General features: G+C 57.3%; 43 protein-coding genes and 2 tRNA genes (1 of these 45 only partly in view). 27 read left to right on the top strand and 18 right to left on the bottom strand.

The annotated features are described in order from the left end of the window. The 5 genes from hxsC to ACYQ6M_RS15430 form a co-directional block, all read left to right on the top strand. On the top strand, positions 1-558 hold the 3' portion of the coding sequence (gene hxsC / locus ACYQ6M_RS15450) for a His-Xaa-Ser system radical SAM maturase HxsC (RefSeq protein WP_460074526.1). It extends 525 nt beyond the left edge of the window; 558 of the gene's 1,083 nt are visible here — the last part of the coding sequence; its start codon lies off the left edge, out of view; it ends in the stop codon at positions 556-558. Then, the gene (gene hxsA, locus ACYQ6M_RS15445; RefSeq protein WP_460074525.1) at positions 555-1,100 is read left to right on the top strand and encodes a His-Xaa-Ser repeat protein HxsA; all 546 of its coding nucleotides are present in this window, start codon (positions 555-557) and stop codon (positions 1,098-1,100) included. Before hxsC ends, hxsA begins: the two co-directional genes overlap by 4 nt. Beyond that, the gene (locus ACYQ6M_RS15440; protein WP_460074524.1) at positions 1,075-1,464 is read left to right on the top strand and encodes a TIGR03982 family His-Xaa-Ser system protein; all 390 of its coding nucleotides are present in this window, start codon (positions 1,075-1,077) and stop codon (positions 1,462-1,464) included. Before hxsA ends, ACYQ6M_RS15440 begins: the two co-directional genes overlap by 26 nt. Further along, complete coding sequence (locus tag ACYQ6M_RS15435) at positions 1,448-2,692, top strand: His-Xaa-Ser system-associated MauG-like protein (protein ID WP_460074523.1); 1,245 nt, start codon at positions 1,448-1,450, stop codon at positions 2,690-2,692. The genes ACYQ6M_RS15440 and ACYQ6M_RS15435 overlap by 17 nt, the downstream gene beginning before the upstream one ends. A 194-nt stretch (positions 2,693-2,886) precedes the next feature. Further along, entirely contained in the window at positions 2,887-3,609 is a 723-nt protein-coding gene (locus tag ACYQ6M_RS15430) for a phosphoribosyltransferase family protein (RefSeq protein ID WP_460074522.1), read from the top strand. 418 nt (positions 3,610-4,027) lie between these two features. Here ACYQ6M_RS15430 and ACYQ6M_RS15425 read toward each other — a convergent pair whose 3' ends face one another. The 4 genes from ACYQ6M_RS15425 to ACYQ6M_RS15410 all read right to left on the bottom strand — a co-directional run bounded on the left by ACYQ6M_RS15425 (position 4,028) and on the right by ACYQ6M_RS15410 (position 10,726). After that, complete coding sequence (locus ACYQ6M_RS15425; RefSeq protein ID WP_460074521.1) at positions 4,028-5,128, bottom strand: SAVED domain-containing protein; 1,101 nt, start codon at positions 5,126-5,128, stop codon at positions 4,028-4,030. Continuing rightward, on the bottom strand, positions 5,128-5,475 hold the full coding sequence (locus ACYQ6M_RS15420) for a hypothetical protein (RefSeq protein WP_460074520.1): 348 nt from the start codon (positions 5,473-5,475) through the stop codon (positions 5,128-5,130). Before ACYQ6M_RS15420 ends, ACYQ6M_RS15425 begins: the two co-directional genes overlap by 1 nt. A 131-nt stretch (positions 5,476-5,606) precedes the next feature. Next, positions 5,607-6,848: a nucleotidyltransferase domain-containing protein gene (locus ACYQ6M_RS15415; RefSeq protein WP_460074519.1), complete on the bottom strand. Its 1,242-nt coding sequence runs from the start codon at positions 6,846-6,848 to the stop codon at positions 5,607-5,609. A gap of 194 nt (positions 6,849-7,042) precedes the next feature. Further along, on the bottom strand, positions 7,043-10,726 hold the full coding sequence (locus ACYQ6M_RS15410; protein WP_460074518.1) for a vitamin B12-dependent ribonucleotide reductase: 3,684 nt from the start codon (positions 10,724-10,726) through the stop codon (positions 7,043-7,045). A gap of 641 nt (positions 10,727-11,367) precedes the next feature. Between ACYQ6M_RS15410 and ACYQ6M_RS15405 the strand changes: the two genes are divergently transcribed. Together ACYQ6M_RS15405 and ACYQ6M_RS15400 are read left to right on the top strand one after the other, a co-directional pair. Continuing rightward, positions 11,368-12,078, top strand: a complete 711-nt coding sequence (locus tag ACYQ6M_RS15405) for a response regulator (protein WP_075282094.1) — start codon at positions 11,368-11,370, stop codon at positions 12,076-12,078. A gap of 205 nt (positions 12,079-12,283) precedes the next feature. Then, complete coding sequence (locus ACYQ6M_RS15400; RefSeq protein WP_022998394.1) at positions 12,284-12,670, top strand: NADH:ubiquinone oxidoreductase subunit NDUFA12; 387 nt, start codon at positions 12,284-12,286, stop codon at positions 12,668-12,670. A 248-nt stretch (positions 12,671-12,918) separates the two neighbouring features. Here ACYQ6M_RS15400 and aat read toward each other — a convergent pair whose 3' ends face one another. The 5 genes from aat to ACYQ6M_RS15375 form a co-directional block, all read right to left on the bottom strand. After that, complete coding sequence (gene aat / locus ACYQ6M_RS15395) at positions 12,919-13,599, bottom strand: leucyl/phenylalanyl-tRNA--protein transferase (RefSeq protein WP_022998396.1); 681 nt, start codon at positions 13,597-13,599, stop codon at positions 12,919-12,921. Positions 13,600-13,740: 141 nt separating this feature from the next. Beyond that, entirely contained in the window at positions 13,741-15,087 is a 1,347-nt protein-coding gene (accC, locus tag ACYQ6M_RS15390) for an acetyl-CoA carboxylase biotin carboxylase subunit (RefSeq protein ID WP_022998397.1), read from the bottom strand. Between the two features lie 15 nt (positions 15,088-15,102). Next, positions 15,103-15,576 (bottom strand): acetyl-CoA carboxylase biotin carboxyl carrier protein, encoded by a 474-nt coding sequence (gene accB, locus ACYQ6M_RS15385; protein ID WP_022998398.1) that lies wholly within the window; start codon positions 15,574-15,576, stop codon positions 15,103-15,105. 318 nt (positions 15,577-15,894) lie between these two features. Continuing rightward, positions 15,895-16,698 (bottom strand): DsbA family protein, encoded by an 804-nt coding sequence (locus tag ACYQ6M_RS15380; protein WP_460074517.1) that lies wholly within the window; start codon positions 16,696-16,698, stop codon positions 15,895-15,897. A gap of 58 nt (positions 16,699-16,756) precedes the next feature. Beyond that, entirely contained in the window at positions 16,757-18,175 is a 1,419-nt protein-coding gene (locus tag ACYQ6M_RS15375; protein ID WP_286202206.1) for a M48 family metalloprotease, read from the bottom strand. A 257-nt stretch (positions 18,176-18,432) separates the two neighbouring features. Between ACYQ6M_RS15375 and ACYQ6M_RS15370 the strand changes: the two genes are divergently transcribed. Next, positions 18,433-19,602: a pyridoxal phosphate-dependent aminotransferase gene (locus ACYQ6M_RS15370; protein WP_297838930.1), complete on the top strand. Its 1,170-nt coding sequence runs from the start codon at positions 18,433-18,435 to the stop codon at positions 19,600-19,602. Between the two features lie 78 nt (positions 19,603-19,680). On the opposite strand, the gene ACYQ6M_RS15365 is transcribed toward ACYQ6M_RS15370, so the two are convergent. Then, positions 19,681-22,488 carry an Rne/Rng family ribonuclease gene (locus ACYQ6M_RS15365; RefSeq protein ID WP_460074516.1) on the bottom strand — a complete coding sequence of 936 codons (2,808 nt, stop codon included), beginning with the start codon at positions 22,486-22,488 and terminating at the stop codon, positions 19,681-19,683. Positions 22,489-23,176: 688 nt separating this feature from the next. Here ACYQ6M_RS15365 and ACYQ6M_RS15360 point away from each other — a divergent pair. The 3 genes from ACYQ6M_RS15360 to prfB all read left to right on the top strand — a co-directional run bounded on the left by ACYQ6M_RS15360 (position 23,177) and on the right by prfB (position 28,406). After that, positions 23,177-24,454 (top strand): N-acetylmuramoyl-L-alanine amidase, encoded by a 1,278-nt coding sequence (locus tag ACYQ6M_RS15360; RefSeq protein ID WP_055656584.1) that lies wholly within the window; start codon positions 23,177-23,179, stop codon positions 24,452-24,454. 188 nt (positions 24,455-24,642) lie between these two features. After that, complete coding sequence (locus ACYQ6M_RS15355; protein WP_035909305.1) at positions 24,643-27,114, top strand: penicillin-binding protein 1A; 2,472 nt, start codon at positions 24,643-24,645, stop codon at positions 27,112-27,114. Between the two features lie 160 nt (positions 27,115-27,274). Next, positions 27,275-28,406 (top strand): peptide chain release factor 2 gene (prfB, locus tag ACYQ6M_RS15350; protein ID WP_168686745.1). Its coding sequence is split into 2 segments (ribosomal slippage): positions 27,275-27,343 and positions 27,345-28,406, totalling 1,131 coding nucleotides; the frame shifts between segments, so codons are not numbered across the junction. Between the two features lie 72 nt (positions 28,407-28,478). On the opposite strand, the gene ACYQ6M_RS15345 is transcribed toward prfB, so the two are convergent. From ACYQ6M_RS15345 to bcp, 3 genes are all read right to left on the bottom strand, one after another. Next, the gene (locus tag ACYQ6M_RS15345) at positions 28,479-29,831 is read right to left on the bottom strand and encodes a M23 family metallopeptidase (protein ID WP_460074515.1); all 1,353 of its coding nucleotides are present in this window, start codon (positions 29,829-29,831) and stop codon (positions 28,479-28,481) included. 90 nt (positions 29,832-29,921) lie between these two features. Further along, positions 29,922-30,755, bottom strand: coding sequence for a ferritin-like domain-containing protein (locus ACYQ6M_RS15340; RefSeq protein WP_460074643.1), 834 nt, complete (start codon positions 30,753-30,755; stop codon positions 29,922-29,924). Between the two features lie 35 nt (positions 30,756-30,790). Beyond that, the gene (gene bcp / locus ACYQ6M_RS15335) at positions 30,791-31,258 is read right to left on the bottom strand and encodes a thioredoxin-dependent thiol peroxidase (RefSeq protein ID WP_460074642.1); all 468 of its coding nucleotides are present in this window, start codon (positions 31,256-31,258) and stop codon (positions 30,791-30,793) included. A gap of 245 nt (positions 31,259-31,503) precedes the next feature. Here bcp and ACYQ6M_RS15330 point away from each other — a divergent pair, with 245 nt between their 5' ends. Continuing rightward, entirely contained in the window at positions 31,504-34,749 is a 3,246-nt protein-coding gene (locus tag ACYQ6M_RS15330; RefSeq protein WP_460074514.1) for an AsmA-like C-terminal domain-containing protein, read from the top strand. A gap of 128 nt (positions 34,750-34,877) precedes the next feature. Here the strand turns inward: ACYQ6M_RS15330 and tyrS are convergent, their stop codons facing one another. Together tyrS and ACYQ6M_RS15320 are read right to left on the bottom strand one after the other, a co-directional pair. Next, positions 34,878-36,131 carry a tyrosine--tRNA ligase gene (gene tyrS / locus ACYQ6M_RS15325; protein WP_460074513.1) on the bottom strand — a complete coding sequence of 418 codons (1,254 nt, stop codon included), beginning with the start codon at positions 36,129-36,131 and terminating at the stop codon, positions 34,878-34,880. Positions 36,132-36,254: 123 nt separating this feature from the next. Next, complete coding sequence (locus tag ACYQ6M_RS15320) at positions 36,255-36,473, bottom strand: hypothetical protein (RefSeq protein WP_022998411.1); 219 nt, start codon at positions 36,471-36,473, stop codon at positions 36,255-36,257. A 183-nt stretch (positions 36,474-36,656) separates the two neighbouring features. Between ACYQ6M_RS15320 and ACYQ6M_RS15315 the strand changes: the two genes are divergently transcribed. Beyond that, positions 36,657-36,929 carry a tyrosyl-tRNA synthetase gene (locus tag ACYQ6M_RS15315; RefSeq protein ID WP_460074511.1) on the top strand — a complete coding sequence of 91 codons (273 nt, stop codon included), beginning with the start codon at positions 36,657-36,659 and terminating at the stop codon, positions 36,927-36,929. Between the two features lie 110 nt (positions 36,930-37,039). Then, complete coding sequence (locus tag ACYQ6M_RS15310) at positions 37,040-38,086, top strand: DmpA family aminopeptidase (RefSeq protein WP_460074510.1); 1,047 nt, start codon at positions 37,040-37,042, stop codon at positions 38,084-38,086. 167 nt (positions 38,087-38,253) lie between these two features. Here the strand turns inward: ACYQ6M_RS15310 and glnA are convergent, their stop codons facing one another. Both glnA and ACYQ6M_RS15300 read right to left on the bottom strand, forming a co-directional pair. Continuing rightward, positions 38,254-39,663, bottom strand: a complete 1,410-nt coding sequence (gene glnA / locus ACYQ6M_RS15305) for a type I glutamate--ammonia ligase (RefSeq protein WP_055656579.1) — start codon at positions 39,661-39,663, stop codon at positions 38,254-38,256. Positions 39,664-39,790: 127 nt separating this feature from the next. Then, positions 39,791-40,129 (bottom strand): P-II family nitrogen regulator, encoded by a 339-nt coding sequence (locus ACYQ6M_RS15300; RefSeq protein ID WP_006934743.1) that lies wholly within the window; start codon positions 40,127-40,129, stop codon positions 39,791-39,793. Positions 40,130-40,595: 466 nt separating this feature from the next. Between ACYQ6M_RS15300 and ACYQ6M_RS15295 the strand changes: the two genes are divergently transcribed. The 11 genes from ACYQ6M_RS15295 (at position 40,596) to ACYQ6M_RS15245 (ending at position 53,868) form a co-directional block, all read left to right on the top strand. Further along, positions 40,596-40,757 (top strand): DUF1328 family protein, encoded by a 162-nt coding sequence (locus tag ACYQ6M_RS15295; RefSeq protein WP_031268407.1) that lies wholly within the window; start codon positions 40,596-40,598, stop codon positions 40,755-40,757. A 69-nt stretch (positions 40,758-40,826) separates the two neighbouring features. Next, entirely contained in the window at positions 40,827-41,873 is a 1,047-nt protein-coding gene (locus tag ACYQ6M_RS15290; RefSeq protein ID WP_460074509.1) for a sensor histidine kinase, read from the top strand. 234 nt (positions 41,874-42,107) lie between these two features. Then, positions 42,108-43,727, top strand: coding sequence for a CHASE domain-containing protein (locus ACYQ6M_RS15285; protein ID WP_152506453.1), 1,620 nt, complete (start codon positions 42,108-42,110; stop codon positions 43,725-43,727). A 75-nt stretch (positions 43,728-43,802) separates the two neighbouring features. Further along, on the top strand, positions 43,803-45,338 hold the full coding sequence (locus tag ACYQ6M_RS15280) for an NAD(P)H-hydrate dehydratase (RefSeq protein WP_460074508.1): 1,536 nt from the start codon (positions 43,803-43,805) through the stop codon (positions 45,336-45,338). Positions 45,339-45,429: 91 nt separating this feature from the next. After that, positions 45,430-45,514: transfer RNA gene (locus tag ACYQ6M_RS15275), tRNA-Leu, on the top strand. Between the two features lie 570 nt (positions 45,515-46,084). Continuing rightward, positions 46,085-47,434, top strand: a complete 1,350-nt coding sequence (gene tig / locus ACYQ6M_RS15270) for a trigger factor (protein WP_055654535.1) — start codon at positions 46,085-46,087, stop codon at positions 47,432-47,434. Between the two features lie 252 nt (positions 47,435-47,686). After that, entirely contained in the window at positions 47,687-48,322 is a 636-nt protein-coding gene (locus ACYQ6M_RS15265) for an ATP-dependent Clp protease proteolytic subunit (RefSeq protein WP_022998420.1), read from the top strand. Positions 48,323-48,558: 236 nt separating this feature from the next. Beyond that, positions 48,559-49,824, top strand: a complete 1,266-nt coding sequence (gene clpX / locus ACYQ6M_RS15260) for an ATP-dependent Clp protease ATP-binding subunit ClpX (protein ID WP_022998421.1) — start codon at positions 48,559-48,561, stop codon at positions 49,822-49,824. Between the two features lie 332 nt (positions 49,825-50,156). Then, positions 50,157-52,586, top strand: coding sequence for an endopeptidase La (gene lon, locus ACYQ6M_RS15255; RefSeq protein WP_460074507.1), 2,430 nt, complete (start codon positions 50,157-50,159; stop codon positions 52,584-52,586). A 187-nt stretch (positions 52,587-52,773) separates the two neighbouring features. Beyond that, the gene (locus tag ACYQ6M_RS15250) at positions 52,774-53,049 is read left to right on the top strand and encodes an HU family DNA-binding protein (RefSeq protein ID WP_031268410.1); all 276 of its coding nucleotides are present in this window, start codon (positions 52,774-52,776) and stop codon (positions 53,047-53,049) included. Between the two features lie 273 nt (positions 53,050-53,322). After that, the gene (locus ACYQ6M_RS15245; protein WP_460074506.1) at positions 53,323-53,868 is read left to right on the top strand and encodes a hypothetical protein; all 546 of its coding nucleotides are present in this window, start codon (positions 53,323-53,325) and stop codon (positions 53,866-53,868) included. A gap of 2 nt (positions 53,869-53,870) precedes the next feature. On the opposite strand, the gene ACYQ6M_RS15240 is transcribed toward ACYQ6M_RS15245, so the two are convergent. Beyond that, the gene (locus ACYQ6M_RS15240) at positions 53,871-55,235 is read right to left on the bottom strand and encodes a flavin monoamine oxidase family protein (protein WP_460074505.1); all 1,365 of its coding nucleotides are present in this window, start codon (positions 55,233-55,235) and stop codon (positions 53,871-53,873) included. Between the two features lie 146 nt (positions 55,236-55,381). Here ACYQ6M_RS15240 and ACYQ6M_RS15235 point away from each other — a divergent pair. Both ACYQ6M_RS15235 and ACYQ6M_RS15230 read left to right on the top strand, forming a co-directional pair. Continuing rightward, a tRNA-Val gene (locus ACYQ6M_RS15235) sits at positions 55,382-55,457 on the top strand. Positions 55,458-55,724: 267 nt separating this feature from the next. Beyond that, the gene (locus ACYQ6M_RS15230; protein WP_460074503.1) at positions 55,725-57,383 is read left to right on the top strand and encodes a Na/Pi cotransporter family protein; all 1,659 of its coding nucleotides are present in this window, start codon (positions 55,725-55,727) and stop codon (positions 57,381-57,383) included. Positions 57,384-57,671: the final 288 nt, after the last annotated feature.

The raw sequence follows: 57,671 nt of genomic DNA, 5'->3' as shown, positions 1-57,671 counted from the left end.
CTCCAACGCTTGGATCGCACCCGCATCCTTTGGGGTATTCCGTGTTATTCGGCGTCGCCTGAAACGCATGACGACGTCGTGGCGAAGGCCGGCGCCTTTGAAACGCTCGAATGGAACATTGCTCTCTTGGGAAGGAATGGACATCGGATTGAATTGAGGACGGTGGTCCTCAACGCCAATGTGAACGGACTGGCAGACCTGTCTTCGTACGTGACGACCCACCATCCTCATATTTCCTTCTGGGCGATCATGCAGTTGGAGCCGATCGGGTACGGCCGACAAAACTGGGGCCGAGAGTTCTTCGACAGCTCCCAAAACTTCGACCCAATCGCGGCCGGAGTCGATATCGCCAACATTCGTGGCCTTGAAACGGTTTTGTACAATTTCCCGCTCTGCACCGTCCCAGAGCCATACCGACGGTTCTGTGCAAACTCTATTTCTGATTGGAAACAGAAGTATTTACCGACTTGCAGTGATTGTTCTGCTATTAATAGGTGTACTGGCTTTTTCGAGTGGTATCCGGAAGAGCGAGGGTTTTCGAGTGTGGGGGCACTATGAAAAAGAAGTTCGTTATTCCATCGCTTTTGGCGGCGGGATTTTGGGGAGGCGACACCGCGGCGAATACGCCGTCTGATCCAGTGTCCGACATTGCCAAGAAAAATACCGTCTTCGACAACCTCAAGAGCCAACACACCTATACGCTGGCGGCCCACCGTTCTCACTCAAGCCATAGATCGCATTCAAGTCATCGGTCTTCTTCCGGCGGGGGGTATTCTGCGCCGCGCAGCTCCGGTTCAACAATTTACAATCCGCCGGCTACGAACCGGAACACAACCAGCACGCCGCCAACATCCGTCTTACCGAGTCCTCCAGCCGCCGCACCTAAAACACTTCCCGGAAATTCGGAGAAATTCAAAGCGATCGCAAGAAGGGTGCAGTCAGGATTGATGGCGTACGGATATTACAATGGCGCGATCGACGGCATCATTGGTTCGGAGTCGAAGGCGGCTCTTTCCAAGTTCCAGAGTGACTACGGATTGCGGGTAACAGGTACGATTACGCCGGAGGTGCTCAATGCGTTTGGTATCGTCGCCAATTAGTTTTCTCGCAGGATGTATCCTGGGGTTGGCTGTTTCGTTCATCGCCCAACCGATCTGGAAGTTGGGCGTCGAGAAAATGAACCAGGCCGAGTTTTCCGAACTTACCTTCAAGTGTGACAATGCCATGCGCAATCATCTGCTGGCCAAACAGCGGCTGGTCATGACGCCTTCCAAGGCCAACGTGATGGACGTGAAGTCCGCCGAGATCGGTCTCATCGACTGCCAGGACTACGATCTGATGAGAAAGTCTCTCATCCGGTGGGGACTGACGGAAAACGAACTGAGTGAAATGGCCCTGGTTGCGATTGAGGAAAAGGGAGCAGATCTAAGAGAGGTCGTTCGCATTCATGAAATCCGCTACTAGAATCCTTCTCGGCCTTTGGTTTTTGGGTGGGCCGATTTGCTCGGTGGAAGCGGACGACCTACGAAGCCGTGTCCTCCGAGAGGCCGCGATCGAAAACGGACTTGTTCCGGCGTCGGAAACGCATGTCGCGTCGCCGGAACCTCTCGTCGAAGTCGGCAAGAAGCTCTTCGAGAGCCGACTCCTTTCGCTGAGCGAGGATACCGCTTGTGCCTCTTGTCACCTCGATAAATTCGGGTCCGCCGACGGTCTTCCTATTGCTATCGGTACCGAGGGGGAGGGGATAGGTGCCGAGCGCGTGTTCAGGGGTGGCGATATCATTCCACGGAATGTCTTGCCCCTGTGGGGCCGCGGAGGCAAAGGGTTTGACGTTCTTTTCTGGGACGGGAAGGTGGAGCGAAACGGGAGCGCCGTTCACAGCCAGTTCGGCGACGAGGCGCCCTCGAATGATCCGCTGATCGTCGCCGCACATTTGCCGCCCGTTGAAATCGGCGAGATGTTGATCGATAACAAGAGTACTCTGGAACTTCAGACGGAAACCGTTGAAACGGCGAATTCGATTTATGAAACGTTGATTGAGCGTGTCCGTGAAGATCCGGAACTCGGTGACGCATTGGCGAAGGCCCAGAATGTTTCAGTCGCCAAACTCGAATTTTCAGACGCCGCAGAGGCGATTGCAGCCTTTATTCGAACGAACTTCAGGGTGAAACCGACGCGGTTTCATGATTTCGTTTTTCGCGACGGCCCTTTAAGTCCCGAGGAAATCAAAGGTGGTTTGATATTCTTCGGCAAGGGGAACTGTGTCGCCTGCCACAACGGTCCGTACTTCTCCGACATGGGCTTTCACGCCTTCGCAAGCCCTCAGGTGGGGTTCGGCAAGAATGGCTTTGGAGTCGATTACGGCCGTTTCAACGTGACCCTCGATGTGAACGACAAATACATGTTCCGGACGCCGCCATTGTACAACGTGACGAAAACGGCGCCCTACATGCATTCCGGTTCCGTCGATGCGCTGTCGGACGCAATCCGTACCCACTTTGATCCACTGTTATTCATCGATCCCGAAGGTATGACGGGCATGGAGCGCGTCGACTTCTACGATCGTTTGAAGGCTTGGTCGCAGGAGCCGATAGGTGGCATTGTTTTGGATGATGGGGAGGTCGAGGCGGTGATGAAATTCCTTGCGACTCTTAATTACGAGAGCGATCAAACTGTTGATGTCGTCGACTGAATTACCGCGTCACCGTCGGTTTGGAATTATGTGATGACTTCCATTGTGATCAGATCATAAAGCTTTTTTAAGGATCAATTTTTAATCCTTACGGATGGCATGTCGTAATCTCAAGTTGCAGGGGCAGAGCGTTCATCTACATCATGATGTATGTATGCTTGTCGGGACTAAAATAATGAAACTAGCGGCCGACAATGGGAATTGAAGTAGCGCAGTCAAAGGCTGTTAGAATCAATGACCTACATGAAAAAGGCGTTGACACTTCTGTAGAGGCAAATCCCACGCGAGGAAGCCTTGATGGGATTCCTGTCATACACGCGTTTAAACGAAATCAGAGAGGTAATCGGCGTGATGATGGAAACCCCTTGATATATGCCCTCAAAGGTCGGAACGGTTATTCAATTACACCTTTTTGGAAGACGCAAATTATGCGTCGAGCCAAACAAATTCTTGAAAAAGTTCAATCCGATCTTCAAGGTTTTGACCTATGCTTGGCCATTCCTTCATCTTCGTCATTTTGTAATGAGTTTTCTTCTTTAGTTGCGGGGATTGCTCAAGTTGATATTCTTGCTTCAGATTTTCTAAGAAAGAAAAACATTGGTGAAATACTTGAGGATTTTAGGGGTGGCGATCGTAAAGTGCGGCCGGGTCAAAAGAAACCGCTACAGACTTTGATCGATGCGTTAGAGAAAGATGATCAGAATACTGTTTTTCAAGCAAAGAAAGTCAACACAAGAATACGGACTCTATTTGATGCATTCACCACATGCGGAGAATGCCCTGACGTAACAGGAAAAAGAATTTTGATAGTTGATGACATTATCTCAACAGGATCATCAGTTCAGTCAATCAGGAGAATCCTGTGCAATGAATTGGGAGCAGAAATGGCGTGTGTGTCATTTTTGAGCGATGTATGATTCCGGGTGGTATGTGTATGGACTTGACCATCGCGTCAAATAATATTATTTTCAAATCAATCGGAGAGATCCGCGACCCTGTATCAACCTCAGGGTCGTTAAAGATGGAGCAGGGCGTAAAAACTCTGTAGGTCCGCGCGAGCACCGTATCCCGAGGTCAAGCCCGTAAGGGGATAGTATCGGGAAGTCGTGAAGCGGGCGACAAAATTCAAGGGGAGGCTCATGCCTCCCCTTTTAATTTAATCCAAGAAAATTTCTTAGAACTAATCATCACTTAAGAGCAGATGATGACAATTGTGTTATCCAGAATGAAATTGAGGTTCAGCCTGCAATAGAAAACTCTGAAGTCTAATTTCTTCTCGAGATTTGAGTCGAGCCGATCCCCGTGTTTCCATCCGGGCCGAGAGCGCATGACATGCTAACCAAGACGCTTCACAATCTGGGGCGTCGTCTCACCAGGTTTCGGCAACATCAGCCCCCAAGGGTATGCGGGATCTGAGTCGCGTTCATATTGGTACACGACCGCCTGAGGCACGTTGCGTCTATCGTAGCGCTTCCCAAGGCTGAAAACGAGGCTGTTTGGGGCGGCAAGCACCAAATGCACCTTTTTGACCCCAGCTTCCTCGAACTGCTTTGCCGCATCCAGGAATTGCGTGGCGAGTACAGTCTGCTTGGTTGCCGACCAGTGGCTATCTTGTCCCCGCCCTTCGAGATCCATACGAAGTACCGGGAGTCCTGGAAAAGCTCTCTCAAGGTTCTCATCGAGAATGGGATATGATGCCGAAACCGCGATCACCGCTTCGCAAAAAGTGCTTTCCGGTGGTTTCCAGTCTACCTTGAAGCGATTGCCGTCGTCGTCATCGTTGACCTTCCTCCACCGCTCCTGAGTGCGATCCCAATCCCACAATTCGACCGGACCCTCATCGTCCAGAAGCACTCCAAGCAGGAAGGTGAAAGGGACGGGCGTAAGCCCACCATAGACGAGGGCGATGTCGTCTCGGTCCTTGTCCGTCCGGCGGCGGCGCAGGTCGCCGATGACCTGCATGACTTCCTGGGCGGCACCATCCGGATCGATAACTCGGCCGTCTCGGTTGAAGCGCCTCAAGTCCACCAAGGAGTCATCTACCCGGCTGCGCAGATTATTGGAAACGGACGCCGAAAGGGAGCGGCCCTGTTCGTCCCTCAACCCTCTGGATTCGATGACTATCACCCTTGTTTTAGCGGTGCGTGCTTCTTCTCGGCGTTGGTCTCGCAGTGACCAGACACCACCGACAACCATCAATATTACCGCTAGTCCCAACCTTGCCACGGACAGGTATTCGGCTGGCGCGTCAGAAACCGACAAACTTACTGACTGGCCTTCGCCTTTCCAAATCAGGTCCGCTGCCGGAAAGCCTACCCATATACCCTCATACAGCATCAGCGCGGCACCGCAGGTGAGGAAAATGCGAGCAGGTGTACGGACCCGGGTCGCATAATCGACCACCTTCTTGATCACGTATTCAAAGGTGGGCTTCATCAATTGGACACCGCATCTCGCTCCATACCAGCTCCGATGGAGATCGGACCCGGCGCGCTTTTGCCGCGCCACTGTCCGTCCACGTGCCAAAGCTCGTAGTGGTGCAGCCACTCGGACGTCCAGGGAACCGTACTGTCTGCGATCCACATTGTGCCGTCCCATTCCTGGGTGTCCGGATCAAAGAGGCAAAGTGCCGACCTTTCCGGAACTTCCTCATCATACATCAGGTGAGGGACATCGATGAACCGCTCGCCCTGTCGCGGGCGAATTACCGGATCGAGAACGAAGGCAAACGGAAATTTGTTCGGCGTCTGCCAGTTCCACAGGATCGCAATTTGATATTCCATTTGAAATCCCCGGAGAGGTCCCACCCACTCCAGGTGACGATTTCGACCAACTATGCTCGGTTTCAGCATCGGCCAGCGCTTTTCCATTCGCGATACCTGCGCTTGCGGAGATCGAGGTTTCGAACGACGGATCATTTTTGCAGTTTGCCAGCGTGGAAACTGTGAGGGACCGCCCTCGAAACACGTGGCGCTCCCGTGCTGGAAGGAGACACCAACGCAGGCGCCGCCACAAACCCTTTGCCCCTCTGATATGTGTTTTGACCTGCGGGGTCGGAGAAACCGCTCAGGTACGACCGGACAGCTTTCTCGGTTACGGCTACTCCGAAAAGACCCTCAAAAATCTGGCGGATCTCGACGAATTCGGAACGCCTGGCGCGCTCCAATTCATGAACGAGATGACGGAGATCATCCCTGAACATCGACATTTGTCCGCTTTCCGTTGGCCACCGATCATTGAAGTTCTCGGACGGAAAAGCCGGGTTTCTCTCTTCCGGCCATTGCCTTGTTTCAAGAGCAAATGTCATTTTCCGGCCGAGGTTGGCGGCGAAATTTTCCAACTGGGAACACAAGCCGTTGGGATCCGCCAGGATCTCTGCCGCCACCTTCGATAAGTAAATGGAAATCGGCCGTTTCTCTTCTCTCTTCGCATAGCGGATATTGAGAAACCGCTTCATGAGTTTGAGCGCAATCACCTGAGGAGCATCGCGCAAAGGATGTGTCTCGACTGGCAAATCCTCAATCTCGGCGTCCGCGTGAATAACGGTGGTAACGAACCGATCCTTCGGCGCCATCCGCTCCCGCATGTCCTTCAGCTGTTTTTGAAATGCGAGTGACGGCTGTGAAACGTTGCCGTTGAACCATGTGGCAAATCCATACGGATTAACGTCGAACAGCTCATCATTGCCGTTATCGGGGCTATGATAAATCGTGCCAACGCGTTCGATCCGCGGTTCTGAGGCCGGATCCATCGGGGTGACGTCCAAATGCATGAAAGCGAACTGGAGCTGCACGCAACGGGTGCAGCGTTCGATTTTCTGAACGTCCGGAAAGCCTTCAAAAGCGGCGTGGAGTTCGTCAAGAACTCGTGAGATCGACCAGCCCATAGGCCGGGGGAATTCAAGAACGGCATCAAGATCGAAGCGATCTTCGTCGGCGCCGTGAACGATCGTTGCCCCAATAGCACGAGATCCCTGCGCGTAAACGACCGCATCGTCCAAAAAAGGCCGCAGTGGGCTGGACGGTCTCTGCAAATGTTCTGGGATCAGGTGATACCGCTTGTTGGCTACCCGGCGATCCCGTTCACTCAGCTCGAGTTCCAGGACCGTCGCCAAAAGCAGCGCATCCAAGTTTGGCGATGATTTGTCGAGGGACATCAAAAACTCCTTTCCATCCGGACTTTTGGATCGCCTCCCTCGACCCAATCGAGTTACGTGCACAGTATATTGTGTTTCTATTTTGTTCTTTTTTGCTCTCCCGGGCGCTATGGCGCCCGGGTTTTCTTATTTGAGCCGCTTATTGGCCTAAATTGGCCATCCTATGCGACTCGGGACAAGAAGTCTGTTGATCGTCAGCTGCAGCCGCTGGTGGAGCCGCAGGTGTCGCACTTCAGGCAGGTGCCGTTGCGCACCATGGTGAAGTTGCCGCATTCCGAGCAGCTCTCGCCTTCGTAACCCTTCATTCGGGCCTGAGCGATCTGCTGAGCCGCGGTTTTCACCTGTGGGGCAGGGGCCGAGGTCACTTCGACAGCGGCAGCTGCTTCCGAGCCGCGGGCGAAAGCCGTTGCGACGGCGGAGGTCTGGGCGGCGATTGTTGTGCCCAGTTCCACTTTCACCGCTTCGGTGATCTCGCCGGAAGGCTCGTTGCCGGCGACGAGACGGAAACGCTCGGTCTGGCCGCGGACGAGGCCATGGGAAACCACACCGCCTGAGCTACCCTTGTCCATGGTCTTGACCGCGCCGGCGCTGACCGGGCCGCTGAAGGCTTCCGGCGGGACGTGGGCAAGGTCGTGACGACCGAGATAGGAGACTGCCAGTTCGCGGAACACGTAGTCGAGGATCGACGTGGCGTTCTTGATCGCATCGTTGCCCTGGACCATGCCGGCCGGTTCGAACTTGGTGAAGGTGAACGCGTCGACATATTCCTCGAGCGGCACACCGTATTGCAGACCAAGCGAAACCGAGATCGCGAAGTTGTTGATGAATGCCCGGAGAGCCGAACCTTCCTTGTTCATGTCGAGGAAGATTTCGCCAAGGCGGCCATCGTCATATTCGCCGGTGCGCAGGAAGATGGTGTGACCACCGATCTTTGCCTTCTGGGTATAGCCCTTGCGGCGGGTCGGCAGTTTTTCCTGTTCGCGGACAACGCGTTCGACGATCCGCTCGACGATGCGTTCGGCAACCACTTCGGCCTTTGCAGCCATCGGCTTGGCGGCCAGAGCTTCGAGGGCCTCGTCCTCGTCTTCGTCCTCATCGGCCAGTAGCTGGGCGTTGAGCGGCTGGGACAGTTTGGAACCGTCGCGGTAAAGGGCATTCGCCTTGAGCGCGAGTTTCCAGGACAGCATGTAGGCTTCCTTGCAGTCCTCCACCGTCGCATCGTTCGGCATGTTGATCGTCTTGGAGATCGCGCCGGAGATGAACGGCTGGGCCGCTGCCATCATGCGGATGTGGCTTTCCACCGACAGGAAGCGTTTGCCGATACGGCCGCACGGGTTGGCGCAGTCGAAGACCGGATAATGCTCTTCCTTCAGGAAGGGAGCCCCTTCCAGGGTCATCGCACCACACACGTGGGTGTTGGCGGCTTCGATGTCAGCCTTGGAGTAGCCGAGGAAGGTCAGGAGATCGAATTCCGGATCTTCCAGCTGCTCGTCGGTAACGCCGAGGGCCTTCATCTGCTCGTCGCCGAGGGTCCAGCGGTTGAAGACGAACTTGATGTCAAAGGCCGACTTCATGCCGTCCTTCAGCTTGGTCAGGCTCTCGTCGGTGAAACCCTTGGTCTTCAGTGCGGACGGGTTGACGCCCGGTGCCTGATCGATGGAGCCATGGCCAACGGCGTAGGCTTCGATCTCGCCAATCTCGCTTTCAGTGTAACCGAGCTTGCGCAAGGCTTCAGGAACAGCGCGGTTGATGATCTTGAAGTAGCCACCGCCGGCCAGCTTCTTGAACTTCACAAGCGCAAAGTCAGGCTCGATACCGGTGGTGTCGCAGTCCATGACCAGACCGATGGTGCCGGTCGGGGCAATAACGGTGGACTGGGCGTTGCGGTAGCCGTTCTTCTCACCAAGCTCAAGGGCACGATCCCAGGCCTTCTTTGCCCGCTCGACGATCACCTGATCCGGGCAGGAGACGTGGTCAAGAGCAACCGGAGCCGTGTTGAGGCCTTCGTAGCCGTCCGCTTCGCCGTAGGCGGCGCGGCGGTGGTTGCGCATGACACGCAGCATGTGGCTTGCGTTTTTCTTGTAGCCCGGGAAGGCGCCGAGTTCGCCAGCCATTTCAGCGGAAGTGGCATAGGCAACACCGGTCATGACCGCGGTGAGGGCGCCGCAAAGTGCACGGCCTTCGTCGCTGTCGTACGGAATGCCGGAGGTCATCAGCAGGCCGCCGATGTTGGCATAGCCGAGACCGAGGGTGCGGAACTTGTAGGACAGTTCTGCAATTTCCTTGGACGGGAACTGAGCCATCAGCACCGAGACTTCCAGAACGATGGTCCACAGGCGGACGGCATGTTCGTAGTTGTCGATGTCGAAGGACCGGTCTTCCCGGCGGAACTGCATCAGGTTCAGGGACGCCAGGTTACAGGCCGTGTCGTCCAGGAACATGTATTCCGAGCATGGGTTGGATGCACGGATTTCGCCATCGGCAAGGCAGGTGTGCCAGTCGTTGATCGTGGTGTGGTACTGCAGGCCCGGATCAGCGGAAGCCCAGGCGGCATAGCCGATCTGTTCCCAAAGTTCCTTGGCCTTGACGGTCTTCAGAACGTCGCCGGAACGGCGGGCGGTCAGGTCCCAGGTGCTGTCGTCAACAACGGCGTTCAGGAAGCCGTCGGTCACACGCACCGAGTTGTTGGAGTTCTGTCCGGCAACCGTCAGATAGGCTTCGGAATCCCAGTCCGTGTTGAACGTCGGGAATTCGATCTTGGTGAAGCCCTGCTTTGCAAACTGGATGACGCGCTGGATGTAGTTTTCCGGCACCATCATCTTCTTGGCAGCACGGATTTCACGCTTCAGGGCCGGGTTCTTGGCCGGATCGAAGCAGTCGCCGTTGTCCGCCTCGCAGTTGACACAGGCGCGCATGATTGCGCCGAGGTGCTTCTGGCAGATCTTGGAGCCGGTGACGAGCGCGGCCACCTTCTGCTCTTCCTTGACCTTCCAGTTGATGTATTCCTCGATATCCGGATGGTCGACATCGACAACGACCATCTTGGCCGCGCGGCGGGTGGTGCCGCCGGACTTGATCGCGCCGGCTGCCCGGTCGCCGATCTTCAGGAAGCTCATCAGGCCGGAGGACTTTCCACCACCGGACAGGCGCTCGCCTTCTGCACGCACGTGGGAGAAGTTGGAGCCGGTGCCGGAGCCGTATTTGAACAGGCGCGCTTCGCGGACCCAAAGGTCCATGATGCCGCCTTCGTTCACCAGGTCGTCGCCGACGGACTGGATGAAGCAGGCATGCGGCTGCGGATGCTCATAGGCGCTCTTGGACTTGACGAGCTTGCCGGTCTGGAAGTCGACATAGAAGTGCCCCTGGCCCGGGCCGTCGATGCCGTAGGCCCAATGCAGGCCGGTGTTGAACCACTGCGGAGAGTTCGGCGCCACCTTCTGGGTCGCCAGCATGTAACGCAGTTCGTCGTAGAAGGCCTGAGCGTCGGATTCCTTGTCGAAATAGCCGCCCTTCCAGCCCCAGTAGGTCCAGGTTCCGGCTAGACGATCAAAGACCTGGCGGCCGTCAATTTCAGAGCCGTAGCGCTCGTCCTCGGGCAGGCCTGCCAGTGCGGCCTCATCGGCCTCATGGCGCCACAGCCAGGACGGAACGGTGTTTTCTTCTACGGCCTTCAGCTTGGCGGGCACGCCAGCCTTGCGGAAATACTTCTGAGCCAGAATGTCGGACGCGACCTGTGAAAACTGGGTCGGGACCTGAATGTTCTCCAGACGGAACACGATGGATCCATCAGGATTCCGGATTTCGCTGGTAGCGTTCCGGAATTCTACGCTGGCGTAAGGCGATTGACCTTCCTTGGTGTAGCGCCGCTCGATCCGCATCTTCTCAAGTCCCCTTTTAGATTACAGCCGGTTCCCCCGAACCGGGCTTGACCGCATTGCATCCGAACTGGCGTGGCCGCCTGCCTCTGTTCTCGAATGCCGCCCTGCAAGTTACAGGCTTCGAGCCTGTATGTAGCGTATCTTGTGTTTCTATCCACTATATATAGTGGTCATCAACAGGTTTGTCACGACATGCGCCTTGAAGTCGGCACAACAAAACCCGTCTCCCGGCTTTGGGGTCAAAGACCTGGAGCGGTACTCTTGGATACTGATGGTTTTGGATGACCGGAGCGCCCGGATAGGCACCCGACTACGCACATCGCAATGATGAGAAACTAATGTAAACGAATTCTTAAGGTCAAGGACCGAGTGACAACAGCTAGTGCCTGGATTGTGGGCAAACGCAAAATCTTGTGTGGTCGTGTGGATAATGGGGACCGGAGCGGGGACAGCGTTTTAGCAAGGGATTTAGCGCTTGCTTTCCCGGCGAAGGAGTGCCCGCCAGGAAGGCACAAGACCCTGTGGATGACGATAGACTGCATTTTATGAAAATTTGAAGAAAATGGCGGTGATCGATTTCAACCGGGTTTAAGCCGGGTCTGGTTTCATGATGGCGGGATAGGGAAAAAGGTCCGCAATTCATGAAACATCACGCCGCATTCGGACTAGCGATGGAGGACATCGATGCTGTCGTCGTCGAGGACAGCAAGCCGATGCAGACGATTCTCCGGTCGATATTGCTCAGCTTCAAGGTTGCGCGCGTGCGGGTGTTCGATTCGGTCGACGAAGCGCTCGAGGCAAGTCTCGCCGAACCACCCAACGTGATTCTCACCGACTGGCGCATGGCGCCGACATCCGGCTACCAGTTCCTGCGTCTGGTGCGGCATCGCCACATGGAGCCGCTTTGTTATGTGCCGATTCTCTTCATTACGGCACATGGCACGCGGCCGTTGGTCGACAAGGCTTTGCGGGCAGGTGCGCACCATGTGCTGGTCAAGCCGGTTTCGCCGTCGACGCTTTTCAAGCGCCTCAAGTGGCTTCTTGCAGACGACCGGCCGATGATCCTGGAGAACTCCGGCTTCTACAATATCTATGGCATTCAAAAGGCCATGGATGAACAGGCGGAAAAGATGCAGTCGCTTGCCGGAGCCCGGCTGCACCACCGCGTTGCCACGCAAAAGCGTGCGGAAGTGGAAGGAGCCGTTGAGGCGGCATTCGACTCCAAGGAAGAAGAGCCGGAAAAGGTCTTTGCCGGTGTGAAGAAGGAAGCGCCTCCCAAACAGCATTCCGCCGCTGCCAAACATATCCGCAATGCCGGCTTTGCGCCCTTCAAGGGTTTGAAACTTCACTGAAGCAGTCTGTTTGTGACCACCTGGGTGCGGTGTGCACCGGGCGTGACTGCGGCAATCGGCCCGCAGGCGCAAAATCCCGTTCTTTTCTGGCTGCCAAGTCTGGACAGATGCGGCCGTTGTCGCCATAGTCCGCGAAATTCCGTCCTGTCATGTTGGCGGGGCTACGGATGTTTCCGACTTGCAATCAAGGGACCTTCAAAGGGCCATGAAAACTCTGCTGCTAGAATTGTTCACCTGGTGGAACAGCCAGACAATGGGCACCCGCTTCTTCACGTGGCGCAAGGGTGAGTTTGTCGGTGAGGATGAGTTCGGTAACAAGTACTACAAGGAACGCGCAGGCAAGAAGCGCTGGGTGATCTATAACGGTCTTGCCGAAGCCTCTGCCATTCCCGCGGGCTGGCACGGCTGGATGCATCACCGCGTTGACACGCCGCCGTCCGAAGAAACCTATCACGCCAAACATTGGCAGCAGGGTCACAAGGCCAATCCGACGGGCACCCCGGCCGCTTACCGGCCGCACGGTTCCATCCTGACCCCGGAAAAACGCCCGGATGTGACCGGCGATTATGAAGCCTGGACCCCGGGCAGTTGATAACCGCGCATTGCGAAAATCAGGAATGAAATAGCCCCGCAATTGCGGGGCTTTTTTTGTTCGTTCATTCTTTTTGGGGAGCCATGACTTTGCCAAGAGGATCTGACTGTCAGGTCTTGTGTACGGGCTAGATGGTTGTCGATGACGCAGCGAAAATTGCAGGGTTGCACCCTGCGATGGCGATCGGTGAACCCGTGAGGCCATTGAAACGTGAAGGGTCACAAATCGCGTGGCACTTGAGCGCAAAACTAACGCTCGTACCAACTATCGAGCACCGCCAAAACCTCCTCACCACTGGCTTGAGGTGACAGGGCGTAGAAATCGGTTTCCAGCTTCAGGGCTTCGCTGAGCAGCTCGTTATAGGCAGCTTGAGGAACTTCCTCGGTGCCGAACTTGCTGAGGTGCTCGGTTACGAACTGAGTATCGAGCAGGGAATAGCCGCCGACGATCAGCCGGGCAACCAGATGCGCAAGGCACACCTTGGAAGCGTCGGTGCGGAAGGTGAACATGCTCTCGCCGAAAAAGGCGCCGTTCAGGCTGACACCGTAAAGCCCCCCGACAAGTTCGCCATCCTGCCATGCTTCAATGGTGTGGCAATAGCCCATGTCGAAAAGCTCGCCGTAGAGGCGCCTGATCTCCCGGTTGATCCAGGTTTTCTGGCGTCCGGGCATGGGTTCGGCACAGCCATCGATAACGCCCTGAAAATCCGTGCTGACCCGCACCTCGAACACGTCGTTGCGAATCGTCCGGCGCAGGCGGCGAGGCAGGTGAAAGTTGTTGAGGGGAAGGATGCCGCGACGCTCTGGCTCCAGCCAGAAGAGGCCAGGATCGTCGGCAGATTCTGCCATCGGAAACAGGCCGCAGGCATAGGCTTTCAACAGCACCTGCGGTGTGATTTCCATGATGATGTCGTCTTTGTAACCAGCCATGAGGCCTCACTTACCAGACGGGATGGGCAGATCAGCAGGTGTCGACTTGAGCACCCAAAATCTGATCGACCTGAGTGCCGGAGCACCTCATGCGCATTCCTTGGAACGCGCGATGCTCCCGGCACTCGTCCCAGGATCCGGTCAGCTGGACTTCTTCGCCAGATATTGTTCCAGCCAGTGGATGTCGTACTGACCGTTCGCTATGTCCTGATTTTCCACCAGATCGCGGAAAAGCGGAATAGTCGACTTGATTTCGTCAACCACAAATTCGTCCAGGCAACGACGCAGACGCATCATGCATTCCACGCGGTTACGGCCATGAACGATCAGCTTGCCGATCAGACTGTCATAATAAGGCGGGATCTTGTAGCCCTGATAGACACCGCTGTCGACGCGAACACCCAGACCGCCCGGCGGGTGGTAGTAGGTGATTGTGCCTGGTGACGGCGTGAAGTTGACCGGATCTTCCGCGTTGATGCGGCATTCGATGGCGTGACCTTCGAACGTGATGTCGTCCTGGGTCATATCCAGCGATCCACCTGCGGCGATGCGGATCTGCTCGTTGACGAGGTCGATGCCGGTGATCATCTCCGTAACTGGGTGTTCAACCTGCAGACGGGTGTTCATTTCAATGAAATAGAACTCGCCGTTCTCATAGAGGAATTCCACCGTGCCGACGCCGCGATACTTCAGCTTGCGCATGGCAGCAGCGACGATCTCGCCGATTTCCTTGCGCTGGCTGGCATTGAGGCTCGGGGAGGGAGCTTCTTCGAGCACCTTCTGGTGGCGGCGCTGCAGCGAACAGTCGCGTTCACCGAGGTGAACCGCATTGCCCTTGCCATCACCCAGAACCTGGATCTCGATATGCCGAGGCTTGCCGAGGTATTTTTCCATGTAGAGCGCGTCGTCGCCGAAGGCAGCCTTTGCTTCGGAACGTGCCGTGGACAGGGCAGTATCAAGCTCGGCTTCGGTGCGGGCAACCTTCATGCCGCGTCCACCGCCACCTGCAGCTGCCTTTACCAGAACCGGGTAGCCGATCTCGCGGGCGATCGCGTGGGCGTCGTCACCAGCCGTCACGGCACCGTCGGAGCCAGGAACAACCGGGATGCCGAGGTCCTTGGCCGTCTGCTTGGCCTGGATCTTGTCACCCATGATGCGAATGTGTTCAGCGGTCGGGCCGATGAATTCGATACCGTGTGCTTCAAGGATTTCCGCGAAACGGGCGTTTTCCGACAGGAAGCCGTAACCCGGGTGGACGGCATCCGCTCCGGTGATTTCACAAGCCGCAAGAAGCTGCGGGATGTTCAGGTAGCTGTCGCGCGCGGCAGGCGGACCAATGCAAACGCTTTCGTCTGCCAGGCGCACATGCATCGCATCCGCATCAGCGGTGGAGTGAACCGCAACGGTGGAGATGCCGAGCTCTTTACAGGCGCGCAGGATGCGCAGGGCGATCTCGCCGCGGTTGGCAATGAGAATCTTGGAGAACATGGCCACAACGGCTCCTTATTCGACGATAATAAGCGGTTCGCCGAATTCCACCGGCTGAGCGTCGTCCACAAGGATCTGCTTGACGGTGCCCGCCTTGGTGGCAGGAATGTGGTTCATGGTTTTCATGGCTTCGATGATCAGGATCGTCTGGCCTTCCACCACCTTGTCGCCAACCTGAATGAAGGCCGGTGCGCCCGGTTCGGCGGCGAGATAGGCCGTGCCGACCATTGGCGAGGTTACGGTCGTGCCGGCGTGGGCCGGTTCGGCGGCAGGCGCTGCCGCTGCCGGGGAAGCGGCTGCGGCCGGTGCTGTCGGTGCGGCCATAGGTGCTGCAACGTTCACCGGTGCGCTGATCGTCATCTGACGGGCCACGCGAATGCGCGTGTCACCCTGTTCCAGTTCGATTTCCGAGAGATTTGTCTCATCCAGGAGAACGGCGAGGTCCCGGATCAGGGCCGTGTCGAATTTCTTGTTATCATTACGCATCATGTTTGGCTCTCATACTCGGTCCGCAAGACACGCAGCTGGCCGGCTCGCCGGGCGACCGCTCCATACCGGGATGGGGTCAGACCCGAAAAATCCAGCCCTGCAACTCGATCAGGGTCCGTAAGGCCGGGGCCGCAACCACGCTCTTGCTCCGCCGTTGTTGGGCGGACAAAGATCTTCGGCCCGTCTCTTCCTGGAGGCGAGCCACGCTTCTTATAGGGATTCAATTGGAACAGGAAAACCCCCGATTTCTCACTGACATGAGGAATGGGGGTTTCCAACAGGCAAGTGAACGCCGAAACACTGTTTCGGCTCACAGGTTCAGCAAGTGGTCTGGCCGCAATTCTGCAGCGCGTCGAGCTTCTGGCTCAGTTCCTCATAACCGACCGCGCCCATGACCACGTCGTTGCCGACCACATAGGACGGAGTGCCGGTCAAGCCGAGACGGTTGGCCAGGGAGTAGACTTCTTCAATCGTCTGGCCGGCTTCGTCGGTTTTCATGGACGCCAGGAGATCGTCTTCCGAAATGCCGACGGACGTCGCTGCGGCGAGGGCGCTGGCCCGGTTCGCCTGGCCGCGGCTCAGCAGCAGTTTTTCATGGAATTCGCCGTATTTCTCCGGCGCCACAGAGTTGACAGCGACAGCCACCTGGGCAGCTTCGACAGAGCCCTGGCCGAGAACCGGGAATTCCTTCAGGACGACTTTGAGGTCGGGGTTTTCATCGATCAGCTTGACCATGTCGCCATGCGCGCGCTTGCAGTAGCCGCAGTTATAATCGAAGAACTCGACCAGGGTGACAGACCCTTCCGGATTGCCCAGCACCACCTGCCGCGACGAATTGAAAAGAACGTCGGCGCTTTCGTTGAGGGTTTCCACGCGCGCAACTTCTGCAGCTTCCTTTTCACGGCGATCGAGTTCGGTCAGCGCTTCGGCAATCACTTCAGGATTCTCAAGCAGGTATTCCCGCACGATTTTTTCAATCTCACCGCGGTTCAGATCCTGAGCGGCAACCGGGCCAGCCAGCAGGGTAAGTGCAAGCGCGCAAGCCGACAGGACGCGCAGCAGCATCGGCGGGCAGAGCGACCCGGTCTTCAGGATCTGGATCTTCGGGGAAGTGTCGGTCATTCAAGGCTCCTCAGGTAACCGTCATTCGTTCAAACGGCACCCATACGTGTCTGAGATATCAGCGGCCGTTGTTAGGCAGATTAGGTGGGTTGTACGCTACAATGTCGTCCGCTTGAAGCCATGCCGGCGTTCCTCTCTTCAAACTTTTTTGAGCACGCGCCGCGTAGCGTTTCGCAGCCTGGAAGTCGCCACTCACCATCAGGCCTTTCGCAGTTGCCAAATCAGCTTCCGCACGCTCGCCCTGGCGGCCGTGGGCAATGGCCAGCTGGCTGTAGGCAACGCCCGAGTTCTGGTCCCGCTGGATCGCCTCTTTCAAGATGCGTTCTGCCTCCGGCAGATTGGATTTGTCGTTCGAAGCGACCAATGCATACCCGAGCCAGGTGAGGAACTGCGGTTCGGTCGGTTTGAACGACAGAGCCTTACGGAAGGGCGCGATCGCGCCTTTGGGATCGCCACCTTCGATCAGGGCCTGCCCCTTGAGCTCGTAATAGTAGGGGTTGTTCGGCTGCGTGCGGATCAGGGCGTCTATCTCCTTGACCGCGCCTTTCCCTCGGCTCTTCATTGCGGCAATGGCGCGTGCGTATTGGGCCTGGGGGCTTTTGTCGCTACGCGGATAGGCTCGCAGGGTGGCGGACGGATGGCTGGTGAAGGCGAACAGCTTGGCCCGCACCATGTCGTGCCGGTATTGCAGCACATAGTCTTCCGGCTGGTTGAAGTATTTCGATTTCTGCGCGTCGGTCGCCAGACTGTTGTAGCGGTCCTGTGCCATCGGGTGGCTCTGGGCATAAGGGTCGGCGAACTTGCGCGTGAACATCTGCTGTTCCGACATGCGCTCGAAGGTCTTCAGCAGGCCGCGTGGGCTTTGTCCGGTGGCATTCAGGTATTTGAGTGCGGCCCGGTCGGCTGCGGCTTCTTCGCCGCGCTGATAGGACAGGAACGACCGCTGGCCGACGGACCCCGAGCCCATAATCACAGCACCACCGCCCGAAGCAACCTCACCGGATCCGGAGGCAGCCCCGGCTGCCGCAGCACCCGCACCGAGAATCATGCCGATGACAGAGATGATCTGGGCATTGGCGGCAGCGGCACGCAGGCGCACGAGATGACGACCGGCGATGTGGCCCGATTCATGGGCAATCACGCCAATCACTTCACCGGGCGTTTCCGATTCCATGATGACACCGATGTTGATGAACATCCTGCGGCTGTCGGGAACAAAAGCGTTGAAGCTCTTGTCGTTGACCAGAATGATTTCCGGTTCTGAATTGGAAATGCCGGCCGCCTTGAAGATCGGCGTCGCATAGTCCTTCAGAAGATGTTCCGTTTCTGCATCGCGCACGAGAGGCAGGCTGCGCCCCTGTGCCATCGCTGGTACCGAAACAAGAGGCAGGGCGAGGGCGCTTGCACAGGCAAGTGCGACCGCTTTACGCGCCAGGCTGCGAGGAAAATCGATTTTCAAAATGGCGGAACCAGGCACAGGTGCAAAACTCCAATCCGGACCGGAACGCTTTCCAGGCTCATCTTTGCTCAGATGTTATCCTGGGACATGGATGTGTGGCGAAGGTATGGAGGTGTGCGATGCGGGTCAAGGAAGCCGGCATGACAAAAAGGTAAGGTGCTGGGCCGTTGTCGTGCCGGAACAGCCCAAAAGTTGCAACTGGCTGCACGCGTTGCATCGGATGGAAAAATCCGCGATAGGGTGAAGCCAGTTTCTCAGCCGGATTTTCAGGACACATGAACCAGCCTCTTTTTCAGCCGTCTCGCCGCAGTGACGTTGCCCCCTTCATCGCAATGGATGTTCTTGCCGAAGCGGCACGTCTGGAAGCGCAGGGGCGCAAGATCATTCATATGGAAGTCGGACAGCCATCGGCCCCGGCGCCCAGAGCTGCGTTGGATATGGCGAGAAAAGCTCTGGATCACGGTCGTCTCGGCTACACCGAAGCGCTTGGCATCCGCCCGTTGCGCGAGGCATTGGCCGCGCATTATCGCAAGGCCTATGGCGTCGACGTGCCTGTCGAGCGGATCATGGCAACCACGGGCTCATCCGCCGGTTTCAACCTCGCCTTCCTTGCCGCGTTTGATCCCGGGGACCGAATTGTCCTGACGGCTCCCGGTTATCCGGCCTATCGCAACATCCTCAAAGCCCTTGGTCTTGTTGCGGTCGAGATCGAAGTCGGGGAGGAAACCCGGTGGAGCCTGACGCCGGCGCATCTGGAAGAGGCTCAAAAAGAAGGTCCTGTGAAAGGCGTCCTGGTTGCCAGTCCGGCCAATCCGACCGGTACGATGATGACCGCCGATGCGCTGGAAGACCTGATCCGCTATTGTGACGAGGCGGGCATATGGTTCATCTCGGATGAGATCTACCATGGGCTTTGCTACGACGGTGAAGAGAAGACCGCGCTGGAAACATCGCAGAATGTCATTATCGTCAACAGTTTCTCGAAATACTATTGCATGACCGGCTGGCGCATTGGCTGGCTGGTGTTGCCGGAGCAACTGGTGCGCCCAACAGAGCGGATTGCCCAGAGCCTCTATATTTCTCCGCCGGAGCTGTCCCAGATCGCTGCGGGAGCAGCACTCAACTCGGTGCAGGAACTGGAAGCGGTCAAGGCAGGGTATGCTGCCAACCGCGCCTTGCTTCTCGACGGGTTGCCGAAAATCGGTCTCGACAAGCTGTTGCCGGTAGATGGGGCCTTTTACATCTATGCAGATATAAGCCGGTTCAGCTCGGACAGTCTCGATTTCGCCAGGCGTATGCTGCACGAGGCAGGTGTCGCGGCAACGCCCGGTGTCGATTTCGATCCCGTGCACGGTCATGAGTTCTTGCGCTTTTCCTTTGCAGGTGCGCATGACGATATGAAGTTGGCGCTTGAGAAGCTCAGGGGTTTTCTCAAAGCAGTCTGATCATCGATCGCATCGGACAACAAAAAAGGCGGCACACTGGCCGCCTTTTCCATTTCAAAACTGGTTGATGTCACCGGTTCAGAAGAACGACCGACCACGCTGCCACCAGCCGCCGCGTTTCGGCTTGTCTTCCTTGTCGTCGTCTCCAGATGTTTCGCTGGTTACGACAGGCTCGGCCGGCGCCTTGCGCGCAGGTGCTTCTTCTTCGGCATCGGCATCGGCTTCGCTGGCAATCGGCTGTTCGGAAGTCGGCGTTTCGACCACGATAGTGTCAGCTTCAGCCATCACCGGTGTCTCATCTGCCGCATCGGCCTCTACAGGAACGGCGGTACCGTCCTGCAGCGCAGTTTCTTCCGCAGGGCTTTCGCCGCTAGCGTCCGAAACCGTGTCGCCATCGACGGCCTTTGCCTCATCGGTCTGGGCATCATCCTGTGATGCGACTCCCGCAGCTTCTGTTTCCTGACCGCTTTCAGCGGCTACGGCTTCGGAACCGGACTGATCGTCCTGCTGTTCTTCAGAGGAAGCGGCTTCGCGAGTTTCGTCATTGGTCTCGCCGTCGTTTTCAGCGCCACCTTCTGCCTGCATGTCGTCACCGTTGCGACGGCCGCGGCGACCACCACGGCGTCCACGGCGGCGCTTGCGACGCGGTTCATCGTCACCGTCCTCATCACCACCGGTACGGGCTTCCTGCGGCTGCTCGTCATCGCCATCGGCATCGTCTGCTTCGGCGTTGACCTGGCGCGATTCACCATCGTCCTGCTGGTTGTCGGAACCACCCCTCCGGCGCTTGCGCCGGCGGCGCCGGCGGCGACCGTCATTGTCGTCTTCCTGAGCGAATTCCTCGATGTCCGGCTGTTCGGTGTCTTCGTCGATGATTTCGATCGTATCCGGCTGGACAATCGCAGGAACCGGCATCGGCACACGGTCGCGATCGACCGGTGCACCGCGCTCCAGAACGTAGAGCTGGCCATTGACCATGTCGTCCGCATGCACTTCGACATCGATGGCGAAGCGGGTTTCCAGATCGACCAGGTTCGAACGTTTCTGGTTGAGGATATAGAGCGCTACCTGCGTAGTGGTGCGAATGATCAGGTTGTGGGACGCGCCTTTCAGAAGGTTGTCCTCAACCGACCGCAGCACGTGCAGGGCAACGGATTCCACAGACCGGATCATGCCGGTGCCCTGGCAATGCGGGCAAGGCGTGGTCGAGCTTTCCAGAACGCCGGTGCGGATGCGCTGACGCGACATTTCCAGCAGGCCGAAGTGCGAGATCCGGCCAACCTGAATGCGGGCGCGGTCGTTCTTCAGACAATCCTTCAGCTTGCGCTCGACCGACCGATTGTTCTTCGACTCTTCCATGTCGATGAAGTCGATGACGATCAGGCCGGCAAGATCGCGCAGGCGCAGCTGTCTGGTCACTTCTTCCGCCGCTTCCAGGTTGGTCTGGAGCGCGGTGTCCTCGATATTGTGTTCGCGGGTTGATTTGCCGGAGTTCACGTCGATCGAGACCAGAGCTTCGGTCTGGTTGATGACGATATAACCACCGGACTTCAGCGTTACCTGCGGCGAGAACATTGCATCGAGCTGCGGTTCGACACCGTAGCGGATAAACAGCGGCGAGGGGTCGCGGTAGGGCTGGACGTTCTTCGCATGGCTCGGCATGAGCATGCGCATGAAGTCCTTGGCCTCGCGGTAGCCTTCATCGCCCGCAACCAGGACCTCGTTGATGTCCTTGTTGTAGAGATCGCGGATCGATCGCTTGACCAGACTGCCTTCCTCGTAGACGAGGCTTGGAGCACTGGATTTCAAAGTCAGCTCGCGGACGTTTTCCCAAAGCCGCATCAGGTATTCGAAGTCGCGCTTGATCTCGGCCTTCGTCCGGCTTGCACCGGCGGTGCGCAGGATCACGCCCATGCCTTCCGGCACATCCAGTTCGGAGGCAATCTTCTTGAGGCGCTTGCGGTCAGTCGGCTGGGTAATTTTGCGCGAAATGCCACCGCCACGGGCGGTGTTAGGCATCAGCACGGAGTAGCGGCCTGCGAGCGACAGGTAGGTCGTCAGTGCGGCGCCCTTGTTGCCGCGCTCTTCCTTGACCACCTGCACCAGAATGATCTGGCGGCGCTTGATGACTTCCTGAATCTTGTATTGCTTGCGCAGCGGGACAATGCGCTCAGGAACTTCTTCCATCGCATCTTCCGCGCCGACGGATTCGACGGCATCGATATCATTGTCGGCATCATCGTCATCGTCGTTCTGACGCTGGCGGCGACGGCCGCGCCCTCGGCCACGCGAGCGAACCGGAGCTTCTTCTTCCTCGTCTGCTTCTTCCTCGGAAGAGGATGCTTCGTCGTCATCTTCGTCGGAGGCGTCTTCGTCCGTGCTGCGCGCGGATACGGTTTCGCCATTCGTTTCGTCGGCTGAGGTCTCTTCGGAAACTGCGTCAGTCTCTTCAGTGGCTTTTACGGCCTCTTCGTCGCCTTCTGCGGCATCCGCCTCAACCTTGTCGCTGGCAACGGTTTCAGCAGCCTCGTTTCGTGCTGCACGGGAGCGGCGGCGGCGCTTTGGTTTTTCTTCACCGTCCGAATCATCACGCTGTCTGTCGGCTGCTTCCGCAGCCAGAAGTGCTTCCCGGTCGGCAACAGGGATCTGATAGTAGTCAGGGTGAATTTCGCTGAAAGCGAGGAACCCGTGGCGATTTCCGCCATATTCGACGAATGCGGCCTGCAGGGACGGTTCGACCCGGGTTACCTTGGCAAGATATATGTTTCCGCGCAGTTGCTTCCGATTAGCTGCTTCAAAGTCGAATTCTTCAACCCGATTGCCACGCACGACGACGACCCGGGTCTCTTCCGGGTGGCCCGCGTCGATCAGCATTTTGTTTGCCATTATTGAACTTCTCCACGGCAGCACTCATGGGCGCATGTGCGAAACGCGCATCGCGCAGCAGGAGGATGTCTGCCGTATTTGTTTTGCTAAGATGAGAAAGAGCGTCTGCGCCCGGCGCGGTCGTATGATCAACGAAGGCAGCCGCTGAAGCGGTACCTTGCTGTATGTTGATCACCATGTGCATCGCGCGGGTCCTTCAGGCAACGCAGGCCCTTTAGTTAAGTCGTTGTACCTTCTGCCGGTATGCAGCCTGGCTTCGCCAATGAGCCTGCATCCGGTTCCGGAATGGGTCCGCTCCTAACGGCCGCCGAAAACCTCGCCGGGGAAACTGCCGTTTTGTAAGGGCAACACGTCGCGAGGCGGGGCGGTCTCAAAGAGGTGCCGATACCAGATCCACTGTCTTCCAGGGCTTGTCTTTAAGCGGCAGAACGGCCTCTGTTCTGTCGTTAGAAGGCCTGGGAATGCGATAGCGTTGTGGATAGACACCCATGTCAGCTATCTGGAAAGGTATCGGTTTCAAACCGAAATCCGTAAGGTACTTTTACGTTCCGTCGCAGCGCATTGCAAGCAATGTGAATTGGATATGGCATTTTCCTTGCGTGGCGGATGGCGTATGACAGGGCTGACGGGGGCTCAACACGCGAAGTTTTCGAGCGACATGGCCGAAATAATTGAGTTCAAGGACAGAATGAAACCGCAAGTAGACCAGGGACCGGGCACTGTTTTGAGACTGGCGACGTCTTTCGCAGTGGTTTTGAGCATCTGCGTTGCTGCGTTTGCCGGCCTGACTTGCGCCGCATCTGCCGAACCGGAAAAGGCCCGGGTAACCGGAGCGCGCGTGGCGGGAGACGAGGCGCGCACGCGATTCGTTCTTGATATGAACCGTCAGGTGACACCGACCATCTCCGGCCTTGCCAATCCGGCCCGGCTGATCATTGACCTTCCCGAAGTGACATTTTCGCTGCCGGCCGATTCTGGCGAGAGCGGGCGAGGGCTTGTCACCGACTGGCGCTTCGGCCTCTTTGCGGTTGGAAGATCCCGTGTGGTGATGGACCTGACGGGACCGGTGAAGGTCGACAAGACATTTTTCCTGCCGGCTGTAGATGACCAGCCTGCGCGGCTTGTTGTGGACCTTGTCAGCGCGACAGCCGACGAATTCGACACCTTTGTCGAGACCTCAAGGCCCAAGCGCGTCGTCGCCGGGAGTGATTCCGCACCGAAAAGTGACCGTTTGACCGCTCCAAAGAACAGAGACAAGCCGCTGATCGTCCTCGATCCGGGGCATGGCGGTATTGACACCGGGGCGACAGGCGTCCACGGAACTCTCGAAAAGGCGATCGTTCTCGACTTCGCTCAGCTGCTCAAGGAAAAGCTGGACGAAAGCGGGCTCTACAACGTTCAACTTACCCGGGATGATGACACATTCATCCCGCTGGGGCGCCGAGTTGAAATCGGTCATGAACTCGAAGCCGATCTCTTCGTCTCCATTCACGCCGATTCTGTCCGGCGCGGGCAGAAATTGGCGCGTGGCGCGACCGTCTACACAATTTCAGACAGGGCGTCGGACCAACTGGCCGAAGATCTGGCCCAATCGGAAAACATGTCGGATGTCATCGCCGGTGTGGATCTGACGGAAGAGCCAACAGAGGTGACAGATATCCTGATCGATCTTGCGCGACGCGAAACGAGGTCGTTTTCGGTCTATTTCGCCCGGTCGCTGGTGGACGAGCTGAAAAGCGCTGTCCGGCTGATCAACAATCCGCATCGTTCTGCAGGTTTCCGGGTGTTGAAGGCCCATGATGTGCCCTCGGTGCTGGTCGAGCTCGGCTATCTCTCCAACGAACATGACGAGAAGCTTCTGATTTCCGACGAATGGCGTGAACGCATGGCGAATGCCATGACCGAGGCTGTTCACGGGTTTTTCCGGCCGCGGCTTGCGCGGCAACAAGCAGCACCGTCACAGTAAAAATCCTTGCATTGCTTTCAAAATGGCAGGTTAGCACTGGCGATTGCCTCAGCATCGCCATATTGGTGCACGAGGAAGGCAGACAAGTTTGTGCGACTGTCGGCATCGGTGATGCTGAGCAAATGTTTCCGTGTTAAAAAGCTGGAAGCGCTAAGAACGGGGAAAGACGAGCCCGCGGTATGAAATTTTTGGTGAAGTTTTTTGGCTACCTGTTCGGAATCGGCGCGATCTTTGCGCTGCTGATTGCCGCCGGGGTCTGGATGTACCTGCAGGACCTGACGAAGGATCTGCCGGATTATACGGCCCTGAAGAACTATGAGCCACCGGTCATGACGCGTGTGCATGCCGCTGACGGTAGTCTTATGGCCGAATACGCGACTCAAAGGCGCATGTTCCTGCCGATCCAGGCAATCCCGGATCGCGTCAAGCAGGCGTTTGTCGCAGCCGAAGACAAGAATTTCTACACCCACATCGGTGTTGACCCGGAAGGCATTGCCCGCGCGGCGGTGCGTTTCATCCAGAACTATGGGTCCGGCCGTCGTCCGGAAGGTGCTTCGACCATCACGCAGCAGGTCGCAAAGAACTTCCTCTTGTCCGATCTCGTGAGCGAAGAGCGTGAACGCCGTTCCGCCGCGTATGAGCGCAAGGTGAAGGAAGCGGTCCTTTCCCTGCGCATTGAGCAGGCCTACACCAAGGACGAAATTCTCGAGCTTTATCTCAACGAGATCTATTTCGGCTTCGGGGCCTACGGCGTCGCAGCCGCTTCGCTGATCTATTTCGACAAGTCGGTTCACGAACTGTCGCTTGAAGAAATTGCCTATATGGCAGCGCTGCCGAAAGGTCCGAGCAACTATCATCCTTACAGGAAGACAGAGGCCGCCATTGCGCGCCGCAACTACGTGATCGACCGTATGATCGCAGATGGTTACGTAAGCGCTCAGGACGGCGAGGAAGCCAAACAAAAACCGATTGTCGTCAAGCCGCGTGAAACCGGATCTCGCCTGTTTGCCGCCGAGTACTTCACTGAAGAAGTCCGCCGCGAAGTGGCCGACATCTTCGGCGACAAGCGCCTGTACGAGGGCGGGCTTTCGGTGCGGTCGACGCTTGACCCCGAAATGCAGAAACTGGCGCGCAAGTCGTTGATGGACGGTTTGATTGCCTTCGACCACCAACGCGGCAGCTGGAATGGCCCTGTCGACAAGATCACCCTTGGTGCTGACTGGGGCATCGATCTGGCCAAGGTGGAAGCCCTGAGCGATCTGCCGGAGTGGAAGCTTGCAGTGGTTCTGGAAGCCGGCGGCGAAGAGGCCAAGATTGGCGTTCAGCCGGAACGGCAGGTCAGTGGCCAGCTTTCCGAAGAACGCAAGACCGGCCCGTTGTTCCTGAGCACCATGAAATGGGCCCGGGTCAAGGGCAGGGCACCGAGCGCCGTTTCCGATGTGCTGACGCCTGGCGATGTTGTTTATGTCCAGGAAAGCCCGGTTGCGCCGGGAACCTATGAACTCCGTCAGATCCCGAAGGTGTCGGGCGCTCTTGTGGCGATGGATCCTTATACCGGCCGTGTCCTTGCACTTGTCGGTGGTTTCAGCTTTGCACAGAGTGAATTCAACCGTGCAACGCAGGCCTACCGGCAGCCAGGATCGTCCTTCAAGCCGTTCCTTTACGCTGCCGCTCTCGACAACGGGTACACGCCGTCTTCCGTGATCATGGACGCGCCTCTGGAAATCAGCCAGGGCCCGGGTCTCGGCACGTGGCGCCCGCAGAACTACGGCGGCAAATTCTACGGTCCGTCGACCCTGCGCACAGGTATCGAGCTGTCACGGAACGTCATGACTGTTCGGCTCGCTCAGGACATGGGCATGCCGCTGGTCGCGGAATATGCGAAGCGTTTCGGCATCTACGACAACATGCTTCCGGTTCTGTCCATGTCACTTGGTGCGGGGGAAACCACCGTGCTTCGGCTGACCACCGCTTATGCGACCATCGCAAATGGCGGCAGGAAAGTTCGACCGACCCTGATTGACCGTATTCAGGACCGTTACGGCCGTACCATCTACAAGCATGACAGCCGTATCTGTGACGGCTGTACGCAGGATGTGTGGGAAGGCCAGGACGAACCGACCCTGATCGACGACCGCGAGCAGGTACTCGACCCGATGACTGCCTATCAGATCACATCGATGATGGAAGGCGTGGTTCAGCGCGGTACGGCAACGTCCGTTCGTGCGGTTGGTCGTCCGGTCGCCGGCAAGACCGGTACCACCAACGACGAAAAAGATGCCTGGTTCATGGGCTTTACGCCGGATCTTGCGGTCGGCGTGTTTGTGGGCTTCGACAATCCGAAACCGATGGGCCGCGGGGCAACCGGCGGTCAGGTGGCGGCGCCGATCTTCACCGAGTTCGTCAAGACTGCTCTGGCCGACAAGCCGCCGGTGGAATTCCGTGTACCCAAGGGTCTTCAGCTGATCCCGATCAACCGCCGCACCGGTCTTAGAACCGCTGCCGGTGATCCGGGTTCGATCCTGGAAGCCTTCAAGCCGGGCATGGCCCCGCCGGACAGTTACTCCGTCATCGGGTTCCAGGACACCATGGGAGTTCCGACTGCAGTTTCTCCGGAAGCGCAGCAGGCCGTTACGGTCGGCACAGGCGGTCTTTACTGACCCGCCTTGCCTAGCAGGGGCTGGCCGACTGTCAGGTCATAGCGAGATCCTTTTCGACGGTTTACAGCGAAGTCCTGCTTGGGTAATGTCCCGCTCCAATTCTCGGCCCGGTGCCTCTTGCAGGAGACCGGGCCGCTTCACATCAAAAGCGAGGTATCCGATGCGCGCCGAAATGGAAGCGATCGTCGATGAAATCAAGCAGGCCATAAGCCTGCTGAGGAGGCATCTTTGACTGGGATCAGGCCGTCGTCCGACTGGAAGAGCTGAACGCTCTTTCCGAAGATCCGAACCTCTGGAATGAGCCGTCCAAGGCCCAGAAGCTGATGCGCGAGCGTCAGCAGCTTGATGACAGCATTGGTGGCATCAAGTCGCTGGAGCAGGACCTTTCCGACAATATCGAACTGATTGAACTCGGCGAGATGGAAGACGACAAGTCCGTCATTACCGATGCCGAGGAAGCGCTTCGTGGTCTCAAGGGCAAGGTCAACCAGCTGCAGCTCAATTCGCTGCTGTCCGGTGAGGCCGATGCGAACGACACGTACCTGGAAATCAACTCCGGTGCCGGTGGTACCGAGAGCCAGGACTGGGCGTCCATGTTGCTTCGCATGTACCGCCGGTGGGCGGAAAAGCGGGGCTTCAAGGTCGAAGTGCTGGAATATCATGACGGTGAAGAAGCGGGCATCAAGTCTGCGACCTTGCTGATCAAGGGCGAGAATGCCTATGGCTGGCTGAAGACCGAATCGGGCGTGCATCGCCTCGTGCGGATTTCGCCCTATGACAGCAACGCCCGCCGCCACACCAGCTTCTCCAGTGCCTGGGTCTATCCGGTGATTGATGATTCCATCGAGATCGACATCAACGAGAGTGATTGCCGCATTGATACCTACCGCGCCTCCGGTGCAGGTGGTCAGCACGTCAACACGACCGATTCCGCCGTGCGTATCACGCACCAGCCAACCGGTATCGTGGTGCAGTGTCAGTCCGAGCGCTCACAGCACAAGAACCGGGCAACGGCCTGGTCGATGCTGAAGGCCCGCCTTTATGAAGCGGAGTTGAAGAAGCGCGAAGAAGCGGCCAACGCCGAAGCTGCTTCGAAAACCGACATCGGCTGGGGGCACCAGATTCGCTCTTACGTGCTTCAGCCCTATCAGTTGGTCAAGGATCTGCGCACGGGTGTTGAGAGCACGTCTCCGGGCGATGTTCTCGATGGCGATCTGGATGAATTCATGGAAGCTGCGCTGGCACAGCGCGTCTTTGGTGGAGATCCGGTCGAAGTCGCCGATATCGACTAAAGGCACATTGGAAAATACAAATGAAAGCGGGGCCATTCGGCCCCGTTTTTTTGTTTCCGCCTTGCTCACCCTTCAAAGGTCGAGTGCCGAGAAGCGATCGCCTGCCGCCAGGAAAGCTGCCGGATTGCCGGGCTTGTCATGCCGGCGGATCTCGTAGTGGAGATGTGGACCCGTGGAGCGACCGGTGGAGCCGACATTGCCGACGAGATCGCCCGCCAGAACATGGTCGCCCTCCGATACCTGGATGCGGCTCATATGAGCATAGCGGGTGACGAACCCGTTCGCATGACGGATCTCCACCATCTTGCCGTAACCACCGTTACGTCCCGCGCTGATCACTGTGCCGGGCGCCGTTGCGAATACGCGTGCGCCGTAAGGGGCCTTGAAATCGATGCCAGTGTGCATGGCCAGCCGGCCCAGGAACGGATCAACCCGAGGACCGTAGGTGCTTGACACGGAGCCGTTCCGGACCGGCCGTTTGATCGGCAGACGCAGTGCGGTAAATTTCACGCGTCGCAGTGTGTCCAGGGCTGTGTTTGCGCGGTCCAGACGGTCTGGAAAGTTCTCGTCGTTTATCGGCTGGAACGGGCCGCCGAGGGAGGTCTTTTCACGCAGTGTGGCGTTGAGTCCGGGCGTGATAGAGCGCGTGATGCGGAGGATGTCCTCAATACGGCCCTCCGTCGCGATCGTGATCGCATCGACGGCCGCCGTACTTTCTTCGTCCATCATGGAGATGTCGGCCTTTACCGCGTCGAGGGCAGCCTGTTTCTCAGAGTTTTTTTTTACGTCGGTGTCCGGCGTTGCGGTTTCGGTTGCCGGCTGCTGCAGAATAGCCAGAGGATCGAAGGATCTTGTGGAACCGTCGCGCAATCCCAAGGCTTTTACCGGTTCTTCGATCAACTCGCTTTCGCCGCCGATTGCAGACTTGTCGCTACCATCCAGGGAAGCGAGGTTGCGCTCGTCGAGCGAAGGTTTCTCCGGGGGCAGGGGCTTGTCGTTGCTGAGGTAGATACCGACGCTTTCCGCCCTGGCAACCAGGTCGGCCACGATGGCATGGCGCTGATTGAGGTCTTGCTGCCGGCGCAGAACGTCCATTACCTGGATCTCGACGGTTTCCCTGTCGACCATCTGGCGGCTCGTCAGATTTGCAATCTCGGTACGCAGGCGGTCGATGTGGTCCTGATACTCCAGCACCAGCTCGGTTCTTTCAGCGCTGGCCTCGGCCATCATGTCACTGCGCAGGGCGTAGTAGCCAATTGTGCCTGCAACCGCCAAGGTTGCCGTCACGCAGCCGATTGCACCGCAAATAAGATGAACCGGCCTTACACTGTACGTGGTCGTCTTCTCGCCCTTTTCCAGAACCGGATGATGTGGCTCTGTCCTGGGGGCTTGATAGGTCCGCGTCGATTCTTGGCGCTGTTGCATTGTCACTCAGTCACTGCCTGCATTCTGCAAAAGATCTGAGCCTGATTAGAATTTGGTAAGGTTAATAATTCGTCTTCACGGTTGTGAAATTTATCCGATGAGAGGCGCAAGAGGCTTGTAAAAACCGGGAGTTAGTCCGGCTTCGGACCGCGCGCGATCGTTGAAGGGAGGTTTTAACGGACCCCTGAAGTGACGGCGCACGTAGGTGTGGAATGCCGACTCAGGCCTGATTCCCTGCCGGTCACACAGAAACCGGAACCACTTTGCGCCAAAGGCGACATGGTTTTTCTCGTCCCGATAGATGATGTCGAGACATTTGGCGGTGTCTTCGTCATCGATTTCGCGGGCTTTTTCGATCATCGGTGGCGTGATGTCGAGGCCTCTTGCCTCGAGTACCAGCGGGATGATGGCAAGGCGGGCAGCAAGGTCGTGTCCGGTGTCCTGCGCTGCTTGCCAGAGACCGTTGTGGGCAGGCAGGTCTCCGTAGGTGGCGTCCAGTTTCGCCAGGCGCTCCTGCAGCATGGCAAAATGCTTGGCTTCCTCAAGCCCGACTCGCACCCAGTCGTCATAGTAGGACCTGGGCAGCCTGACGTGCGCGAAGCGTCCGATCAGATCCCATGTCAGGTCCACTGCGTTGAGCTCGATGTGTGCCAGGGAGTGAATCAGGGCAAGGCGGCCCGCCTTGCCCTTCAAGCTGCGTTTTGGCATGTCTCGCGGTGCAAGCAGAACAGGTTTTTCCGGCCGGCCCGGCCGATCCGGCATCGCACCATCTCTCGAGGGAGATCCGAGAGCGAGTTCACGCTGAAACCAGGCCCTGGAGACAGCATAGGCAAGCCGCACTTTTTCGGCTGTATCGGAAGCGCACACGATCGCTCGCGCTCCGGCAACCAGAGTGTGCGGCAAGTTGTCCCTGCCGGTCACCATCCTGGCGCTGCCGGTTGCCGTTTCCAGTGGGGAACTCACAGGGCCCGCGCAACCTCAAGAACGGCATCCGCGTGCCCTGGAACTTTCACCTTGCGCCAGATCTCGGCGATCTTGCCGTCTGCACCGACTAAAAAGGTGGTGCGTTCCACACCCATGTATTTCTTGCCGTACATGGATTTTTCCACCCAGACCCCATAGGCCTCCGCGACTTCCTTTTCCGTGTCCGCCCCCAGTCTGATCGCCAGATTGTGCTTGGCGATGAACTTGTCGTGTTTGGCGGCTGTGTCAGGCGAGAGCCCGATAATGGTCACGCCAAGTTTGGCAAATGCATCGGACTGTTCAGTGAAGGCAATAGCCTCCTTTGTGCAGCCTGGCGTGTCATCCTTGGGATAAAAATACACTACGACGGGTTTTCCTTTGAGGGCGCTCAGCGACACCTTGTTGCCGCCATCACCTTCCAGTTCGAAATCCGGTGCGACATCCCCGACGGCCAATTCGCTCATCATGCCTTCCTTCTGTCAAAGTTTGTGCGTTAATGCCGGTTTCCGGCTGCGTCTACAATGGCTGCGGTCGCTTTTAGCAAAGCTTTCGCAGTATCATCAATCGCTCAGCGACTCGTCCGGAGCTGCAGTGAGGTAACCCGGCGCTTTGCTCCGAACCCGAACCCAAGCGCCTGTCTTACGCATGCAGGCGAAAGATTGGATTGACGTATTTGCCTAAAACCGGCGGATCTCAGGACACGGCCAAAGTGACGCCGAAAAAACGCAAGCGCTTGCGCTACGTCGTCGCCGCCGTTCTGGTTGGTCTTGTTGCCGGCATCGCCATTCTGTTTGCAACCGGGCCGGTGCACATTCCGCTTCTAGGCAGCCTGCTGGCCTATCAAGGCACCCGAGGGCAGGTTGAACTTTCCATTGGCAGTGCCAGTGTCGATTTTACTGCGCCGGACGGCATCAATATCCTGATTTCGGATGCCAGGGCGGAGATCGCCGGTGGGTCACCTGTAAGCATCAGTCTTCCTGAACTGACTGCGCCGCTGAACCGGGATGCACTGCTCTCCGGCAAGCTCCATTTTTCGTCTCTAATCCTGACAAGGCCCCATGTGCGGATTGTCCTGGCGGGCGGGCCGGCGAAGTTTCCGGAAATGGGGCCGCTCATGGAAGCCGTTGACAGGGTCAGCGATGTAGTGGACGACCAGTTTGCCCGCCGAGGCCTCAGCTTCGTCAAGATCCGTGACGCTTCTTTCGAGTTGGCCGGTTCCATTCCCAGACGATACCGAGGCATTGACGCGGACATCCTGCGTGACGACAACCGCTCGATACGGGCCTTCGCGCGAGTTGCCGGCAATATCTCCACCTGGAGACTGGAGCTGGCGCGCAACGCCCCGCCGGGTGCGAATGCCAAGAGCATCGGGGTCGTGGTCAACGGAATCACTCTTGCCGAACTGCTGGGGCCAAACGCGAAATCGGTGCAGGGCAAGGGGCTGGGACTTCCGGCCTCCGCCAAAATCGAGAGCAGACTGACAGGCGATGGCAAGTTCGTCTCCGCCAATGCGGTTGCGCGCGTGCGCAACGGCTGGTTTCAGCTTGGCAAGACACTGGTCGCATTTGACGATGCAGCACTGTCCCTATTGTTCGAGGCGGGACAAGACGCAATTGAAATTACCAGTTCGCACGTCATTCGCGGCAATTCACGCATCTTCTTCACGGGGTCTGTTTCGCCGGTTGCTGGTGATAGTCCGGAGTGGCAGATTAATCTGGATTCGGAATATCCGCAATTCGGTTCAGCCGATGTTCCCGAAGAGCCGCATATGCTGGACGGCGTCCAGATTCGTGCGCGTTTCGATCCGATTGAAAAATTGCTCTCCGTCGACCGCTTCACGGCTCGCTCGGGCAAGGCCGTCGTGCATGGTGTCGCCTCGCTGCAGATTACACCGGAAGGACCTTATCTGGCGCTGGCCGCTGATGGGGAGTTGATACCGGTTGCAGTGGCAAAGCAGCTCTGGCCGATCACGCTTGTGCCGCCGGCGCGCCGCTGGATCATCGAACGCCTGAAAGGCGGCTTGATCGAGACCGTTTCCTATACGGGTGCGCTCCGCCCGCCGGCATTTGATCCGCGGGATCCGGACCCGGGCTGGGCGGGGGACGACATGCGCCTGGACATGACGTTTTCCGATGGTGCAGTGACGCCTGTTGGTGATGTTCCGCAGATTGATGGCCTCGACGGTACGCTCACAATTGAAAACGAGACACTGACCGTGACTGCGACAGGCGGAACGGCGACGGCCTCAAGTGGTGGCGAGGTTACTCTGCCGGATGGTGTCTTCGCGATCCAGAACCTGCCTTTGCGGGACGGCAAGATGGCAAGCGTGAAGACCCGCATGGAGGGATCGGCGAGCGACCTTGGTGCGATGGTCAACAGTGCGCCTTTCCGCGTGCTGGACCGAGCTGATCTCAAGAATGATGGCGTCGAAGGGGCGGGAGAACTTGAAATCACGGCTTCGTTTCCCTTGGGCAATGAAATCGATCTTGCCGATATCGACTGGCAGGCGACAGGCCGTCTGACGAATTTCTCGGACAGCAATCCGATCATGGGGCACACGGTGCGCAAGTCGGATGTTGCGCTGGAGGCCAACAAGGATCAGGTCGCGATTACCGGCAAGGGGATACTCGACGGATTGCAGGCCGATATCGACCTTGTGGTGCCCTTGGGCGAATCCGGTGTTGCGGCACGACAGGATGTTGTTGTTGCGCTCAACGCGAAGCAGCTGAAAGAGAAGGGGGTGGATCTGACCGCCTTTCTCCAAGGCAACATGACGTTGAGCGTTGCAAAGGTCAGCGACGGACAGGAATTCGTCATCGACCTGAAACAGACGGATGTCCGGCTGCAGGCGCTCGGCTGGCAAAAAGCCAAGGGTGTTCCCGCAACGGCGTCTTTCAAGCTGGTTGAGACGGACACACAGCGCCGTGTAAAGGACTTCAAGCTGGTATCAGAGGGTGTCGATGTTGCCGGTTCGATGCAACTGTCGATGGCCGGCGATCTTGTCAGCGCATCGTTCAATACATTCAAGCTGCGTCCGGGCGACAATGTCGAAGTCGATATCCAGAAGGCGACGGACGGACGCTATGACATCATCTTCGCCGGGTCTTCCTTTGACGGGCGCGGCCTGATCAAGAGCATGCGGAGCCCCGGCGGCAGCAAGGGAGCGGGTGATTTTTCGGGCGGTGCAAGAATTGCCGCCAATATTGACCGTGTAACCGGGTTCAATAATCAGGCGATCGAGAAATTCTCGGGCAAGATCGATACCGGTGCCAAGGGACTGGTCTCTGCGGACTTGAAGGGACTTGTGAACGGCCGTGCGAATTTCGAATTCACGGTGACGGACCAGGGCGGCACGCAGGCGGCAATCGGCCGTTTTGCAAATACAGGCGCAACACTGCGTTTCCTTGACCTCTACAAGCGTATGCGCGGTGGAACCGGGGTCCTGAATGTGGCGATGGCCGACGAGAACAGCTGGGTCGGCGATTTCAACGTGCGCTCACTGCGGATCACGGAAGATCCGGCCATTCAGCGTATCCGCGAGCAGAACCGCTCAAATCGCATCCCGGACGGGCGTGCGATCAATACCAACGAAGCTGCGGACACCGCCAGTTTCGAAACGCTGGATATCAATTTCTCACGGGAAGGCGAATTGCTGACCATCAGTCGCGGGGCTCTCCAAGGCAACGCACTGGGAGGAACTGTCAGCGGCTCTGTGGATCTGTCGCAGCAGACGCTCAACCTTACCGGTACCTTCGTGCCGATCTACGCTCTCAACAATTTCTTCGCCAAGATCCCGCTGTTGGGCTTTGCGCTCGGCGGCAATTCCGGAGAAGGCCTGATCGGTGTGACCTATCGCTTGTCTGGTTCGGTGTCCGACCCGGTGCTGTCGGTCAACCCGATTTCGGCGATAGCACCGGGCATTTTCCGCAAGATGTTCGAGTTTCAGGCGAACTGAGCAATCGCACCAGCCAATGTCTGGCGAACCAATTTTCTGCCGAAGGCCTTTGTTCCTGTCACTCTTATTGCCGAACAAAAAAAGCCGGGCGGTGCCCGGCTTTTTTGTCAGTTCTGGAGTGCCTCTGCTCAGACCGGCTTCAGGAGCACGTGCTTTTTCTTGCCGAGCGACAGTTTGACGATGCCGTCGCCGGTCAGATCAGCAAGCGTGATCTGGCGCTTGTCGTCCTGCTCGCCCTTGTCGTTGATCTTGACCGCGCCACCCTTGATGTTGCGGCGGACGTCTCCATTCGAGGCGCACAGGCCCGCACTCACGAATGCGGATAGCACACCTATGCCGGCTTCCAGTTCGGCCTTGGTAATTTCCACCGTTGGCAGGCCTTCGGCGGATTGGCCTTCTTCAAATGCCTTGCGGGCGGTCTCGGCAGCAGCTTCAGCGTTTTCCCGTCCATGGATCAGGGCAGTCGCTTCCGTTGCCAGTATCTTCTTGGCCTCGTTGATCTCCGAGCCTTGCAGTGCCGCAAGACGGGCGATTTCGTCCATTGGAAGAACTGTGAAGAGCTTCATGAAACGCTCCACGTCGGCGTCTTCCGTGTTGCGCCAGTACTGCCAGTAGTCATAGGCAGAAAGCTGCTCTTCGTTGAGCCACACAGCGCCTGCGGCAGTCTTGCCCATCTTTGCACCCGACGACGTGGTCAGAAGCGGAGAGGTGAGGGCAAAGGCTTCGACTTCTGCCAGACGGCGAACGAGATCGGTGCCGGACAGGATGTTGCCCCACTGGTCGGATCCGCCCATCTGTAGTCGGCAACCGGTGCGACGGTAAATTTCCAGATAGTCGTAGCCCTGCAGGAGCATGTAGTTGAATTCGAGGAAGGACAGATGCTGTTCGCGTTCCAGACGCAGGCGCACGCTGTCGCGCTGGATCATCTGGTTGACCGAGAAGTGCCGGCCGATATCGCGAAGGAAGTCAACGTAATTGAGCTTCAGAAGCCAGTCCGCATTGTCCAGCATGATGGCGTCTGTCGGGCCGTCACCGAAGGTGAGAAGTTTTTCGAAGACCTTGCGGATGCCGGCCTTGTTGTCCTCGATCAGCTCTTCGGTGAGCATCTTGCGGGATTCGTCCTTGCCGGACGGATCACCGACGCGCGTGGTGCCGCCGCCCATGAGGGCAATCGGCCGGTGGCCGGTCTTCTGAAACCAGTGCAGCATCATGATCGGGACGAGAGACCCGGCATGAAGGCTCGGTGCGGTGCAATCGAAACCAATGTAGGCCGTTACGGTTTCTTTCGCGCAAAGCTCGTCCAGGCCCTTCGGGTCCGAGATCTGATGAATGAAACCGCGTTCTGAAAGAACGTTTAGAAAGTCCGATTTGAACTCGCTCATAGTCGCCTGTCCGTCCGTCTTGTGTGCCTGCCGGCATTCCTGCGGTCGTGCTCTAGCGCGTGCCGCAGGACTTGTAAATTGCGCCTGCCGGAAAATCAGGACGCTGCAGCGCTCTGCCGCTGGTTAGTTGCCGACCTGGCCGTTGGCGCGCACCTTCACACAGACGAATTTCAATTCGCCCCCCTCCCAGGCAAGGCGCATGCCTTCCGAGAGTGTCCGCGGAACGGCTTCGCTCAGTGCGGCCTGACATTCCGCTTCATCCTGAAAAGTGCCTTCATCGGCGACCGGCCAGACATTGGGACCGCTCAAAAGCTGAATGGATACGGCCATAATCACCCACATGGATAACTCCTACTTTCTTGTGAGACCCCAGGTCCCCAACGTTTTCCCAACACACTCCGGCACACACTCTGGCGAAAGTGACGCAGCGTGATCACAGTCACAGCCAACATAGCAGGCGGCGCCTACATTCAATTCATCAGCAGCGCAACGAAAGCCGCTGTTCAACAATTGAAAGGAGCCGTCATGTTTCGCAAGTTTGCAATAGCCGCCGTCGCAGTCGCCACCATGGCAACCGCTGCCGTCACCATTACCCCGAACGAAGCTCATGCCAAGAACCGTCATGGTGGCGCCATTGCCGCAGGTGCCATCATCGGCCTTGCTGCCGGCGCTATCATCGCCTCCCTGGCTCAGCCGCGCTACTACCAGCCGGTCCGCTGCCAGAACCGGCCTGTGACCCGCTGGAGCCCTTATCATGGTCGGTATATCGTCGTCGGATACCAGCGCGTCTGTTACTGATCTCATCCACAGCACAAGCGAATGGCCTCCTTCGGGAGGCTTTTTCGTCTTGAGATTTGGTTGAACCTCCTTTTCAACACTGGACAGTGAAATTATTCGTCCGGTGTTCCATGTCTTCCTTTTCCTCGCTCTCTCCCACTCGCGTTCATGGCCTCATATGCGGCACTCTGGAACCCGGCCCCCTGAATACCCTTGCGGACATCGATGGTATTGCGGTTGGGCACAGAACCATGTGCGAGGGCAACCTCAGAACCGGTTTCACGGCAATCGTGCCGCACCCGGGCAATCTCTTTCGCGAGAAACTTCCTGCCGCCGTCGAGGTGATCAACGGCTTCGGAAAGAGTGCTGGTTTGATACAGGTCGACGAACTCGGGACACTGGAAACGCCGATCCTTCTGACCAACACCTTCGGCGTTGGAACCGGTGTGAACGCGCTCATCCGCAGGGCAATTGCCGAAAATCCTGAAATAGGCCGGTCCACAGGCACTATCAATCCCGTGGTGATGGAGTGCAATGACGGCTACTTGAGCGATATTCAGGCAATTGCCTTGAGCGAAGCCGATGCGGAAGCGGCTCTGAAGGCTGCAGGTTCGACGGTGGAGCAGGGCAGTGTCGGGGCAGGGACGGGCATGAGCGCGTTCGGCTTCAAAGGCGGTATCGGTTCGGCCTCGCGCGTCTTTGAACTTGGAGGCCGTCAGCACAGACTTGCCACCCTGGTGCTTGCCAATTTCGGTCGCCCCGGAGACCTTGTCCTGCCGGATGGACGCAGACCGCATCCCAAGGAGGCGCGCCATAGCGAAGAACGCGGTTCGGTCATCGTTGTTCTGGCGACTGATGTGCCTCTTGAAAGCCGGCAACTGAAACGCATTGCCCGCAGAGCCGGGGCGGGGTTGGCGCGGCTGGGTGCCTACTACGGCAATGGAAGCGGCGATATCGCACTTGCCTTTTCAACTGCCTGCAAGATTGCCCATTTTGAGGAGGAAGACTTCATCGTTCGCGATATTCTCAAGGAAGACAAGATCGATATCCTGTTTCAGGCCGCAGCTGAAACGACGCAGGAGGCTGTACTCAATGCGATGATTGCGTCTCCCGCCATGCGTGGGCGGGGGCGTAGCAAACGGCCGTCTCTTGCCGATTGGCTTGACGGGCATGCCTAGGTCGCTCGCGATTTTCTCGTGGGGCTTGTCAGGCTGGCCAAGGCTGCTTGTGGAATTGTCGGTGGTAACCAACTCACTCTTGCGCTGAGACATGGAAAGCGGGGTGCTTGGAAAACAAAAAGGCCGGGCAAATGCCCGGCCTTTCCGCATGTTTGAACCCGAAGGGATCAGACAGAGTAGTACATGTCGAATTCGACCGGGTGCGGGGTCATTTCGAAACGCTCGACTTCTTCCATCTTCAGTTCGATGTAAGCGTCGATCTGGTCGTCGTCGAACACGCCGCCGGCTTTCAGGAACTCACGGTCTGCATCGACTGCTTCCAGTGCTTCGCGCAGGGAGCCGCAAACGGTCGGGATTTCTGCAAGCTCTTCGGCCGGAAGGTCGTAGAGGTTCTTGTCCATCGCGTCGCCCGGGTGGATCTTGTTCTTGATCCCGTCGAGGCCGGCCATCAGCAGGGCGGAGAAGCAGAGGTACGGGTTCGCGGACGGATCCGGGAAGCGAACTTCAACGCGCTTTGCCTTCGGAGAAGCTGTGAACGGAATACGGCAGGAAGCCGAACGGTTACGCGAGGAATAGGCCAGCAGAACCGGTGCTTCGTAGCCCGGGACCAGACGCTTGTAGGAGTTGGTCGACGGGTTGGTGAAGGCGTTCAGGGCCTTGGCGTGCTTCAGAATACCGCCGATGAAGTACAGGCAGCTTTCCGAAAGGTCGGCATACTGGTTGCCGGCAAAGGTCGGCTCGCCGTTGTTCCAGATGGACAGGTGGCAGTGCATGCCGGTGCCGTTGTCACCGAATACCGGCTTCGGCATGAAGGTGGACGTCTTGCCGTAGGCATGTGCGACCTGGTGGACGACATACTTGTACTTCTGCATGTTGTCGGCGCAACGGGTCAGGTGATCGAACTTCATGCCGAGTTCGTGCTGTGCAGCAGCCACTTCGTGGTGATGCTTTTCTGTCGGAACGCCCATTTCGGCCATGACGGACAGCATTTCGGAACGGATGTCCTGCGCGCTGTCGATCGGCGGAACCGGGAAGTAGCCGCCCTTCGTGCGCGGACGGTGGCCCAGGTTGCCCGTTTCGTACTCGGAACCCATGTTGGACGGCAGTTCGGAGCTGTCGAGCATGAAGCCGGTGTTGTACGGGTCTGCAGTGAAGCGGACGTCGTCGAACATGAAGAATTCAGCTTCCGGGCCGACGAAAATGGTGTCGCCGAAGCCGCCGGACTTCACGTAGGCTTCTGCCTTCTTCGCGGTCATGCGCGGATCGCGGTTGTAGCCTTCACCGGTGACCGGGTCGACGATGTCGCAGAAGATCGCCATGGTGGACTGTGCGAAGAACGGGTCGATGTGTGCGGATTCCGGATCCAGGATCAGCATCATGTCGGACTCGTTGATGGCCTTCCAGCCTGCGATTGACGAACCGTCGAAAGCGACGCCTTCAGCGAACATGTCTTCGTCAACGAGTACTACGTCCATGGTGACGTGCTGCATTTTACCCTTAGGATCGGTAAAGCGCAGGTCGACGAATTTCACGTCTTTTTCCTGAATCTCCTTAAGGATTTCAGCGGCAGTGGTCATAATGTCCATCCCTTTAGTTTTTCATGTGAACGGTTGGGTACTGTTCCGGCCCGGCAGAGTGTCTTAAATTTGGCTCCGTTGCGTGGGACCGGAATTCGGATTGCCGGCGAATGCCGGAATGGGTGGGTCAGATAGCGTCTATGCCGGATTCACCGGTACGGATACGGACTGCTTCTTCGATATTTGAAACGAAAATCTTGCCGTCGCCAATGCGGCCTGTTTGCGCAGCGGATCTGATTGCGTCAACGGCTTTCTCGACCATGTCGTCGCCAAGTACAATTTCCACTTTCACCTTCGGCAGGAAATCCACGACATATTCAGCGCCGCGATAGAGTTCCGTGTGGCCTTTCTGACGGCCGAAGCCCTTGGCTTCCGTAACGGTGATGCCCTGGAGACCGACCTCTTGCAGAGCTTCTTTGACCTCGTCCAATTTGAAGGGTTTGATGATCGCTTCGATCTTTTTCATCACCTTGTGTCTCTCTCCACTTTTAAGGCCGGATAATTTCGGCGTGCCCTTTTCCGATCCTGCGGGACAAAACGACCCGGTCGGGCCCGGAAGGGACCGTTGCAAGCTATAAAGCACGATGTGTGCCAAACGGCCATGACAACCCGTAAATTTTACCCGCGCTGGGAAATCCGCCACTAAAAGCGGCAAATTCTATCAGCGGGGTGGTGGTCAGTCGCCTATCCCATTTGTCATATGATCACAAAATAAGCAAAGAGCCTAAAAAATAGGCTGAATTTTAGCAATCGGATGAGATTGCCCTGCTCAGTGGTTGCATGATTTTGCACAATCTCAAGTCAATCGACAGTTCCAGCCGGCGCTGCCGGGGGCGTTGCTCCGATGTACGGGCGGTTCCTGGCTGATTTCCGGAATGAGGAACCATCCCCGCCCTTACGCGTTGCAGAAGAACTGGAATATGGAGACGGCTATGCTTTTCTACGCTTTGGCTGTGGTGGCCATTGCTCTCGTCGCAGGTTTGTTCGGGTTTTTTGGAATGGCGGGCATGTCGGCTTCGATTGCACAAATCTTGATCGGGCTGTTCCTTGCAGTTTTTGTGCTTTCCCTGATTGCGGGCATGCTACGAAGGTAGCAACGAATATCCTGGACCCACGAAACGCCATCGGGGTTCGCTTCTTTTGAGTTTAATGTGAGGTTATCCGTGCGCAGGCTCACATGGCACAACGCCAGCCAGTCTGATGAGCAGCTTCGAGAATATCTCATTCTCGCATTGCTTCGTTCGCGTGCCTGCGTCACCTTGCAGGACGACGCGCTTCAATACCTTTATATCGCGAACCTGCCTCACATATGGTCGGTGCCCGAGGGAGAGACCCCGAAGGACGAAACGGTCTTCGGTCATTCCGTGGGCAGGCAGCTCGATGACGCCAAGAAGACAGTGCTGGAGACGGGGCGTTCGGAAAAGCTCGAGGTGATGGCTGAAGGTGGCCAAGTTTTCGAGATCCACATCGAAACGATTTCCGGTGTTGAAGGCATCACCCAGGTGCTGACAACCGTTGTCGATGTTACGGAAAGCCGCCGACGAGAGCAGGCGCTCAAGGATTTGCTGCTGGAAGTCAGTCACAGATCGAAGAACCTTTTGGCTGTGATCCAGAGCCTGGCAGGCCAGTCCGCTCGCTACGCCGGGTCGCTCGAGCAGTTTCTTGCCGAGTTTCAGGGGCGGATCTTTTCCCTTTCAAATTCACAGGATCTTGTGACGGAAGCTGACTGGTTCGGTGTTCGCCTGTTCGATCTTGCCCGGGCTCAACGCGCGCTTTTCGATTCAAAGCGTGTCATTCCCATCTCCATGACGGGCGAAAATCCTTTGCTGACCCCCAATGCTGCACTTTACATCGGCCTGGGCTTGCATGAATTGATCGCCGCAACACTGGACGTCGGCTGGGCTTCGGCTGACCAGGGAATATTGCTCACCTGCAAAACGGTGATGAGGCAGGGCCGGTTGTGCCTCGTTCTCAACTGGAATGCAGGAGAGAGAGGCAGGGTAGACACCAAAAAGGCGCTTGCCGCAGGTGAAGCAGATGGTGACAGAACCGCATTTTCCGCCTTGCTGCTCGAAACAGTGCTGCCGCAATCCCTGAGCGGTTCTGCCGAATTGAGCATCTCCCCTGACGGAATAGATTACAGCATGGTGTTTCCGAAAACTGAGTACAACGTTCGGCAGGAGATGGGTGAAGACCTCCTCCGGGCTTAAATTCTGCGTTCAAATTCTTCACTTCTCGCAGTAACTCATTCGGCTGGTCGGCGGTTGTAGGGCGTTCTCGGAATGGTTGTTTTCAAATACTTCAATGAATATTGAAATTAACAAATGTTATGATGATATTTTGAAATTTGTTGTTGGTTCTACAAGTGATTTTTGTTGCTTGCATCGTGAAAACTTCCTAATTCTGTTGTCCCCATACCTTCTTCCCGGATCAGGCCCGCGGCGATGAAAAGACACATTCCCCTTCTTGTGTTCGTGATAAGTGCCGCTATCGGCCTGTCGCTGACCTACGTCATTCTGGACAGGGAGCGAGCGGTTGAGCGGCGGGAATTCGAAATACTCGCAGAAGAGGCGGTCGACCGGATCCGCGGGCGCACTGAGCAGAACTTTTCTCTCATTGCAGCCACGCATTCGTTTTTCGAAGCGGATGGCGGAGCCATGTCGAGGGCCAAATTCCAGAGCTTTGCCCTTGGCCTGTTCCTGAAGGGGCATTTGTCCGGCATGCAGGGTATCGGCTTTGCCAAGCTGATGCAGACCGGCAGGGAAGATGAAGCAAGCCTGGCATTGCAGCAGAATTACGAACTGGACCGTCAGGTCTGGCCCGAGACGGACCAGGCGCATCGGACCCCCATCATACTTCTTGAGCCGCTGGACCTGCGAAACAAGGCTGCACTCGGCTTCGACATGTTCAGTGACGAAACCCGCCGCAAGGCCATGCTGGCGTCCGCAGACACCTTCACAGTCAAGGTATCAGCCCCTGTCATGCTGGTTCAGGAAATCACGGAGGAGAAGCAGACGGGATTCCTGGCGTATCTCCCGCTGGCAAGTGAAGAGGAAGCTGCCGGAGAAAAACTGAACGGCGAAGAAAGCATCCAGGGCTTTGTCTATGCGCCTTTCCGTGCCGGGGACCTGCACAAGGCTGCCCTGACTTCTCCGACCCCGGTACCGGTTCTTGTCAACACGACCGACGTGACGGATGAGCAGCCGGAGCACCTGTACACCTCTGAAGACTATGAGGCGCGTGCCGCGGAAGCTGAAAATCTCGTGACACGGCAGATCGAAGTCGGTGGACGGATTTGGGAAATCTCCGTTATCGAAGCCGCTTCAAAGGACAACGCCTTTCTTTATTGGCGTACCTTCATGCTCGGGTCGATATCTCTGCTTTTCTCCGCTGCGCTCGCGGTTTCGATTCGCTCCCGCCTGCGGGCGAGAGAGGCCAATCAGCGCCTGAAGGAAATGTCTGAAAAGACGATCCAGGAAAAGGATCTGATGCTTCAGGAAATGAAGCACCGGATCAAGAATTCAATTGCCCGCATTCTCGCGATTGCTCGCCAGACCGCCGGTGCCTCCGAAAGCCTGGAGGAATTCAATGATTCGTTCAGCTCTCGCCTGCAGGCCATGGCGAATGCGCAGGATCTGTTGACCCGGTCCAGGTGGTCGAAGGCGGACTTGAAAGCATTGCTTCTGCAGGAACTGGAGCAGGTCTTTGGTGAGGGGGCAAAGGGCATCAAGCTTGCAGGCCCGGCCGTTCAACTGAACGAGACCGGCACCCATGCGCTTGGTCTGGTGTTTCACGAGCTTGCGACGAACGCGATGAAATATTCCGATGTCTTTGCTGATGACGGACGCTTCGAGGTTATCTGGAAGGTCTTGCCGGCCAAAAAAGGCAAGCAGCTTGAGCTCGACTGGCTTGAGGAGACCGGAAAAGTGATTGAAGCTCCGAAAAATTTTGGCTTCGGCAGCAGGCTCATGGAAGCGCTGGTGGCTGGTGAGATGAATGGCAAGATCGATCGGCAGTTCACCGAGAAGGGGGTTGCCATCCGGATTTCCGTGCCTCTGGTCTGAGAATCGGCTGCTGGGCCATGATTTGCCCGAGTGCATTCTCAAGCGCCGTTTGAACATGGAAGGGACTGCCTAAAAATGAGCCAGCATGGCATGGCCCTGGATTATGTGTTGCTGACCCCGCAGGAGATGGCGAAAGCCGATCGACTGACCATTGAGGGGGGTGTTCCAGGTATCGAACTCATGGAGCGGGCCGGCCAGGCTGTGGCACGTGCTGCGGTGCGGATGGTTCCGGCTTCAGGTCGGATAGTCATTCTTTGCGGTCCCGGCAACAATGGCGGTGACGGTTTCATTGCGGCGCGTTGTCTGGCGTCAGCCGGATACGGCGTTGATGTCAGGTTGCTCAAAGCGCCCGATGCTCTGAAGGGGGATGCGCTTGAAGCCTTTCGGCGCATGGGGCTTTCTTATGCACTTTCCGTTGAAGGCGATCATATCGCGAGCGATCTAGGCGCTTTATTGGATGGCGCCGATCTGATCGTGGATGCTCTCTTCGGGGCAGGGCTGGACCGCGCTTTAGGCGGAGCCGCCGAAGCTTTGGTGAAAGCTGTCAACAAGTGCGGCGCACCTGTTCTTACGGTAGATCTTCCGTCCGGAGTTCAAGGCGCAGACGGTGTTGTCTGTGGCGAGGCTGTCAGTGCGCAAGAGACGGTCACGTTCTTTCGGCAAAAGCCGGGGCATTTGCTTTATCCCGGTCGTCAAGCCTGCGGCCGGGTTACAGTTGCGCAAATTGGCATCGACGTAACCGTTCTCGATCAAATCGCGCCCGATACTTTTATCAATGGGCCGGACCTCTGGCTTGACCATTGGCCACAAGTCGCGCCGACCGGTCACAAATATTCCAAAGGGCATGCGGTTGTCTTTGGCGGTCCGGTCACGGCAACCGGTGCTGCGCGGTTGTCGGCTGGCGCTGCGCTGCGGGCGGGGGCGGGGCTCGTAACATTGGCGTCACCGCCGGATGCGCTCCTGGTCAACGCAAGCCATCTGACGGCGGTAATGCTGAAGAAGGTTGCCTCTGAAAACGGTATTCGCGAACTCTTGTCGGACAAGCGCCTCAACGCGGTACTGATCGGTCCGGGCTATGGTGTTGGTGAAAAGACCCGATCGGCGGTAGCGGAGATCCTGGACTGTAACCGGGCAAGCGTGTTCGATGCCGATGGTCTGACGAGTTGCGCCGTTGATCGCGCTCCGTTTTTCGAAAGCATCAGGTCGCATAATGCGCCGGTCGTTCTGACGCCGCATGAGGGAGAGTTTGCTCGCCTTTTCCCGGAACTTACAGGTAGCAAGCTGACCCGTGCCAGGGAGGCAGCACGAATGTCCGGAGCTGTCGTGATTCTGAAGGGGCCGGACAGCGTTGTCGCTGCGCCGGATGGGCGTGCGGCAATCAATTGCAACGCACCTCCATGGCTTGCAACGGCCGGGTCTGGTGATGTGCTTGCCGGAATTGTAGTCGGTCTGCTTGCGCAGGGTGTTTCCGGCTTCGAGGCGGCTGCCATGGCCGTTTGGCTACATGGCGAAGCAGGCCGCGAGGCCGGGCCGGGGCTGATCGCAGAAGATCTTGAGAGTGCCCTGAAACCCGCGCTTCGCGCACTTGTGGAGAAATCCGATTTACGGTGAGGCAGGGCACTGCTTTTTCCTTTGACGGGAAAATCAGCGATGCTATAGAGGCCCCGCTTCAATCGCAGGGTGGTTTGCCACTTGTTGCGACGCGGATGTGGTGAAATTGGTAGACACGCCAGATTTAGGTTCTGGTGCCGCAAGGCGTGGGGGTTCAAGTCCCTCCATCCGCACCATTCTTCAAAGTGAATTCCATCCTGTGCGCATTCGGCGCTTGTCGTTCGACGTTGCGCTTTTTGTCGAGAACCCTCGTATTTGGTCGCCGTTTTATAATCACCAAGTGTCAGGCCTGGTGGGGCACCGTTGACTGTGCGGAGTTGTTGCGCAGCGCAAATTTGCGTTCCGTGTGGCTTCAGCAGTGCGGGCCGGTCTGGTCAAGCTCTGGCCAAGCTCTGGTTTAGCGTGGTCTGGCATCATGCTGTCAACATCAGTGACGGGGAGCGGTTCTTTACTGCAGGCCGGCGAGGTTGGCGGAATTAGCTTCCGGCTCCTGGAAGAGACCAAATCACTTGATCGAAAGAGCTGATTTTAGGCGATTTACGCCAGCAAAACCCCGCTCTCCCCTTGACACTTTCGGGCCTACGCAGTATCGCGCTCCCATCGTGCGTCTTGGAGTCTCTTCAAGGCGATGCATGGCCGTTTGAACGCTCCCGGCAAAAGGGGAGTGCAGGCGATGTGGCACACGGGATTTTAAAAACGAAACCTCCGGGGCGGATTGCCGCTCGGGACCGAGGACGACAAAACCCATGCAGGTAACCGAAACCCTCTCCGAGGGCCTCAAGCGTGAGCTGAAAATCGACATTCCGGCTGGTGATCTCGCCGCCAAGCTCGACGATTACATGGCCGACCTGAAATCCAAGGCCAACATCAAGGGCTTCCGCCCTGGCAAGGTTCCGCTCGCCCATCTGAAAAAGATGTATGGCCGTCAGGCCATGGCCGAGATCCTGTCGAACACCATCCAGGAAACGACCCAGAAGGCTGTTGAGGAGCGCTCCGAGCGCCCGGCTCTGACCCCGGAAATCGATCTGCCGGAAGAAGATGCTGAGAAGATCATGGCTGGCGACGCCGATCTTTCCTTCAAGATGACCTACGACATTCTGCCGAGCTTCGAGATCGTTGATTTCGCCGGTATCGAAATCGAGCGTCCGGTCGTTGAAATCGCTGAAGAAGAAGTCGACGAGCAAGTTTCCCAGATCGCCAAGAACAACGCACCGTTCGATGCGAAAGACGGCGCGGCTGCAGACGGCGACCGCGTGACCATGTCCTACCTGGGCAAGATCGACGGCGAGCCTTTTGAGGGCGGTGCCGACGAGAACGGCATGCTGGTTCTGGGTTCCGGTCAGTTCATCCCGGGCTTCGAAGAGCAGCTTGTTGGCGTCAAGGCCGGCGACGAGAAGGTCATCGAAGTGTCGTTCCCGGAAGAATATCCGGCTGCACATCTGGCCGGCAAGGCTGCCACCTTCGACATCGTCGTCAAGGAAGTTGCCGCACCGGGTGAAGCCAAGGTCGACGACGAGTTCGCTAAGAACCTCGGCCTTGAGTCTCTCGACAAGCTGAAGGAAATCGTCCGCGGCCAGATCGAAGGCCAGTTCGGTCAGATGACCCGCCAGCGCGTGAAGCGTCAGCTGCTCGACAAGCTGGACGAGCATTATTCGTTCGATCTGCCGGAAAAACTGCTGAACTCCGAGTTCGATGTTGTCTGGCGCCAGGTCGAAGAAGACATGAAGCGCAACGAGAAGACCTTCGAAGACGAAGAGACCACGGAAGAAGAAGCGAAGGCGGAATACCGCAAGATCGCTGAGCGCCGTGTTCGTCTCGGCCTGGTTCTGTCCGAAATCGGTGAGCAGAACAACATCCAGGTGACCGACGAAGAACTGCAGCGCGCTCTTTATGACCGCGTCCGCCAGTTCCCGGGCCAGGAACAGCAGGTGTTCGAATTCTACAAGAACAACCAGCAGGCTCTGGCTTCCCTGCGTGCGCCGATCTACGAAGAAAAGGTCGTCGACTTCATGCTGGAACTCGCCAAGGTGACCGACAAGACGGTTACCAAGGAAGAGCTGGAGAAGCTGGTCGCCGAGGAAGAAGACGAGGCTTAAGGTCAATCCGCTTTCGGGGGAATGCTCTCGAAAGCGGCCAGATTGGCCGGTTGGTTTTCCCGTCTATCCCCAGATGTGGCCGCAGATTTAACCTTGCATTCACGCCGCATCTGTCATGACTTTGCGTTGAGGGCGACATCCCATATATACGGGGTGTCGCTTTTTTCGAGTCAGGCCCTGAATCGATGCGCTTCATGGCCTGTTTCCTGCCCGGAGACCCTCCGGGCAACATCTCAAGCATATGGATGAGGTATGAAGGATCCTGTCGATATCTACATGAACACTCTCGTGCCGATGGTTGTCGAGCAGACCAACCGGGGAGAGCGGGCCTTCGATATCTATTCGCGCCTGCTGAAGGAGCGCATCATCTTCTTGACCGGCCCGGTCGAGGATCACGTGGCAACCCTGGTAAGCGCACAGCTTCTGTATCTGGAAGCTGAAAACCCAACCAAAGAGATCGCGATCTACATCAATTCGCCGGGAGGTCTCGTGACCTCCGGTCTTGCGATCTATGACACGATGCAGTTCATCCGCCCGGCTGTGTCGACGCTCTGCATCGGCCAGGCAGCCTCCATGGGCTCGCTTCTGCTTGCCGCAGGCGAGAAAGACATGCGCTATATCCTGCCGAACGCGCGGGTCATGGTGCATCAGCCGTCCGGCGGGTTCCGCGGTCAGGCTGCCGACATCATGCTTCATGCACAGGAAATCCTGGCCATGAAGCGCCGGCTGAATGAAATCTACGTGAAGCACACCGGACGCACCCTCGACCAGGTCGAGGAGGCACTGGAACGTGACAACTTCATGACCGCTGACAAAGCTAAGGAATTCGGGATCGTCGACAAGGTGATCACCGACCGCAACACGCTTGGCGGCGACGAAGAGAAGTGAGGGACTTACCCGGCTTTAATCATGGATTGAATTTCCACGCTTAAAGCCGGAAAATCCCCAGGTGATGCCGGGTTTTCATCTTCGCCTTAAACCTATATTGATTTTTAATGGCGAAGCATGATGACATTACATGGTGAGGCGGCGACTGTGCGCCGCTTCAGAACCGGTTCAGTCATAATTTGGCCGCAACCGGAGAGATAAGGGGAAACACTCCCCGTAAACGCGAGGTTGACTACATGACCAAGGCCAGCGGCAGCGATTCCAAGAATACGCTTTACTGCTCCTTCTGCGGCAAGAGCCAGCATGAGGTTCGCAAGCTGATCGCCGGCCCGACTGTTTTCATTTGCGATGAATGTGTCGAGCTGTGCATGGATATCATTCGCGAGGAGAACAAATCCTCGCTGGTGAAGTCACGGGACGGGATCCCGACCCCTCAGGAAATTCGCGACGTTCTGGATGACTATGTCATCGGGCAGGGCAGCGCGAAGAAGGTTCTATCGGTCGCCGTTCACAACCATTACAAGCGCCTCAATCACGCATCGAAAAACAACGATGTCGAGCTGGCGAAATCCAACATCCTTCTGGTCGGCCCGACCGGTTGCGGCAAGACCCTGCTTGCGCAGACCCTTGCCCGCATTCTGGACGTGCCATTCACCATGGCTGATGCCACCACGCTGACCGAAGCCGGTTACGTGGGTGAGGACGTTGAAAACATCATCCTGAAGCTGCTGCAGTCCGCCGACTACAACGTCGAACGCGCGCAGCGCGGCATCGTATACATCGATGAGGTCGACAAGATCAGCCGCAAGGCCGACAATCCGTCGATCACCCGCGACGTTTCGGGCGAAGGTGTTCAGCAGGCACTTCTGAAGATCATGGAAGGCACCGTTGCTTCCGTGCCGCCCCAGGGTGGCCGCAAGCATCCGCAGCAGGAATTCCTGCAGGTGGACACGACCAACATCCTGTTCATCTGTGGCGGCGCCTTTGCCGGCCTCGACAAGATCATTTCCGATCGTGGCACGCAGACCTCCATCGGGTTCAAAGCGCAGGTCCATGCACCGGAAGATCGCCGGATCGGCGAACTCTTCTCGGTACTTGAGCCGGAAGATCTGCTGAAATTCGGCCTTATCCCCGAATTCGTCGGCCGTCTGCCGGTTATCGCGACCCTGGAAGACCTCGACGAGGAAGCCCTGGTTACGATCCTGACGGAGCCGAAGAACGCTCTGGTCAAGCAGTACCAGCGTCTTTTCGAAATGGAACAGGTGGAACTGTCCTTCCACGAGGAAGCCCTCAAGGCGATCGCTCGCCGGGCCATCGAACGCAAGACCGGTGCACGCGGCCTGCGTTCGATCCTCGAAGCCATCCTGCTCGATACGATGTACGAGCTGCCGGGCCTGAAGGGTGTCAAGGAAGTCGTGATCTCACCGGAAGTCGTGAAGGGCGAGGCACGCCCGCTCTATATTTACGAAGACCGGGAAGAAACGTCGGCTACCAGCGCCTGAGGCACTGAAGGCTGTTTCAAGAAACCGTGAATAAATGCCGCTCAACTTGAGCGGCATTTTGTTTTTGGGCGGTCATGCGCTTGTTCGGGGCCGTTTTCCACTGGTGCAATGAGTCGTCAACAGACAAGACTTGTGGGCAGCAACCGATTGCCTTGACACCGGCAGGTCTGGTGTCCACCTAATAGACCTAAGGACGGCTTATGCGGATTGTCGGCGCGCCCATCTGGGGTGCCGTGATCTGGCCTTCAGGACCTTCCGGTTCGGAGCCGTTTTCCAGTGTTTTGGCTGCCTTTTACCGAGTGGGGCCGGGACACGCTGAGAAAGGAAAAAAAATGAGCGACGTAGAAATTCGCGCCACAGATCAGGACAGCACGTCTGTCTACCCCGTCTTGCCCCTGCGCGACATCGTTGTCTTCCCGCATATGATCGTGCCGCTGTTTGTCGGCCGCGAGAAGTCAATCAAGGCGCTCGAAGAGGTGATGACCACCGACAAGCACATTCTTCTGGCAACACAGATGAATGCAGCTGACGACGATCCCAAGCCTGACCAGATTTACAATGTCGGCACGCTCGCGACCGTGCTGCAGCTTCTCAAGCTGCCCGACAATACGGTCAAGGTGCTGGTGGAAGGCGGTGCACGTGCACAGATCGGCGAATACACCGACCGTGCCGACTATTTCGAGGCCTCCGCAACGGTTCTGCCGGAGCGTGATGGCGAGAACATCGAAGTGGAAGCGCTTGCGCGCTCGGTCGTGTCCGAGTTCGAGAACTACGTGAAACTGAACAAGAAGGTTTCGCCGGAAGTTCTGGGCGCGATCAACCAGATCGACGATTATTCCAAGCTCGCCGACACGGTAGCTTCCCATCTTGCGATCAAGATTCCGGAAAAGCAGGAAATCCTTGGCGTCGTTTCCGTCGCCGAGCGGCTTGAGCGCGTCCTGGGCATGATGGAGAGCGAGATCTCCGTCCTGCAGGTGGAAAAGCGCATCCGTTCCCGCGTCAAGCGGCAGATGGAGAAGACCCAGCGCGAGTACTATCTGAATGAGCAGATGAAGGCCATCCAGAAGGAGCTTGGCGACAGCGAGGACGGCCGCGACGAGGTTGCCGAACTCGAAGACAAGATCAAGAAGACCAAGCTGACCAAGGAAGCACGCGAACGCGCTGCGGCCGAAATCAAGAAGCTGAAACAGATGAGCCCGATGTCCGCGGAAGCGACCGTCGTGCGGAACTATCTGGATTGGCTGATCGGCATTCCGTGGAACAAGAAGTCCAAGGTCAAGCACGACCTGGCCTTCTCCGAAAAGGTTCTCGACACCGACCACTATGGCCTTGAAAAGGTCAAGGAACGGATCGTGGAGTATCTGGCGGTCCAGAGCCGGGCCAACAAGTTGCGTGGTCCGATCCTGTGTCTCGTTGGTCCTCCAGGCGTCGGCAAGACCTCGCTCGGCAAGTCGATTGCGAAGGCGACCGGCCGTGAATTCGTACGCATGTCGCTCGGCGGTGTGCGGGACGAAGCGGAAATCCGTGGTCACCGCCGTACTTACATCGGCTCGATGCCCGGCAAGGTCATTCAGTCGATGAAGAAGGCCAAGAAGTCCAATCCGCTGTTCCTGCTCGATGAAATCGACAAGATGGGCATGGACTTCCGCGGCGACCCGTCATCGGCTCTGCTGGAAGTGCTGGATCCGGAACAGAACTCGTCCTTCATGGACCACTATCTGGAGGTCGAATACGACCTTTCGGATGTGATGTTCGTGACCACGGCGAACACGCTGAACATTCCGGGCCCGCTGATGGACCGTATGGAAGTGATCCGCATCGCCGGTTACACGGAAGAGGAAAAGGTGGAAATCTGCCGCCGTCACCTCATCCCGAAAGCCGAGAAGGATCATGGCCTGCGCGAAGGTGAGTTCACCATCGAGGATGAAGCGCTTCACTTCATCGTGCGCCGCTACACCCGCGAAGCCGGTGTGCGTAACCTTGAACGTGAAATGGCAACCCTTGCCCGTAAAGCGGTCAAGGACATCCTGATGAGCGACAAGGAAAGCATCACGGTGACCAGCGAGGTCGTCGAGAAATACCTTGGTGTGCCGCGGTATCGCTACGGCGAAGCTGAACTGGAAGACCAGGTCGGTGTGGTTACCGGCCTTGCCTGGACCGAAGTCGGCGGTGAGCTTCTCACCATCGAAGGCGTGATGATGCCCGGCAAGGGCAAGATGACCGTCACCGGCAACCTGAAGGACGTGATGAAGGAATCGATTTCTGCGGCGGCATCTTATGTCCGCTCGCGTGCGATTGATTACGGCATTGAACCGCCGACCTTCGAAAAGAAGGACATTCACGTTCACGTTCCTGAAGGGGCTACCCCGAAGGATGGTCCGTCCGCCGGTATCGCGATGGCTACGGCTGTGATCTCGACCATGACCGGCATTCCGGTTCGCCGGGATGTTGCCATGACCGGTGAAATCACCCTGCGTGGTCGCATCCTGCCGATCGGTGGTCTGAAGGAGAAGTTGCTTGCTGCCCTTCGTGGCGGAATCAAGCTGGTTATGATCCCGGAAGACAACGCCAAGGATCTGGCGGATATCCCGGACTCGGTCAAGAACTCGCTTGAGATCATCCCGGTTTCGGGCATGGAAGAAGTGCTGAAAAACGCTCTTGTTCGCTTGCCAGAGGCCATCGAATGGGATGAGTCAGCTCACGAAGCTGCAACCAAGGCGCGAGAAAAGGACGATGACACCTCCGGTGTTCTTGCCCACTAATCGCGACATTGCAGCGCACAAATTGGAAAGCCCCGGGAAAACCGGGGCTTTTCTTTTGAATAATCGGTCAAAATGGCTGTTTTCTGCGAAAAAACCACTTGCGTTTCAGTTCAATTCAACCGAATTTCGCGCAACGGCGCTGACAGGAATCGTCGGCACTCTGCCGTTTCTTAGAAAGGTATCTGCTATGAATAAGAACGATCTGATCGCAGCTGTTGCAGAAAAGACCGGCCTCACCAAGGCGCAGGCAGGCGAAGCAGTTGACGCAACTTTCGAAGCTGTCACCTCTACGCTGAAGAGCGGCGACGAAGTCCGCATCATCGGCTTTGGTAACTTCACCGTTTCCGAACGTGCAGCAACCGAAGGCCGTAACCCGCGGACTGGCGAAACGATCCAGATCCCGGCTTCTAAGACGCCGAAGTTCAAGGCTGGCAAAGGCCTGAAGGACGCCGTGAACGCCTAATAGCGCTCACGAGCGATTTCTTCGCTCAACCCCGTATCCGGAAACGGATGCGGGGTTTTTCCTTGCCTGTTTTCTATTTTTGATTGAGCTCTGGCGAATTGCCATTGCCACATTATATTGCGTTTGTCGTGAGGTGATGCCAATTGCTCGACAGGAGTTGGAATGTCACTGCAAGCCTTGATCCGCAGGCGCCAACGCGCGCTATTTGATGCCTGGGTCCGTGACCCCCTGGTGCAGGTTCAGGTGGAACACCCCGAGGCACTTGGACGCCTCGTGTTCCTCGACGATTTCGACGAGGACGTCCAAACAGGAAAAGCCGGCAGAAGCAGCCTGAAGAACGTAGCCATCGTGCAGAAACCCGGAAACGCGGACGAAAATGCCAGCGTATGGGTGAGGGCGGGTTATTCGTCCTATCAGAAAGCCTGGCTGCGCTTTGTCGAGCAGGTCTACGGCATCAAGGCCGCGCCGTCGGATCTTGCCGGGTACAATATCGACCACCTGCTCAACAAGGCACGTAGTCCCAATAAAGCCGGGTTCATTCGCATCGAAGCCATCAACGATGCCGTCAATCAGGCGTGGGGCGGTTTGTTCGAGCGAGCAGCCAGCAATCCAGAATTCAGTGCCAATCAGAATCGCCTTCGCCGGACGATGTCCTGGATCATTGCCGCCAAGCTCATGGGTCAGCCGCCGCCAAGAGGACCGAACGACCAGCAGGGGATTGCCCGTCTGGTGCAGTTTTTCAATAAGAACGGACTTGCCGCGGACAATCCGCAGCGCGGGCTCACCGACATGCTCCAGTTCGCCTACAAGTTCCAATAGATTTAGCGGGCACTTGCGATCACGTCGCGTGCGGCGCGCTGGCCGGAAAGCCAGGCGCCGTGCACTGTTGCCGGATAGTCCTGGGAGGTGGCTTCTCCCGCAAAGAAGACCCTTCCATTGAGGTCGGCAGCCAGTGCTTTTCTTGCTCGCGGCTCCACCCCGACAGGCAGGAACGAGTAGGATCCTCGCGTTCGTTCGTTTTGCTGCCAGGCGGAACTTATGCTGGCGTCAGGCGGCGGTATGTCGCGGCCGAACATCGTTTGAAGCGCTTCGAAGGCGACCTGTCTGCGGTTCTCTTCACCAAGTTTCTCAAGGTTCTGAGCAAATTCGCCGACATTCAGCGCACATAGAATCGGTTTTCCGGTCAAGGGCGAAAGATTCGGCCAGTAGGCAAAAGTGTCAGGCTTGCTGGATATGCGACCGAAGTTGTGGACAGTTTCATCCCAGAAGGCTTCCGGGAACGAGAGATAGATTTTATCAAGCACGCCCATGCGCAGGGAACTGACGGCGTTGCGCTTGTTGTCAGGAAGACCAGGTGAAAAGACGATGTCGCCAGCCTTCAGGACACCCAGAGACACTGCGCAGATTGCAAAATCGGCCTCCAGTACACCGTTCTCAGTTCTTACCGAAACGCCCCTTTGGGAATGGTCGATTTGGTTCACGACGGTTTCGGTCTGGATGGTCAATCCCTCCGCCACACCCAATGCAATCTTGTCATAACCTCGCGGAAGCACGGCGTCGGGTCCCTTAAAGGCACCGCCTTCTTCAACGGCCGCAAGCGAAAGGTTGCTCACTGGCGCTGCAAATTCCTGCTCCAGCAGAATATGCGCCATGAAGCCGAGTTCAGCGTCAGTGAGGCTCGACAGGGCCCGTTGCCGGCGTATCTTTTCAATGGCATTGGCTGCCGATATCCGGGTGAGGGAGGTTTCAGTGTCGTCCAGAAAATCTTCCAGGGCGTTCGCGAAAGTCTCGAAACGTTCGACTGCTCTGCCACCGTTGCCGGTCAGGTCGAAGACCTCCTCGTTGTCGTAATCCCACTCGAACATCGGCTGTGAGAAGCGCTGCGCGAGCGCTGTGATGGGGTTGGACCGTGTTCCATGGATCCAGCTTGCTCCAAGGTCGAGAGGTGCCCCCAACGATCTGTCCGTATGCAGACGGCCGCCGATCCGGTTACCAGCCTCAAGCATGGTTACGGAGAAGCCTGCGTCTGCAAGTGTTCTTGCAGCAGCCAGACCGGCGATGCCGGCACCGACAACAACCACTCTCTGTCCGGCCACGGATTGTGATGAGCTTTTTCTGGCAGACAGCGGCAGGCCGGTGAGGGCTGCCAGAATTCCAGTCAGAAATAACCGGCGGGATGTCACCATGGGTGCGGCTTTCTCAAGCTTTTGAAGCGGTCAGTTTGCCGGTTTTCGGAGCCGTCATCCACAGGCTTTATCATTGAAACGGAAATCTGAGATTTTGCTCTTGCCAAGCAGCAAACGAGCCCCTAAAAGGCGTCTCACCTCGTTGAGGGCGATTAGCTCAGTTGGTAGAGCGCTTCGTTTACACCGAAGATGTCGGGAGTTCGAGTCTCTCATCGCCCACCATTCCCCTTATGAAATCCGTCACTTGTAACCAGGTGCCTGCGCACCGGGGTACTTTCTGCTGTTTGCTGCCGCTCTCACATTGCCAGGCAGTTCGCTGTTTCGGAAATTCGCACATTTACAGTCATTTCGCTTTGCCGCCGTTGCTGGGCATACCGGTGGCGGGTTGATTTCGTTTGGCCTTCGAATGGTGAGTTTTCTTTTTCCTTTTTGTCCGATAAACTTCTGCGGCTAAATAAAAAACTCGTTTAAAGGTAGCTACTTGGCAAGATGGGAATCCTAGTTTTCATCAAGATGTTCGGGGCAGTCATGCTGCTCCTTTACGCGGTTCGCATGGTTCGGACAGGTTTTGAAAGGGCGGCCGGGCCAACGTTGAGACGCGCCATCGGCAAAGCGTCCTCCGGACCGGTTGCCGGCGCCTTGTCTGGTACAGCGGTTGCCATTTTGCTGCAAAGTGCGACGGCGGTTGCGATCCTGGCGGCGGGATTTGCGACATCCGGCTTCATTTCCACAGCTGCCGGACTGGCGGTTCTGCTGGGCGCCGATCTCGGGTCGGCGCTTGTCGTGCAGTTTCTTGTGTTCGATCTCAGCTGGCTGGTGCCGTTGCTCCTGGGTGGAGGAGCGTGGCTGTTCCTGAAGCTCGACGCTCGGTCCGCGAAACAGATCGGACGCATTCTTCTGGGAATCGCTTTCATCCTGATTGCGCTGCAAATGATCGGCGAAGCGACGACGCCGTTGAAGGAAGCGCGGTTCATGCCGCAGTTTGCCGGCTTCCTTGCGCAGGACACGCCGACGGCGATGGCGGTAGGGGCGCTTCTGGCGTTTCTGGTGCATTCCAGCGTGGCAGCCGTGCTGATGATCGCAGCGCTGGTGCAAAAGACCGGCCTGCCGCACGAGGCTGCGATTCCACTCGTTCTGGGAGCGAACATTGGTGCGGGCATCGTCGCGCTCTGGCTGACACGCGGAATGGATCGCAAGGCCAAGCTTTTGCCGCTCGGCAATTTTCTCTTCAGGTCAACCGGTGCTGTGCTGGTCATGCTGGCGCTAAAATTCCACGATCTGCCTCTGGCTTCGATCAGCAATGACCCGGCTCAGCAGATCGTTGCCGTTCATGTGCTTTTCAATCTCCTGCTTGTTCTCGTCTGCCTGCCACTGACAAGACCGGTTGCCTGGCTGGTTGAACGTCTGGTGCCCGACAGAGAGGAACAAGAAGAGGCGGACCGGCTGACACCGCAAAGCGCGCTGGACAAGCAACTGGTCGGCAATCCCAGACTTGCCCTGGCCAGTGCAACGCGTGAACTCCTGCGTATGGGGGAACTGGTCGAGGTGATGGCAAGACCGGTTCTCATGATGCTGGAGAAGGGCAGTGAGCCGGAAATCAGGCGCTTGCAGCAGTTGGATAAGCAGGTCAATGCGATCCACTCCTCGGTGAAACTCTACATCGCAGAGGTGAATCGTGGGGAGCTGACCGGCGAACAGGCTGAGCGCAGCATGGAACTGGTGGGGTTCGCGGTCAATCTGGAGCGCGCTGGAGACCTTGTGGCAAAGAACCTTCTCGAACTTGCGCTGGAGTTGCAGAAGAACAAGATCAGCTTTTCGCAGGAGGGGCTGAAGGAGCTGACCTGGATGCACGACCGTGTTCTGGCGAACATGGAGCTTGCCCTCAATGTGCTCGTTTCGGCGGACGTCGCGTCTGCGCGTGAGTTGATTGCAGAAAAGGACAAGATGCGCACCCTGGAACGCGAAAGTCATAACCGGCACCTGGAGCGGCTGAAATCGAAAACGCTTCAGAGCATGGAATCGAGCAACGCCCATCTGGAAGTCATGCGCAGCCTCAAGGAAATCAATTCGCTGTTCGCAGCTGCGGCGGTGCCTATTCTTGCCAGAGAAGGCCTGTTGCGCGATACGCGGCTGGTGCCGGCTGAATAAAACACGGCTGAAGAACGAGAATCTGCGTGGCTCAGGTCGTATTTATGAGCTGGCGAATGTGTTTGACGCTAAGTCCATCGGAAAACAGTCCGTGGCAACGCGGATAATTCCGTTACGAAACAGGAAGTTATCCACATTGATCGGCAAGGCGGCTCTGGGGAAAACCCGCGATTGGGCGCTTCTTTGTCAAAAAACGGCAATTCGGACGGAATAGGGTGCTTGACTTCCCAAACCAGCCGCCGTACATCAGCGCCACTTCAGGGCGACAACGCGTCGCCTGACGAAGCG

The organism is Roseibium sp. ROS1 (assembly GCF_054658215.1).
This window is presented reverse-complemented; position numbering and strand designations above follow the sequence as displayed.

Bases quoted from the DNA above. Each gene is read 5' to 3' on its own strand.
- hxsA (WP_460074525.1), top strand. From the start codon at position 555: ATGAAAAAGAAGTTCGTTATTCCATCGCTTTTGGCGGCGGGATTTTGG.
- ACYQ6M_RS15440 (WP_460074524.1), top strand. From the start codon at position 1,075: ATGCGTTTGGTATCGTCGCCAATTAGTTTTCTCGCAGGATGTATCCTG.
- ACYQ6M_RS15435 (WP_460074523.1), top strand. From the start codon at position 1,448: ATGAAATCCGCTACTAGAATCCTTCTCGGCCTTTGGTTTTTGGGTGGG.
- ACYQ6M_RS15430 (WP_460074522.1), top strand. From the start codon at position 2,887: ATGGGAATTGAAGTAGCGCAGTCAAAGGCTGTTAGAATCAATGACCTA.
- ACYQ6M_RS15425 (WP_460074521.1), bottom strand. From the start codon at position 5,128: ATGAAGCCCACCTTTGAATACGTGATCAAGAAGGTGGTCGATTATGCG.
- ACYQ6M_RS15420 (WP_460074520.1), bottom strand. From the start codon at position 5,475: ATGGAATATCAAATTGCGATCCTGTGGAACTGGCAGACGCCGAACAAA.
- ACYQ6M_RS15415 (WP_460074519.1), bottom strand. From the start codon at position 6,848: ATGTCCCTCGACAAATCATCGCCAAACTTGGATGCGCTGCTTTTGGCG.
- ACYQ6M_RS15410 (WP_460074518.1), bottom strand. From the start codon at position 10,726: ATGCGGATCGAGCGGCGCTACACCAAGGAAGGTCAATCGCCTTACGCC.
- ACYQ6M_RS15405 (WP_075282094.1), top strand. From the start codon at position 11,368: ATGAAACATCACGCCGCATTCGGACTAGCGATGGAGGACATCGATGCT.
- ACYQ6M_RS15400 (WP_022998394.1), top strand. From the start codon at position 12,284: ATGAAAACTCTGCTGCTAGAATTGTTCACCTGGTGGAACAGCCAGACA.
- aat (WP_022998396.1), bottom strand. From the start codon at position 13,599: ATGGCTGGTTACAAAGACGACATCATCATGGAAATCACACCGCAGGTG.
- accC (WP_022998397.1), bottom strand. From the start codon at position 15,087: ATGTTCTCCAAGATTCTCATTGCCAACCGCGGCGAGATCGCCCTGCGC.
- accB (WP_022998398.1), bottom strand. From the start codon at position 15,576: ATGATGCGTAATGATAACAAGAAATTCGACACGGCCCTGATCCGGGAC.
- ACYQ6M_RS15380 (WP_460074517.1), bottom strand. From the start codon at position 16,698: ATGACCGACACTTCCCCGAAGATCCAGATCCTGAAGACCGGGTCGCTC.
- ACYQ6M_RS15370 (WP_297838930.1), top strand. From the start codon at position 18,433: ATGAACCAGCCTCTTTTTCAGCCGTCTCGCCGCAGTGACGTTGCCCCC.
- ACYQ6M_RS15365 (WP_460074516.1), bottom strand. From the start codon at position 22,488: ATGGCAAACAAAATGCTGATCGACGCGGGCCACCCGGAAGAGACCCGG.
- ACYQ6M_RS15360 (WP_055656584.1), top strand. From the start codon at position 23,177: ATGAAACCGCAAGTAGACCAGGGACCGGGCACTGTTTTGAGACTGGCG.
- ACYQ6M_RS15345 (WP_460074515.1), bottom strand. From the start codon at position 29,831: ATGCAACAGCGCCAAGAATCGACGCGGACCTATCAAGCCCCCAGGACA.
- ACYQ6M_RS15340 (WP_460074643.1), bottom strand. From the start codon at position 30,755: ATGGTGACCGGCAGGGACAACTTGCCGCACACTCTGGTTGCCGGAGCG.
- bcp (WP_460074642.1), bottom strand. From the start codon at position 31,258: ATGAGCGAATTGGCCGTCGGGGATGTCGCACCGGATTTCGAACTGGAA.
- tyrS (WP_460074513.1), bottom strand. From the start codon at position 36,131: ATGAGCGAGTTCAAATCGGACTTTCTAAACGTTCTTTCAGAACGCGGT.
- ACYQ6M_RS15320 (WP_022998411.1), bottom strand. From the start codon at position 36,473: ATGTGGGTGATTATGGCCGTATCCATTCAGCTTTTGAGCGGTCCCAAT.
- ACYQ6M_RS15315 (WP_460074511.1), top strand. From the start codon at position 36,657: ATGTTTCGCAAGTTTGCAATAGCCGCCGTCGCAGTCGCCACCATGGCA.
- ACYQ6M_RS15310 (WP_460074510.1), top strand. From the start codon at position 37,040: ATGTCTTCCTTTTCCTCGCTCTCTCCCACTCGCGTTCATGGCCTCATA.
- glnA (WP_055656579.1), bottom strand. From the start codon at position 39,663: ATGACCACTGCCGCTGAAATCCTTAAGGAGATTCAGGAAAAAGACGTG.
- ACYQ6M_RS15300 (WP_006934743.1), bottom strand. From the start codon at position 40,129: ATGAAAAAGATCGAAGCGATCATCAAACCCTTCAAATTGGACGAGGTC.
- ACYQ6M_RS15295 (WP_031268407.1), top strand. From the start codon at position 40,596: ATGCTTTTCTACGCTTTGGCTGTGGTGGCCATTGCTCTCGTCGCAGGT.
- ACYQ6M_RS15285 (WP_152506453.1), top strand. From the start codon at position 42,108: ATGAAAAGACACATTCCCCTTCTTGTGTTCGTGATAAGTGCCGCTATC.
- ACYQ6M_RS15280 (WP_460074508.1), top strand. From the start codon at position 43,803: ATGAGCCAGCATGGCATGGCCCTGGATTATGTGTTGCTGACCCCGCAG.
- tig (WP_055654535.1), top strand. From the start codon at position 46,085: ATGCAGGTAACCGAAACCCTCTCCGAGGGCCTCAAGCGTGAGCTGAAA.
- ACYQ6M_RS15265 (WP_022998420.1), top strand. From the start codon at position 47,687: ATGAAGGATCCTGTCGATATCTACATGAACACTCTCGTGCCGATGGTT.
- clpX (WP_022998421.1), top strand. From the start codon at position 48,559: ATGACCAAGGCCAGCGGCAGCGATTCCAAGAATACGCTTTACTGCTCC.
- lon (WP_460074507.1), top strand. From the start codon at position 50,157: ATGAGCGACGTAGAAATTCGCGCCACAGATCAGGACAGCACGTCTGTC.
- ACYQ6M_RS15250 (WP_031268410.1), top strand. From the start codon at position 52,774: ATGAATAAGAACGATCTGATCGCAGCTGTTGCAGAAAAGACCGGCCTC.
- ACYQ6M_RS15240 (WP_460074505.1), bottom strand. From the start codon at position 55,235: ATGGTGACATCCCGCCGGTTATTTCTGACTGGAATTCTGGCAGCCCTC.
- ACYQ6M_RS15230 (WP_460074503.1), top strand. From the start codon at position 55,725: ATGGGAATCCTAGTTTTCATCAAGATGTTCGGGGCAGTCATGCTGCTC.